General features: G+C 43.2%; 45 protein-coding genes (1 of these 45 cut by a window edge). 23 read left to right on the forward strand and 22 right to left on the reverse strand.

Annotated features, from left to right (window positions below; translation table 11 throughout):
• Positions 1–179: 179 nt before the first annotated feature.
• Positions 180–782 (forward strand): redoxin domain-containing protein, encoded by a 603-nt coding sequence (locus FW774_RS16105; RefSeq protein ID WP_149349237.1) that lies wholly within the window; start codon positions 180–182, stop codon positions 780–782.
• A gap of 519 nt (positions 783–1,301) precedes the next feature.
• Here the strand turns inward: FW774_RS16105 and ettA are convergent.
• The gene (ettA, locus tag FW774_RS16110) at positions 1,302–2,981 is read right to left on the reverse strand and encodes an energy-dependent translational throttle protein EttA (RefSeq protein ID WP_149349238.1); all 1,680 of its coding nucleotides are present in this window, start codon (positions 2,979–2,981) and stop codon (positions 1,302–1,304) included.
• 194 nt (positions 2,982–3,175) lie between these two features.
• Here ettA and FW774_RS16115 point away from each other — a divergent pair, with 194 nt between their 5' ends.
• The 6 genes from FW774_RS16115 (at position 3,176) to feoB (ending at position 10,033) form a co-directional block, all read left to right on the forward strand.
• Complete coding sequence (locus FW774_RS16115) at positions 3,176–5,710, forward strand: ATP-dependent Clp protease ATP-binding subunit (RefSeq protein WP_149349239.1); 2,535 nt, start codon at positions 3,176–3,178, stop codon at positions 5,708–5,710.
• Between the two features lie 8 nt (positions 5,711–5,718).
• Positions 5,719–6,012 carry a hypothetical protein gene (locus FW774_RS16120; RefSeq protein ID WP_149349240.1) on the forward strand — a complete coding sequence of 98 codons (294 nt, stop codon included), beginning with the start codon at positions 5,719–5,721 and terminating at the stop codon, positions 6,010–6,012.
• Positions 6,013–6,481: 469 nt separating this feature from the next.
• Positions 6,482–6,862: a glycine cleavage system protein GcvH gene (gcvH, locus tag FW774_RS16125; RefSeq protein WP_149349241.1), complete on the forward strand. Its 381-nt coding sequence runs from the start codon at positions 6,482–6,484 to the stop codon at positions 6,860–6,862.
• Complete coding sequence (locus FW774_RS16130; protein WP_149349242.1) at positions 6,862–7,260, forward strand: VanZ family protein; 399 nt, start codon at positions 6,862–6,864, stop codon at positions 7,258–7,260. Before gcvH ends, FW774_RS16130 begins: the two co-directional genes overlap by 1 nt.
• A 439-nt stretch (positions 7,261–7,699) precedes the next feature.
• Entirely contained in the window at positions 7,700–7,918 is a 219-nt protein-coding gene (locus tag FW774_RS16135) for a ferrous iron transport protein A (RefSeq protein WP_149349243.1), read from the forward strand.
• Positions 7,919–10,033, forward strand: coding sequence for a ferrous iron transport protein B (feoB, locus tag FW774_RS16140; RefSeq protein ID WP_149349244.1), 2,115 nt, complete (start codon positions 7,919–7,921; stop codon positions 10,031–10,033). It abuts the gene before it with no gap.
• A 51-nt stretch (positions 10,034–10,084) separates the two neighbouring features.
• Here feoB and FW774_RS16145 read toward each other — a convergent pair whose 3' ends face one another.
• Positions 10,085–11,251, reverse strand: a complete 1,167-nt coding sequence (locus FW774_RS16145; RefSeq protein ID WP_149349245.1) for an ATP-binding protein — start codon at positions 11,249–11,251, stop codon at positions 10,085–10,087.
• A gap of 131 nt (positions 11,252–11,382) precedes the next feature.
• Between FW774_RS16145 and FW774_RS16150 the strand changes: the two genes are divergently transcribed.
• The 4 genes from FW774_RS16150 to FW774_RS16165 all read left to right on the forward strand — a co-directional run bounded on the left by FW774_RS16150 (position 11,383) and on the right by FW774_RS16165 (position 15,220).
• Entirely contained in the window at positions 11,383–12,078 is a 696-nt protein-coding gene (locus tag FW774_RS16150; protein ID WP_149349246.1) for a YjjG family noncanonical pyrimidine nucleotidase, read from the forward strand.
• A gap of 86 nt (positions 12,079–12,164) precedes the next feature.
• A complete protein-coding gene (locus FW774_RS16155; protein ID WP_149349352.1) occupies positions 12,165–13,007 on the forward strand; it encodes a UDP-2,3-diacylglucosamine diphosphatase in 843 nt (280 codons plus the stop codon).
• Between the two features lie 35 nt (positions 13,008–13,042).
• Positions 13,043–14,029 carry a glycosyltransferase family protein gene (locus tag FW774_RS16160; protein WP_149349247.1) on the forward strand — a complete coding sequence of 329 codons (987 nt, stop codon included), beginning with the start codon at positions 13,043–13,045 and terminating at the stop codon, positions 14,027–14,029.
• Positions 14,030–14,239: 210 nt separating this feature from the next.
• Positions 14,240–15,220 (forward strand): DUF6427 family protein, encoded by a 981-nt coding sequence (locus FW774_RS16165; protein WP_149349248.1) that lies wholly within the window; start codon positions 14,240–14,242, stop codon positions 15,218–15,220.
• A 73-nt stretch (positions 15,221–15,293) separates the two neighbouring features.
• Here FW774_RS16165 and FW774_RS16170 read toward each other — a convergent pair whose 3' ends face one another.
• Positions 15,294–17,510, reverse strand: a complete 2,217-nt coding sequence (locus FW774_RS16170) for an alpha-N-acetylglucosaminidase (protein WP_149349249.1) — start codon at positions 17,508–17,510, stop codon at positions 15,294–15,296.
• Positions 17,511–17,968: 458 nt separating this feature from the next.
• Positions 17,969–18,733 (reverse strand): DeoR/GlpR family DNA-binding transcription regulator, encoded by a 765-nt coding sequence (locus FW774_RS16175; protein ID WP_149349250.1) that lies wholly within the window; start codon positions 18,731–18,733, stop codon positions 17,969–17,971.
• Positions 18,734–19,002: 269 nt separating this feature from the next.
• On the opposite strand from FW774_RS16175, the gene FW774_RS16180 reads away from it, so the two are divergent.
• The 6 genes from FW774_RS16180 (at position 19,003) to FW774_RS16205 (ending at position 29,937) form a co-directional block, all read left to right on the forward strand.
• On the forward strand, positions 19,003–20,628 hold the full coding sequence (locus FW774_RS16180; RefSeq protein WP_197739877.1) for a glycerol-3-phosphate dehydrogenase/oxidase: 1,626 nt from the start codon (positions 19,003–19,005) through the stop codon (positions 20,626–20,628).
• Positions 20,629–20,636: 8 nt separating this feature from the next.
• Complete coding sequence (locus FW774_RS16185) at positions 20,637–21,581, forward strand: DUF6528 family protein (protein WP_149349252.1); 945 nt, start codon at positions 20,637–20,639, stop codon at positions 21,579–21,581.
• A gap of 160 nt (positions 21,582–21,741) precedes the next feature.
• On the forward strand, positions 21,742–23,070 hold the full coding sequence (glpT, locus tag FW774_RS16190; RefSeq protein WP_149349253.1) for a glycerol-3-phosphate transporter: 1,329 nt from the start codon (positions 21,742–21,744) through the stop codon (positions 23,068–23,070).
• A gap of 471 nt (positions 23,071–23,541) precedes the next feature.
• On the forward strand, positions 23,542–26,742 hold the full coding sequence (locus FW774_RS16195) for a SusC/RagA family TonB-linked outer membrane protein (protein ID WP_187774924.1): 3,201 nt from the start codon (positions 23,542–23,544) through the stop codon (positions 26,740–26,742).
• Between the two features lie 12 nt (positions 26,743–26,754).
• Positions 26,755–28,326 carry a SusD/RagB family nutrient-binding outer membrane lipoprotein gene (locus FW774_RS16200; RefSeq protein ID WP_149349255.1) on the forward strand — a complete coding sequence of 524 codons (1,572 nt, stop codon included), beginning with the start codon at positions 26,755–26,757 and terminating at the stop codon, positions 28,324–28,326.
• A gap of 27 nt (positions 28,327–28,353) precedes the next feature.
• Positions 28,354–29,937, forward strand: coding sequence for a DUF5689 domain-containing protein (locus FW774_RS16205; protein WP_187774925.1), 1,584 nt, complete (start codon positions 28,354–28,356; stop codon positions 29,935–29,937).
• Positions 29,938–30,237: 300 nt separating this feature from the next.
• Here FW774_RS16205 and FW774_RS16210 read toward each other — a convergent pair whose 3' ends face one another.
• From FW774_RS16210 to FW774_RS16230, 5 genes are all read right to left on the reverse strand, one after another.
• Positions 30,238–30,801, reverse strand: coding sequence for an RNA polymerase sigma-70 factor (locus FW774_RS16210; RefSeq protein WP_149349256.1), 564 nt, complete (start codon positions 30,799–30,801; stop codon positions 30,238–30,240).
• Between the two features lie 255 nt (positions 30,802–31,056).
• The gene (locus tag FW774_RS16215) at positions 31,057–32,790 is read right to left on the reverse strand and encodes a thiamine pyrophosphate-dependent enzyme (protein WP_149349257.1); all 1,734 of its coding nucleotides are present in this window, start codon (positions 32,788–32,790) and stop codon (positions 31,057–31,059) included.
• Positions 32,791–32,950: 160 nt separating this feature from the next.
• The gene (gene ispG / locus FW774_RS16220) at positions 32,951–34,924 is read right to left on the reverse strand and encodes a (E)-4-hydroxy-3-methylbut-2-enyl-diphosphate synthase (RefSeq protein ID WP_149349258.1); all 1,974 of its coding nucleotides are present in this window, start codon (positions 34,922–34,924) and stop codon (positions 32,951–32,953) included.
• A gap of 171 nt (positions 34,925–35,095) precedes the next feature.
• The gene (locus tag FW774_RS16225) at positions 35,096–35,452 is read right to left on the reverse strand and encodes a type II toxin-antitoxin system HigA family antitoxin (protein ID WP_149349259.1); all 357 of its coding nucleotides are present in this window, start codon (positions 35,450–35,452) and stop codon (positions 35,096–35,098) included.
• A 5-nt stretch (positions 35,453–35,457) separates the two neighbouring features.
• A complete protein-coding gene (locus FW774_RS16230) occupies positions 35,458–35,751 on the reverse strand; it encodes a type II toxin-antitoxin system HigB family toxin (protein ID WP_149349260.1) in 294 nt (97 codons plus the stop codon).
• Positions 35,752–36,063: 312 nt separating this feature from the next.
• Here FW774_RS16230 and FW774_RS16235 point away from each other — a divergent pair, with 312 nt between their 5' ends.
• Genes FW774_RS16235 through FW774_RS16245 form a run of 3 tightly spaced genes read left to right on the forward strand, consistent with a single transcriptional unit; the run spans position 36,064 to position 37,120 of the window.
• Positions 36,064–36,366, forward strand: coding sequence for a hypothetical protein (locus FW774_RS16235; protein ID WP_149349261.1), 303 nt, complete (start codon positions 36,064–36,066; stop codon positions 36,364–36,366).
• Between the two features lie 41 nt (positions 36,367–36,407).
• The gene (locus tag FW774_RS16240; RefSeq protein ID WP_187774926.1) at positions 36,408–36,752 is read left to right on the forward strand and encodes a hypothetical protein; all 345 of its coding nucleotides are present in this window, start codon (positions 36,408–36,410) and stop codon (positions 36,750–36,752) included.
• Positions 36,749–37,120, forward strand: coding sequence for a type II toxin-antitoxin system death-on-curing family toxin (locus FW774_RS16245; protein ID WP_149349263.1), 372 nt, complete (start codon positions 36,749–36,751; stop codon positions 37,118–37,120). Before FW774_RS16240 ends, FW774_RS16245 begins: the two co-directional genes overlap by 4 nt.
• Positions 37,121–37,256: 136 nt before the next feature.
• Here FW774_RS16245 and FW774_RS16250 read toward each other — a convergent pair whose 3' ends face one another.
• The 10 genes from FW774_RS16250 to FW774_RS16300 form a co-directional block, all read right to left on the reverse strand.
• Positions 37,257–39,122, reverse strand: a complete 1,866-nt coding sequence (locus FW774_RS16250) for a beta-N-acetylhexosaminidase (protein WP_149349264.1) — start codon at positions 39,120–39,122, stop codon at positions 37,257–37,259.
• A 321-nt stretch (positions 39,123–39,443) separates the two neighbouring features.
• Entirely contained in the window at positions 39,444–41,099 is a 1,656-nt protein-coding gene (locus FW774_RS16255) for a hypothetical protein (protein WP_149349265.1), read from the reverse strand.
• 328 nt (positions 41,100–41,427) lie between these two features.
• Complete coding sequence (locus FW774_RS16260) at positions 41,428–42,618, reverse strand: endonuclease/exonuclease/phosphatase family protein (RefSeq protein ID WP_149349266.1); 1,191 nt, start codon at positions 42,616–42,618, stop codon at positions 41,428–41,430.
• A gap of 9 nt (positions 42,619–42,627) precedes the next feature.
• Positions 42,628–44,700 carry a BACON domain-containing protein gene (locus tag FW774_RS16265; RefSeq protein WP_149349267.1) on the reverse strand — a complete coding sequence of 691 codons (2,073 nt, stop codon included), beginning with the start codon at positions 44,698–44,700 and terminating at the stop codon, positions 42,628–42,630.
• A gap of 5 nt (positions 44,701–44,705) precedes the next feature.
• Positions 44,706–45,566: an endonuclease/exonuclease/phosphatase family protein gene (locus FW774_RS16270; RefSeq protein ID WP_197739875.1), complete on the reverse strand. Its 861-nt coding sequence runs from the start codon at positions 45,564–45,566 to the stop codon at positions 44,706–44,708.
• Positions 45,567–45,576: 10 nt separating this feature from the next.
• Positions 45,577–47,112: a RagB/SusD family nutrient uptake outer membrane protein gene (locus tag FW774_RS16275; RefSeq protein ID WP_149349268.1), complete on the reverse strand. Its 1,536-nt coding sequence runs from the start codon at positions 47,110–47,112 to the stop codon at positions 45,577–45,579.
• A gap of 26 nt (positions 47,113–47,138) precedes the next feature.
• Positions 47,139–50,489 (reverse strand): TonB-dependent receptor, encoded by a 3,351-nt coding sequence (locus FW774_RS16280; RefSeq protein ID WP_149349269.1) that lies wholly within the window; start codon positions 50,487–50,489, stop codon positions 47,139–47,141.
• Between the two features lie 301 nt (positions 50,490–50,790).
• Positions 50,791–52,008: a FecR family protein gene (locus tag FW774_RS16285; RefSeq protein WP_149349270.1), complete on the reverse strand. Its 1,218-nt coding sequence runs from the start codon at positions 52,006–52,008 to the stop codon at positions 50,791–50,793.
• A gap of 103 nt (positions 52,009–52,111) precedes the next feature.
• Positions 52,112–52,705, reverse strand: a complete 594-nt coding sequence (locus tag FW774_RS16290; protein WP_187774927.1) for an RNA polymerase sigma factor — start codon at positions 52,703–52,705, stop codon at positions 52,112–52,114.
• Between the two features lie 595 nt (positions 52,706–53,300).
• Complete coding sequence (locus FW774_RS16300) at positions 53,301–53,552, reverse strand: DUF4834 domain-containing protein (protein WP_149349273.1); 252 nt, start codon at positions 53,550–53,552, stop codon at positions 53,301–53,303.
• Positions 53,553–53,796: 244 nt separating this feature from the next.
• Here FW774_RS16300 and FW774_RS16305 point away from each other — a divergent pair, with 244 nt between their 5' ends.
• Positions 53,797–54,486, forward strand: coding sequence for a hypothetical protein (locus FW774_RS16305; protein WP_149349274.1), 690 nt, complete (start codon positions 53,797–53,799; stop codon positions 54,484–54,486).
• Here FW774_RS16305 and rnc read toward each other — a convergent pair.
• The 3 genes from rnc to FW774_RS16320 form a co-directional block, all read right to left on the reverse strand.
• Positions 54,479–55,207: a ribonuclease III gene (rnc, locus tag FW774_RS16310; RefSeq protein ID WP_149349275.1), complete on the reverse strand. Its 729-nt coding sequence runs from the start codon at positions 55,205–55,207 to the stop codon at positions 54,479–54,481. The genes FW774_RS16305 and rnc overlap by 8 nt on opposite strands.
• Positions 55,208–55,280: 73 nt before the next feature.
• Entirely contained in the window at positions 55,281–56,534 is a 1,254-nt protein-coding gene (fabF, locus tag FW774_RS16315; protein ID WP_149349276.1) for a beta-ketoacyl-ACP synthase II, read from the reverse strand.
• Positions 56,535–56,554: 20 nt separating this feature from the next.
• The gene (locus FW774_RS16320) at positions 56,555–56,791 is read right to left on the reverse strand and encodes an acyl carrier protein (protein ID WP_008508386.1); all 237 of its coding nucleotides are present in this window, start codon (positions 56,789–56,791) and stop codon (positions 56,555–56,557) included.
• Between the two features lie 134 nt (positions 56,792–56,925).
• Between FW774_RS16320 and FW774_RS16325 the strand changes: the two genes are divergently transcribed.
• Together FW774_RS16325 and pyk are read left to right on the forward strand one after the other, a co-directional pair.
• Positions 56,926–57,345 carry an IPExxxVDY family protein gene (locus FW774_RS16325; RefSeq protein WP_149349277.1) on the forward strand — a complete coding sequence of 140 codons (420 nt, stop codon included), beginning with the start codon at positions 56,926–56,928 and terminating at the stop codon, positions 57,343–57,345.
• Between the two features lie 81 nt (positions 57,346–57,426).
• On the forward strand, positions 57,427–57,671 hold the 5' end (the start) of the coding sequence (gene pyk, locus FW774_RS16330) for a pyruvate kinase (protein ID WP_149349278.1). The gene runs 1,186 nt beyond the window's last position; only the first 245 of its 1,431 coding nucleotides appear in the window; it begins with the start codon at positions 57,427–57,429; its stop codon lies beyond the right edge, outside the window.

Below are 57,671 nucleotides of genomic sequence, written 5' to 3' on the forward strand. Positions count from 1 at the left end.
AATATTTACTCTATAGTTTTTATAGATTATTTATATATTTGTGGCATGATTAACAAGAAGCATATAAGCGAACGCGGCTTTTACAAAGTAATGTATGGATTATACCGGTGTTGATTGTTTAGGATTTAGAAGTAAAAGGACGATCAAAATTTAGTTATAATAATTAAAGAAAATACAACATGTTATCATTCATTCATAAATTCACAGATTATATTTTTTCTGATATTACAGACACCCGCATTTACGAAGAAGTAAAAAGAATAGAGCCGGTACGTGCGGGCGAGTTTATTCCCGACTTTAATTTACAACGCGAAAAAGGAAAATGGGAGGCAACGCAGTTTCGCAGCCATAATGGTTTTATTACCCTGAAGAATTTGCTGAACAAACCGCTGGTAGTGGTATTCTATTCGGCTTATTGGAATAAATATGGTAATGAGCTTTTGAAAACTATCAGCTCTTTACAGGATAATATTAAACTTTTTGGCGGTAACCTCTTAATTGTAAGCGCTGAAAATATAAAATATACCGACCGGTTTAACGGTCTGAATGTATATTATGACGAGAATAATGCCTTGGCCGGAAAATTCGGTCTTTATACAGAGGATGATCCTATCTGGAATCGTTTTTCAGGTATTGATGTAAATATTCCGTTGTTATCGGTGTATGTTATCGCACCATCGCGGCAGGTAGTATATGATTATGTAGAAGGTGCGTCCGATGATTTTTCATCAACTGATCTGCTGACAGCGGTGCACGGAGCCAGCTTGTACAATAGATCATAAACGATATGAGAGTGTTTTAAAGCCAATTATGGTCATCCTGAGCTTGTCGAAGGATTGGTTCCATTATGACTACAGACGTTTCTCGGGGATTTGGAGTTGCGTGACTGTTGATTAATGGTTTTGTTGATACACCTCAATGACATTACTTAAAAATTCCTTCTCATCAAAGCAGTCATGTGCTTTTTCAGGTTTATAATTGGTTAGTTTGAAAAGAGCCCGCCCACCGGGCTCTTTCTAATTTATTAACCTGCGTCTGGCTTAAGCTCCAGCCGGGCAATTGAGTGATTAGATCAACTTAAGCCATATAATGATGGAAACAGTTTTAAAACTTTTTATTGCGTTTACGGCGTTACAAACGCCGGGTATTTATGCACTCGTTTTGCAAACGAGCGCAAGCTGGAAGCCCACCCCGGCCCTCCCAAAGGGAGGGAGTTGAATTATGCCAACTTTTACTTTTCACTTTCGGTCTTTCCTGACTATCCGCTATGAACCATGAACTATAAGCCGCATGCCAGCCTTTTACACTAACTTCTTATACCGTATCCTGTGCGGCGTAATATCGCCTACACGTTTCTTATGATTTTCTTCGTATTCAGAATAATTGCCTTCGAAGAAGTAAACCTGTGAATCGCCTTCAAAGGCAAGAATATGTGTACAGATGCGGTCGAGAAACCAACGGTCGTGGGAAATGATAACGGCGCAACCGCCAAAATTCTCCAAACCTTCTTCCAGGGCCCGCAGTGTATTCACGTCAATATCATTGGTCGGCTCATCCAGCAGCAACACGTTAGAGCTTTTCTTTAAGGTGATGGCAAGGTGCACACGGTTACGTTCTCCGCCCGATAAAACACCAACCTTTTTCTGCTGATCAGCGCCATTAAAATTAAACTTAGAAACATAAGCCCGCGAATTTACCGGCCGGTTTCCCAGCAGGATATTTTCCTGGCCGCCGGTAATATTTTCCCAAACAGACTTTTCAGGATCCAGATCATCATGCAGCTGATCCACGTAACCCAATGCAACGGTTTCGCCTACGCGGAAACTACCGGCATCCGGTTTTTCCTGTCCGGTAATTAAACGGAACAAGGTAGTTTTACCCGCACCATTAGGGCCAATAATACCTACAATTCCGGCGGGAGGTAAGGAGAAGCTCAAGTTTTCAAACAGCACCTTATCGCCATAAGCCTTGGTGACGTTTTGGGCTTCGATCACAATATTGCCCAGCCTTGGCCCCGGTGGAATGAATAATTCCAGTTTTTCTTCGCGTTCACGGGTTTCTTCCGAAGCCAGTTTCTCGTAGTTGGACAAACGTGCCTTTGATTTGGCATGGCGGGCTTTAGGAGCCATGCGTACCCATTCCAGTTCCCGTTCCAATGTTTTCTGGCGTTTGCTTTCGGTTTTCTCCTCCTGGGCCAAACGTTTTGCTTTTTGGTCTAACCATGATGAGTAGTTGCCTTTCCACGGAATACCTTCGCCACGGTCGAGCTCCAGGATCCATCCGGCAACGTTATCCAGGAAATAGCGGTCGTGGGTTACGGCAATAACGGTTCCTTTATATTGCTTTAAATGCTGTTCCAGCCAGTCAATGCTCTCGGCATCCAGGTGGTTGGTAGGCTCATCCAGTAAAAGCACATCGGGCTCGCTCAAAAGCAAACGACACAATGCCACCCGCCGGCGTTCGCCTCCTGACAAAGTGGCAATCTTTGTATCGGCATCCGGGCAACGTAAGGCATCCATTGCCCGTTCTAAGCGGCTATCCAGTTCCCAGGCATTGGTCGCATCAATTTTATCCTGCAATTCGCCTTGCCTTGCCAGTAATTTGTCCATCTCATCCGGATTCTCATAAACTTCGGGCAGGCCAAATTTTTCGTTTATTTCCTCATATTCTTTCAGAACGGCGGTGATCTCAGAAACGCCCTCCTCAACAACTTCCTTAACGGTTTTTGCCGGGTCAAGTTCAGGCTCCTGGGCCAGATAACCCACCGTATAACCCGGCGAGAATACCACTTCGCCCTGGTATGATTTATCTAAACCGGCTATAATTTTAAGTAAAGAAGATTTACCGGAGCCGTTGAGACCGATAACGCCGATCTTTGCTCCGTAGAAAAAGGAAAGATAGATGTTTTTAAGAACGTGTTTCTGCGGCGGGTAAATTTTGTTTACACCAGCCATAGAGAATATGATTTTTTCGTCTGACATGTTTTCAAAAAAAATAAGGTAACAAATATCGCTATTTTGGTCAATTTGCCGTAAATTTTCTTATCTTCATGGTGGCAAAAGTATTTTCAACCGAAATGGCGTAATTGTTGATAACTTGTTACAAACAACGCTCTTTTTTTGAGGAAACAAATTGATACTTTAGGGCGTTCAAGACGTAGAAGAAAGGTTTATAAATGGAAGCAAAATTTTCACCCCGCGTTAAAGACGTGATCTCATACAGCCGAGAGGAAGCGCTGCGCCTTGGTCATGACTATATTGGCACAGAGCATTTGCTGCTGGGATTGATACGTGAGGGCGATGGCATGGCTATCAAAATTTTAAAAGCATTGGACGTTGACACAGCCAAACTGCGCCGTGCTGTAGAAGATGCCGTAAGAGGAACTTCGGGCACCACAGCCAATCTGGGCAATATTCCATTAACTAAACAGGCAGAAAAAGTTCTTAAAATAACTTATCTGGAAGCTAAAATATTTAAAAGCGATGTAATAGGTACAGAGCACCTGCTGTTATCTATCTTACGGGATGACGATAACATTGCATCGCAGATACTGCTCCAGTTTAATGTGAATTACGATATTTTTAAAGCCGAAGTAGAGCAGAATCGTGACGGTTTCAGGGATGAAGCTACCGGTTCTACAGCCGGCGATGACGATTTCCGTGAAGAAGAATCGTTCAGTCAGCCTAAAAAGGTTTCTGATATCAAATCAAAAACACCGGTGCTGGATAACTTCGGACGCGACTTAACCAAAGCCGCTGAAGAAGGACGCTTAGACCCGATCGTTGGTCGTGAAAAGGAAATAGAACGTGTTTCGCAGATCCTGTCACGCCGTAAAAAGAATAACCCGATATTGATTGGCGAGCCCGGTGTAGGTAAATCGGCTATAGCCGAAGGATTGGCCTTGCGCATTGTACAGCGCAAAGTTTCGCGGGTGCTGTTCAACAAGCGGGTGGTTACGCTGGATCTGGCTTCGCTGGTTGCCGGGACAAAATACCGGGGACAGTTCGAGGAGCGTATGAAAGCCGTAATGAACGAGCTTGAAAAGTCGCCCGATGTGATATTGTTTATCGACGAAATTCACACCATAGTTGGTGCAGGCGGCGCTTCCGGTTCACTGGATGCATCGAATATGTTCAAACCTGCGCTGGCAAGAGGCGAAATTCAATGCATTGGCGCTACAACCTTAGATGAATATCGTCAGTATATTGAAAAAGACGGTGCATTAGATCGCCGTTTCCAGAAGGTGATGGTAGAGCCGGCTACACCGGATGAGACCATTGAAATTCTTAATCGTATCAAAGAAAAATACGAAGAGCACCATGGTGTAACCTATACTGAAGAGGCTATTAACGCCTGTGTCAGCCTTACTGCACGGTATATTACAGACCGGTTTTTACCGGATAAGGCCATCGACGCTTTGGACGAGGCCGGTTCCCGTGTGCACCTGACCAATATTCATGTTCCGCAGAACATTATTGATATTGAGCAGAAGATCGAGGAGATCAAGGTAGAGAAAAACAAGGTTGTTCGTAGCCAGAAGTACGAGGAAGCGGCCAAGCTTCGTGATACCGAAAAGCACCTGCTGGAAGAGCTTGACCGTGCAAAAGCAGAATGGGAGGCCGAAACCAGAACCAGGCGTTATACCGTAACCGAAGATAACGTAGCCGAAGTGGTTTCTATGATGACCGGTATTCCGGTGCAGCGTGTGGGTCAGACCGACAGTCAGAAGCTGCTGGCTATGAACGAAACCATACAAAGCAAGATCATAGGTCAGGACGAAGCGGTGAAAAAGCTTACCAAAGCCATTCAGCGTACACGTGCCGGATTAAAAGATCCCAAAAAGCCAATCGGTTCATTTATTTTCCTCGGCCCGACCGGTGTTGGTAAGACCGAGCTTGCCAAAGAGCTTGCCCGCTTTATGTTCGATAGCGAAGACGCCCTGATACAAATTGATATGAGCGAATACATGGAGAAATTTGCCGTATCAAGACTGGTTGGTGCGCCTCCCGGATACGTAGGTTACGAAGAAGGCGGACAGTTAACTGAAAAAGTGCGTCGTAAACCGTATTCGGTAGTGCTACTGGACGAAATTGAGAAAGCTCACCCGGATGTGTTCAACATCCTGTTGCAGGTGCTTGACGAAGGCCAGTTAACTGATAGTTTAGGACGCAAGGTTGATTTCAGGAATACCATTGTGATCATGACATCCAATATCGGGGCACGGCAGCTAAAAGATTTTGGCCAGGGCGTAGGTTTTACTACATCAGCAAAAGCGTTGCAAGCTGAAACCCATTCACGCAGTGTGATTGAGAACGCCTTAAAACGGGCTTTTGCTCCCGAATTCCTGAACCGTATTGATGACGTGATCGTGTTCAACTCGCTGAGCAAAGAAGATATCTTTAAAATTATCGATATTGAGCTGCAGGCGCTGTTTGGCCGGGTACATGGCTTAGGATACGATGTAGTGCTTACCGATGCTGCCAAAGAATTCATAGCCGACAAAGGTTACGATTCAAACTTTGGCGCACGACCGCTGAAACGAGCCATCCAGAAATACCTGGAAGACCCGATTGCCGAAGAAATATTAAAAGGCGATCTGGCCGAAGGCGACATAATGGAAGTGGATTACAACAAGGAAAAGGATGAGATCCAGATTTCAGGAAAAGCCAAAGGCAAAAAGAAACGTGAAGAGAAAAAAGAGGACAGCTAATTCAGCCTTTGGCTGAATTAGCTGTTATTTTGGATACAGAACTAAACGAGGATATTATGGCGCAGGTAACAGGCATAAGAACGGAATTGCATGCAAACGGAAGTGTTAAGGCGTACATCATTGACGCTAAAAAATATGGTGAGCAGCTAAAACCGTTTTTTGATGAGATTGGCTATACCGGCCAGAATGAAGCGGTGATTGATGAAATTTTAGCTAAACAGACTTTTGTTTCCGTTGAAGAATCAAAGCAACTCACTAAAAGACTACTTCGCGAAAAGTGCAGGAAAGAAGGGTTAATTTAAGTACCGAAGTTGCATATTATCTGTCTGAGTTGGCGTTTGTACTCTTGAAAAGAGGGTATTTCAGTTTTATAGAAAATGCTGAGAAATTTACCGACAAAATTCACGACACCATAGTTCACAAAATTCATACGCTCAAACATTACCCCACAACCGTCGAAAACCAACATTATGGAACGTACTATATTGTGATAAGAATGCACAGGCGGTTTACCTGTCACGCTTATTTTTTCATCAAAGACGATATGTATTTCATTACAAAAATTTCCAGCAATAAACTTCCTGATGCTGAATTTTTAAACCGATTTTAATTTCAGGCTCAAAATATAAAAGCTGTGAATAAAATAAAAAGTGATCTGATTTTATCTGCAACTTTCACCTTTTATTTTACATGGTGAAAGCCTATTTTTGGCTATCAGTTTATAATGAGTTCTTGCAGTTTTTTGACTTTTTAATTTTGACTTTTTAAATTATGAATTTTCCAGCCGAATTAAAGTACACCAAAGATCACGAATGGATCAGGGTAGAAGGCAGCGAAGCCCACGTAGGCATAACCGATTTTGCGCAGCGTGAGCTGGGCGATATTGTTTACGTAGATGTAACAACCGTTAACAGCTCAGTTGCCGAAGGCGAGGTATTCGGTACGGTAGAAGCGGTAAAAACGGTTTCTGATCTGTTTATGCCTGTAGCAGGCAAAATCCTGGAGGTAAATCCAAAATTAGATCAAAGCCCTGAACTTGTTAATACCGATCCGTATGGTGACGGATGGCTGGTAAAAGTTAGCCTTGAGGGCGATGCCAATTCTGCCTCGCTGTTATCGGCCGATGAATATAAAGTCCAGATCGGTTTATAATGATTAGAGCATTAAGATATCAATACTTAGCCCTTATATGGGCTATTTTTGTATTGATACTCTGCGATATGCCTTTATCGCCGGATGAAGGCGGTATAAAGTGGTTTGAAGGATTTGATAAGCTTACGCATACCGGTTTTTTCTTTGTATTTACGGTTTTATTGCTGTACGGAAAAATACGGCAGCAAAACAGCTATCAGTATCGTCCGTTAACCATTATAAAAATAACATTGCTTGGGGCGATATTAGGTGGTGGAATAGAGCTGTTACAATGGAAAGTATTTACTTATCGCTCTGCCGAATGGTGGGATTTTTTCTGTGATATGGTAGGCATAGCGATGGGTGTATTCAGCTATGTGCTATTGCATCGGAAAACGATTTATGAGAAGACACATTAAAGTACTGGCATTTTTAATATTGGTGAGCCTGGCGAGTAGCTGTGGCATATTTCGCAAAAAATGCAATTGTCCGCACTTTTATCAGTCAGTTCCAAATCAAAGGCGGTAAAACCGTAGCTGATTTGCCTTGGCTGATGCCTCTACCGCCCATAGTGGGTATGCTGCCGGCTGGTGCCTCATCGCCGGCGATAAAAGATAATAAAGCTATTATCAAGGCAACACACTAAATTTTTCGTTATTGCGAGGCCGTGTGGGGTCGTGAGAGCCGAAGCAATCTAATAAGATCGCTTCTCCACAGGAGCCCTTCAGACCATCAACCCTTCTATCTGCAATAACGCCACATTTTTTTGATGCGATTGTCCCCTGAAACCATCGTACTTTTATTTGGATTTGTTTTAAATAAGGGTTACTTTTGATGCAGTTTAGAAATGATAACAGCATGAAGCTTTCGCAACTTGTGCCGGGACAAAAAGGCATTATCAAAGAGTTTACTGATTTAGAAATGTCTGTAAAACTGATGGAGATGGGATGTTTGCCTGGTGAGCCTGTCGTGGTTGAACGTTTTGCTCCGCTTGGCGATCCGATGGCTATTACTGTTTCGGGCTATCAGCTAAGCCTGCGTAAAAGCGAAGCTTCTACCATTATTCTTCATGTATAAGTGAGTAGCGGGTTAAAAGTTGCGCTGGTTGGTAATCCCAACACCGGGAAATCTACACTGTTTAATGCACTAACCGGTCTCAATCAAAAAGTAGGAAATTTTCCCGGGATAACTGTTGATAAAAAGACAGGATTCTGTCGCCTTTCTGACGGGCGTACGGCAGAAATTATCGACCTGCCCGGTACCTATAGCCTCTATCCCAAAAGTAAGGACGAAAGCATTGTACTTGAGGTTTTGACCGATAAAACAAGCCGCTTGTACCCTGATCTGGTTGTGGTGCTGGCCGATGCGTCAAACCTTAAGCGTAACCTGCTATTATATACCCAGGTTGCCGATCTGAAAATTCCCGTTATTATCGCGTTAAACATGATGGACCTTGCCCGCAAGGCCGGAACCGAAATTAATGTTGACGAGCTTTCGGCAAGGCTGGGAGTGCGTATTGTACCAATATGTGCCCGTACAAAAGAAAATATCAGCGGATTAAAGGAAGCCATCCAGCAAATGTCTGCAATCCCCTTGCAGCGGGAAACCATAGAAGTTGAGGCCATAGCGCCGGGACTCATCGCCAAAATACAAAACGAATTACAGGTTGAAAGTCCGTACGCTGCCCTGCAACTGGCGCATCAGCATGAGAACATGCATTATTTAAGTGCCCGGCAAAGCGATAGGATTGAAGAATTGGAGCAGGAATTCTCATTCCATTCGCAGAAAGCGCAAGCTGCAGAAACCATCGCCCGTTATAACTTTATTAACGATGTTTTATTTGATACGGTAAAGCAACGCACTTCCGTTATTGAAGAAACCATCAGCAACCGGATAGATAAGGTACTTACTCATAAAGTATGGGGTTTCATTATCTTTTTCGGCATCCTGTTTCTCATTTTCCAGGCTATCTTTTCGTGGTCTGAATATCCCATGAGTCTTATTGAAGACCTTTTCGTGTGGCTTGGCAGTACGGCACACGCGGTTCTGCCGCCGGGTGTATTTACCGACATGCTGGTAGATGGTGTGCTGGCCGGATTAAGCGGTGTGCTGGTATTTATTCCACAAATTGCCATCCTGTTTGCGTTCATCTCCATTTTAGAAGATACCGGCTACATGGCCCGCGTTACGTTCATGATGGATAAGATCATGCGGAAGGTTGGCCTTAGCGGAAAATCGGTCGTTCCGCTTATCGGTGGACTGGCTTGTGCCGTACCCTCAATTATGGGTACGCGGAATATTGAGAACTGGAAAGACCGTATCATAACCATCATGGTAACACCGCTGGTAAGCTGCTCGGCACGTTTACCCATTTATACGTTGTTAATATCGCTGGTTGTTCCCGATACCCGCTTATGGGGATTTGTGAATATGCAGGGTCTGGCGCTTATGGCCATGTATGTGCTGGGCATTGTGAGCGCTATCCTGGTTGCCTGGGTAATGAAAAAGCTGATCAAAGCCCGCGAACGTGGTTATTTCATCATGGAATTGCCCGTTTACCGGATGCCGCGATGGAGCAACGTGGGATTAACCATGTATGAAAAGGTGAAAACCTTTGTGGTGCAGGCTGGTAAAGTGATCATTGCTATTTCAGTGGTATTGTGGGTATTAGCCACATACGGCCCGGCGAAAAAGCAGCAGGAAATTGAACAGAAATACACCGCATTACAGCAGACCAATCAATATCCTCAGGAAGAGCTGCAGCGCATGAAAGCTTCAGATAAGCTTGAAAATTCTTACGCCGGCTTGCTGGGCAGGGCGATAGAACCGGCCATTAAGCCCCTGGGTTACGACTGGAAAATCGGTATTGCGCTGATCACCTCCTTTGCCGCCCGCGAAGTTTTTGTAGGTACAATGGCAACCATTTACAGTGTAGATTCATCGGGTGACGACGTGGTATCTGTACGTGAAAAGATGCGTGCGGCCACAGAACCGGATACAGGCCGGCCGGTATTTACGTTGGCTACGGCTTTTTCATTGATGGTGTTTTACGCTTTCGCGATGCAGTGCATGAGCACTCTGGCTATTGTTTACCGGGAAACCAAAAGTCTGAAATGGCCGGTCATCCAGTTTATTTATATGGGAGTTATGGCATATATTGCCAGCCTGATTGTATATCAGGTGCTTAAATAGTTTTTTTACAGATGTGGAATTCAATTCCATATTTACAAGATAAGTATATACTTAATCTGCACCGATCTCATTCGTATTTTTCCAGCTTAGTACCTTTGCTTCTTTGCGTGTTCCATTTTTATTTCCGCCATACAACAAGAAGGTATTTTCGCTATCGTTGCCGCTTAGCTTGTTATAATAATTCAGGTTTTTGAAAAATTCGTTATTTAGCGTGGTTGCCGATTTTATTTCGATGCTTTTAACGGTTAATCCTTCATCTATCAGGCAATCCAGCTCATTTCCCGTGTTGTCACGCCAGAAAAATAATGGCGGATTTTGTGCATTATTCAGATAGTTTTTTGCAATATCAACAATAACCAGGTTCTCAAACAAGGCGCCCTTTGCCCAGTGACTATTTAAATCATCTTCTTTTTTTATGCCTAACAAACTGCAGGCAAGGCCGGTATCGTAAAAATATAGTTTAGGTGTTTTGACCAGCCTTTTTGAAAAGTTTCTGAAATGCGGTTGAAGAAAAAAAGCTATAAAACTGGTTTCGAGGATAGAAAACCATGATTTTACAGTCTTTAGATCAACACCTAATTCGTTGGCCATACTATTGTAATTAAGCAGTTGGCCAATACGTCCGGCAGCAAGACGCATAAATTTTTGGAACAGGTGCAGGTTAGAAACATTTACCAGTTGCCTTACATCACGCTCGGCATAAGTTTGTATATAAGAAGGATAATATAGGTCAACAGGAATATCTTTATCATAAATTCGTGGATAGAAGCCTTTCAGAATAAAGTAATCAGGATTTTCTATCCAATATTCCGTGTTTTTTAATTCAGACAAACTAAATGGCAGCAGGTGGGTGATAAATACCCTTCCGGCAAGGCTTTGCGATATTTTTGCGGATAACAGGAAATTCTGTGATCCGGTTAAAATATATTCGCCGGGCTTATTTCTTTCGTCGCTTAAAGTCTGTATGTATGAAAACAGTTCCGGGATAAGTTGAACCTCGTCAATAATTAATCCTTCCTTGTGTTGCGTCAGAAACAGGCGGGGATCGGATTTAGCTTCATCAAACGTATCCGGATTTTCCAGGTTTACATAAGTGTATTGTGGAAAACATTGCTTTGCCAGCGTGGTCTTGCCCGATTGCCTGGGGCCCGTGATAGATATAACAGGCATCTTGGTAGCCATTAATGTAATCTGCTTCGTTAATTTGCGTGCTATCATTATCCAAATTTATAAAATATTTCTTTACAAATATGGAATTAAATTCCATATTTGTAAAGAAATATATATATCAGATCTATTAAGCTACCCTATAATGCTTAACTTTGTGCTGTTTGCCGGGAAGTTTACACATGAAAAAATACAAGCACATCTTTTTTGACCTCGACCATACCATTTGGGATTTCGATAAAAATGCCGAGGAGACGCTATTCGAATTATATAACGCTTATTCCCTTAAAGAAAAAGGCTTACATTCGGCAGAGCTGTTTATCGAAACCTATACCCGCAACAACCACCAGTTATGGCAGCAATATCATTCGGGAGCCATTACCAAGCAGCATTTGCGTGAAACCAGGTTCAGTAAAACATTTGCCGATTTAGGTGTGGCTCCTGAAATGATCCCGGAAAATTTTGAAGATGATTATGTACGCATTTGCCCGACCAAATGCAACCTGTTTCCCCAGGCTCACGAAACATTAGCCTATTTGCAGGAGAAATACTGTCTGCATCTCATCTCAAACGGATTTAAAGAATCTACAGAATGTAAAATAGAAGGCTCGCTGCTGGCAAAATATTTTGATACCATTGTTATATCCGAAGTAGTAGGCGTAAACAAACCCGATAAAGCTATTTTTGAATTTGCAACTTCGGGCGCAAAGGCGCACAAAACCGAGAGCTTAATGGTGGGCGATAGCCTGGAGGCGGACATTCAGGGCGCTTTGAACTTCGGTATGGACGCTATTTATTTTAATCCGCTGCAAAAGGAAAAGCCAGACTACGTAAACCAACAAATTCACAGCTTATGCGAATTGATGAATCTGCTTTAGGTTAAGCAATGCTTTTGTTAACCGTAATTTAACGGTTAATTTATATAGTTAGAATAGCTTTGGTAAACAAAGTTGTAACCAACGCTATGCCTAAACGTGAAGTGGATATGGTCATTATTTCTGATGTTCATTTGGGTACTTACGGATGCCGGGCCAAAGAATTGTTGAATTACCTGAAAAGTATTAAGCCCAAAACGCTGGTGTTAAACGGTGATATTATTGATATCTGGCAGTTTAGTAAATCGTACTGGCCTGAAACGCATACGAAGGTGCTGAGGCGTATCATGAAATTTATTACCGATGGTGTACCGGTGTATTATCTTACCGGTAACCACGATGAAATGCTTCGTAAATTTGCCGATTTGCGTATGGGTAGCTTTCAGCTTGCCAATAAGCTGGTGCTGAATTTGCAGGGACGTAAAGCCTGGATTTTTCATGGCGATGTATTTGATGTAACCATGCAGTATTCCAAATGGCTGGCCCGGCTGGGTGCTATCGGCTATGACAGCCTTATCCTGCTAAACAGCATGGTGAATTGGGGGCTGACTGTTTTAGGGCGACAAAAAATGAGCTTCTCGCAACGCATCAAAGCCCGGTTTAAAGATGCGGTTAGGTTTATCAACGATTTTGAACTCACCGCCGCCGGACTGGCAAAAGAAAAGGGCTACGATTATGTGATATGCGGCCATATCCATCAGCCTGAGATACGCGACATTGAGGGGGTAATGTACCTTAACTCGGGCGACTGGGTTGAAAGCCTTACTTCGCTGGAATATCATAATGGCTCCTGGCGAATTTTTGAATATGACCCCTTGCTGTTTGCTGCGGATACATTGACCGATGATAATGACCTGATCGATCAGGAAGACCTTAAGGCGAAGTTGGATGTTAAAGCGCTTTTTGAACATTTTAAGACCAACCCTGTTTAGTATTCATCGTAAAAATGCAGATATTGCAGTGCGCAATGAATATCCTTTTTGCTATACAGGGAACTGGTAATGGACACATCAGCAGGGCACGCGAAATTGTGCCGCTTTTACAGCAGTATGGCGATGTTGATTTGCTGATAAGCGGTACACAAGCCGATGTACAGTTAGATCAGCCGGTAAATTACCGGTTTCATGGATTCAGTTTCATTTTTGGCAAGAAAGGTGGTGTAGACCACTGGCAAACGTATAAAAATATGCGGCTATCCCGTTTGTTACGGGATGTGCGGTCATTACCACTCAAAAAATATCAGTTAATCATCAATGATTACGAGCCGGTAACTGCATGGGCGTGCCGTTTACAGGGGCGGCATAGTGTAGCTTTAAGTCACCAGTCCTCTTTTTTGTCACCTAAAACACCAAGACCCCAAAAATCATCGCCTGTAACTGAGCTGCTGTTCAAATATTATGCACCAACTACACAGCGTATCGGGTTCCATTTTGAGCGTTACGATGATTTTATACATACGCCGGTAATACGCAGCGAGATACGCAATACCGAACCGGAAGATAAGGGGCATATTACCGTTTACCTGCCCGCTTTTGACGATAAATTGCTGGTAAAATATTTCAGGCAGATCCCCGGTGTGCAGTGGCACGTTTTTTCAAAACATTCGCGTACGGCATATACCGATGCCAATGTGTGGGTAAGGCCGGTTAATAACATGGAATTTAATGCCAGCCTGGCCAGTTGTTACGGACTATTTACCGGCGGCGGTTTTGAAGGCCCGGCAGAGGCATTGTACCTGAAAAAGAAAGTGCTGGTTTTCCCGATGCGGTTTCAGTACGAGCAGTTATGTAATGCCGAAGCGATAAGCCGGCTTGGTGTTCCGGTTATTTACCAGATAGACGATGAGTTTGTCCCGAAGCTCAAGCAGTGGATTGATTCGCCGCACCGGGTTGCAGTGCATTTCCCGGATGAAACAGCGCAGATCATCCGGAACCTGGTTGAGGATAATACATAAAGCTAAAAGTGGAGAGTTGAAAGTGAAAAGCTGACTGAAATTCCGGCTTTCCAGAATGTATATTCTAACCCTTGGCCTGTCCCCCCGACAGGCTAACCAATAATACATGGAATGTCCCGGTCTGCCGGGCCCGGGGAGGTAGAGAGATTTAGCTGGGCCTTAGCAAACGCGTCGAAGATAATTTCTACTTTTGTCTTTTTATACAACATTATGATTAACATTTTTCGCAGACTTAATCCGGTAAATATTGTATTCCTTGTTTTTATCGGTTTAGTGCTTCGTGCGGGAATGTTTTTCAGGTTACCTGAGACATTAAATAACAGCATTTCTGATCTGATAGCCAGGCTTATTCCCTGGCTTAATATAACCGATAGCCTGAGTTCGGAGGCTAATGTTATGCTTGCGCTGATATTTGTATTGGTGCAGGCAGTAATTTTTAACCGGATCATTAATAATTATAACCTGATAAACCGGCCTACGTTTTTGCCGGCTTTAATGTACGTTACATTATCCAGTTTGTTGCCGCCTTTCCTGGCTATCAGCAGTCCCTTGATGTGTAATTTCGTTTTGCTGTGGATGATGAGCAAAATGCTGGGTATCTACAGGCGGGAGGAAGCCATTTCATCTATGTTTGACCTGGGTATGTTAGCCGGTGTCGGAACGCTCATATATTTCCCTTTTATTGCCATGATGCTGCTTATCTGGATATGCCTGTTGATATTCAGGCCGTTTAACTGGCGTGAATGGATAGCGGCTTTGATCGGGTTTGCTACGGTATATTTCTTTTTAGCGGTTTATTATTATTGGAATGATTCTATCGGATTGTTTTACAAGATATGGCTCCCGTTAACCAAGCCGTTTCCAACACGGTTTGTAATTGATTATTACGATTACATCGTGCTTATCCCGGTAATCATTATTTGCGCTATCGGAAGCATCTTTCTACGGCAAAACTTTTTTAGAAGCTATGTCCATATCCGGAAATCATTTCAGCTGCTCTTTGTTATATTTCTGCTGGTTGTATTATCCTTTTACCTGAGTCCGCAATACCGTATAACCCACTTCTTGCTGGCCGTTCCCCCGGTTTCGGTGCTCACAGCCTATTATTTTCTGAACGCACAAAAAAGCTGGTTTTATGAATTGCTGTATGCGGTGCTGGCCGGCGCAATTATTTATTTCCAGGTGTTTTAGCGGAAGGTTATGTGTTGTGGGTTACGAGTTATCTGTTTCTCGTAACTCACAACCCGTAACTTATAACACAAGCTTATTCTTTCAAATTCAGTTTAGTAATTAGCGGATGATATTTCGCATACATTTCTTTTGCTATAGTAATGGCATCGCCGGAAGGCTTATCCGGATACTGTTCCGAGCCTTCAACCCATTGCCATTCCCAGTCTCTGATTTGTTTATCAAATACCTTTTCGTCGGCGGGTTTGCCCTGTTGAACGCTATTATTTACGTAGGTAAAAAAGTGCTCCCACCGGGGTTTATAGAAGTTGTTCAATAATCCGGACCATTGTTTGCAGGCATAATCGTGCAGCACACTGTTTTTATCGCCCCATAGTGTGATCTGGTTTCGGGCGTTTTTTTCGTAAAGCGCCTTTTCAGCCGCTGTGGTTCCGTTTTGTCTGGCAGTATTTAGCCATACACCTAATAAAAAGTCTTTACGTGTGGCCAGCAACTTATCCATATCGCTGATCACAGCAAGAAACTGTTTGGCATGCTGGTTAAAAGCATCCATATCTTTAACCTTATAATCATAAGCGAAAGCGTGTTGCAATGTATCAGCATAGTTGGCCATAACCTGACGGGTAAGGTCAACCAGATCGTATTGATATCCCTGGCTGTTTTTAAGCTCATCGGCTACACTGATCAATTTCTCCCATGCGGGAATGATATCTTTGGGATGGTATGCCTTTTTAGTTGACGCCCAGCGGTTGCTTCTTTTAAAGGTAGGCCGCCCGGTAATGATCGATTCAGGTCCGCCCGATGTGACTGCCCCGTTGTAAACCGTTTGCCGTAAAATATTCCAGGCTTCATTGATCGTGCTGTTCTGTTTTCCATAACGCCTGTAAGCATAATCTTTTAGCCAGCTGTCCAGGTCGATGGGTTTATCACGCCAGACATTTTCAAGCATAAGCGCATACATTACCGGGTTTTGCTCAATAGCCTCGGGCGTTAAACCGATGCCTTGCATGTGTCCTGATTGGGGACTGTTTAATGCGTTAGCCGGATCGTTGGCAACATTATTCATCCGGCCATACATGCTGATATTACCGCCAAAATTATGCAGCATACACCATATCCAGGGCTTGCCATAGTATGCATCGGTTCTGTTCCATACCGGTTTGCTTTCGCTGTATAGATCAAGAATGATCATTTTATCGTTAGGGACGGCATTCAGAAGCGCTTTGATCTGTGTTGGTTGCCAGAACTTAGCCGAGAATGAGAACATCCATCCCTGCATGATCCAGATAGCTTTTGGATCGGCGCCTGCCATAGATTGGTATACTTTTTTGCTCACATCATTTAAAAATGTGGAATCACTTGTAGGCGGAGTATTTTCGTTGAAAGTGTCGGCTGAATAAAGGTGGTTTGTTCCAAAGGTTTTTACTTCTTCCTCGATGAATTTTTTACCTATAGTGGTAAACATCGGATCGTTGGGATCAAGAATGGATACGCTATCCGGAAAACCAGACCAGAGTGTTTTTTTGATACTGGCTTTTGGAAATTTTTTCTCGAATGAAGGCGGTACGTGACCGGTAAATGCAGGCAGGATAGGAGTCATTCCCAAGGCACGCTCGCGGGCAAGAATTTTCTTCTGAAGCGCCTCGTGGTTGATCATCCAGCTTTGTGGCAGCGGCCCGCCCCAGCCATCCAGGTTACCCATCCAGAACCAGTTGAAATAGGCAGGGCCGCTGTAAAACGTTTTCAGATCTGCATCGGTAAAGCCCAGGCTTTTATAAACCCTGTCCCAGATAATGTTTTGGCCGGTTAGCGCTAAAGGCATATTAATGCCGTTTAATGCCATCCAATCTATTTCCCATTGCCAGCGATCCCAATCCCACCAGCTCATGGTATAGTTAAATGTGCAGTAGTTCAGGTAATAACGGTATTTATAAGGTGTGCTGATGCGTACCTTGCCTTTTACAGCAGGTAATTTTGCCGGTAAATTTAAGTTGCTGCCATTCCAGCTAATGTCGCAGTGTGTGTAATTCTTGAGATAGTAGTTCAGGGCACTGGCAATGGTCACGCCATTGTTCCCGCGGAGTATGATCTTATTATTTTTGCTCTCAAGCTCAAAAACATCTTTGTCGCCGTTTTTGGGAATAAATGCTATTTCGAAGGCGTTGGCATGTGCGGGAATTATCCGCTTGATAAGATTGTAAATTTCAGTTCGTTGTGTATCGGTTTGAGCGTGTGCGCAAACACCTGCAATAAATAGGCTGATGGTTAGCGTAATTTTTCTGGATAAGATCATAAACGGGTTACTTGATTCCTGATGATTTATTTTAGAATAGCCAAATGAGGAAGCTAAATTAGAATAATTTATAATAATGCGAAATGGTTTATTGCGAGCCTCACCCCCAACCCTCCGCCAGTTGGCAGAAGAGGGGAGCTGAACCGAACCATGCAGACATTGTCCATTATCCACTGTCAATTGTCAACTATTAGAGATTGCTTCCGGTCTTTCCCGACTTTCGGCCTTCCCGACTTCCGGACTATAAACCATAAACTTACGATAAATGAATCATACAAGCATTGTCAACTGTCCATTGTCAATTAGCCATTATTCAACTGTCAATGATCAAAGGTTGCTTCCGGTCTTTCCCGACTTCCGGTCTTCCCGACTATAAACCATAAACTATAAGCTATGAACCATGAACTATGAACCATGAACTATGAACCATGAACTATCAACCATGAACTATCCGTCACTTATTGCGCAATGGTAACCTTAATTCCGTTGCTTTCCAGCAGTTTAATGGTGTTGGCAGAAATACCTTCGTCGGTAATAATATGCTGCACCTGGTCAAGAGCGCAGATCTTTCCCATGCCACGCCGGCCAAACTTAGAGCTATCGGCCAGAACAACAGTGGTTTGAGCCGCCTGCATCATTTTTTGGTTTAAATGTGCTTCGGCAAGGCTGGTAGTGGTCAACCCGGCGGCATCTATACCATCAACGCCTAAAAACAGGATACTGCATGAAACATCCTGAAGGATCAGCTCAGCATACATGCCGGCTACCGAAGATGAATTTTGACGCAGCTGGCCGCCTAACTGTAATACTTCAACATTCTGATGGTGGGATAACTCAAGCGCTACATTCAATGCTGATGTGATCACGGTAAGATGCTGTTGTGGTTTGATCATCCGTGCCAGGGCCAGAACGGTAGTGCCCGAAGCAATAATGATCGAATCGTTCTGATCAATCAGCTTTGCCGCTTCTTTAGCTATCTTTTCCTTTTCGGTTTTGGCCTGATGTTCCTTTTCATCAACGGGTTTATCACTGGTGTAAGGACTTTTCATATATCCTCCGCCATGCGTTCTGTAAAGCAGGTTTTTGTCTTCAAGTAACTTAAGATCCTTCCGTATGGTAACGTCAGAAACTTCAAGCTCTGCGCTTAGGTTTTGCACATTAACATGCCCGGTTTCCCGAAGCTGTTTCAGAATGTATTTGTGCCTGTCAATGAGATTTAGCATGGTTAAATGTATAAAATATAGCGTTAACAGTTTATAATGTTCTGCAAATTTATTGATTTGCCAAAATTGGCTTTTATTTTTTTAATAAAAAATAACGCTTATTGTTGTTTTATTATCAGTTATTATTAGTTCCTGTTTTGAAATATGTAATAAAAAGCCCACTTTTTTATCTTCGTTATCTTTTGAATAGTGATTTTTATATTTCATATTTGTTTTTTATAGTTACGATTGGTTATTTTTGATTCAGGCTTTTTGCCATAAATAATATGATGCAGTTTAGAAGAGATACTTTATTACAGAAAATTTCTGATGCTGGTGGGCCCTGGGATATACTTATTGTAGGAGGTGGCGCAACAGGTTTAGGTGCGGCTGTAGATGCAGCGTCCAGAGGTTACAAAACGTTATTGTTAGAGCAGCTTGATTTTGCTAAAGGTACATCCAGCCGTAGTACGAAGTTAGTGCATGGAGGCGTTCGTTACTTAGCGCAGGGTGATATTGGTTTGGTTCGTGAGGCATTATATGAGCGGGGCTTACTGTTAAAGAACGCCCCGCATCTTGCCCACGATGAATCGTTTGTGATTCCTAACTACGAGTGGTGGGGTGGCCCGTTCTATACTATCGGGTTAACCATATATGATCTGTTGGCAGGCAGACTTAGCCTGGGCCGTTCAAAGCTGATATCTAAAAAAGAAACGCTGCGCCGTATACCGGGCATTAAATCTAAAGGGCTTTATAATGGCGTAGTTTATCATGACGGACAGTTTGACGACTCCCGGCTGGCCGTAAACCTGGCGCAGACCTGCGTGGAGCAGGGCGGCGTGCTGCTGAATTATTTTCGTGTAAACGGACTGATCAAAGAGAATGGCAAAATTAAAGGTGTAACAGCAACCGATCAGGAAACCAATAAAGAGTACCGGATAGCTGCCAAAGTGGTAGTAAATGCAACGGGTGTTTTTGTTGATGACCTGCTGGCAATGGATGCACCGGAACATAAGCCGATGGTGCGACCCAGCCAGGGAGTGCATATTGTGCTCGACCGGTCTTTTATGCCGGGAGAGGACGCATTGATGATACCTAAAACAGAAGACGGCCGTGTGCTTTTTGCCGTGCCGTGGCACGATAAGCTGGTAGTTGGTACAACCGATACGCCGTTAAATGAACATAGCATAGAGCCGGTTGCTTTGGAGGAAGAAATAGAGTTTATTATCCGTACCGCGTCCAAATATCTTGAACGTCAGCCGCAGCGTAAAGATGTGCTGAGCGTGTTTGCCGGGTTACGGCCACTGGCAGCTCCAAGTGGCGATTCTACCAAAACGAAAGAAATTTCACGCAGTCATAAGCTGATCGTATCTGCATCGGGATTGCTTACGATGACGGGCGGCAAATGGACCACTTACCGTAAAATGTCTGAGGATATTGTAGATAAAGCCATCGAAATAGGCGGTTTAAAACCTGTTGCTTGCGCTACCAGGAACCTGCGCATACACGGTTACCAGGAAATTGCAGATCAGAGTAATCCATTTTTCTTTTACGGAAGCGATCAGGAGGCTCTGTTAAAACTTATCGATGAAAATAAAGAATGGGCGCAAAAAATAAACCCGAAAGCACCTTATATCTGTGCCCAGGTAATATGGGCTGTTCGGAATGAGATGGCCCGTACGGTTGAGGATTTTTTGGCACGGCGTATAAGAGCGTTGTTTCTTGATGCCCGTGTGGCAATCGATATGGCCCCGCGTGTAGCAGAGCTTATGGCGGCTGAGCTTGGTAAAGATGACAGCTGGCAGAAAGCTGAGGTTGAACGTTTTACCAAGCTGGCCAATGGTTATTTATTGAGCCCGTATTATCCCCAGGTCTCTGACCCGGTTTATGCCGAAGCAAAAAATAATCACGACTAATTAAATCTATGAGAATACTACTATTCGCATTATTAACATTATCAGCATTAGCTTGTAAAAAGAGCCGGTCTGCCGATGCTCCGGTTATTATAACAGACCCTGTTGAGCAGCCGGCAAAAGTTGTTGTGTTTGCAGATCAGTCAACCAACCGGGTGTTAATGGTAGATATAGATACCAAGAAGCAGATTTTTGAATGGTTGCCCGGGCCCGCTACCAATGTGGTTGCAGGAGATGCCGGTTGGTTTGGAAATATCAGCGATGCAAAACCTGTGCTCAACAACCAATACATCCTGGCAACGGCTTCGGTTGGCGGAGTAGCGTTGATCCGCATAGCAGATAAAAAAACCGTGTTTTACGGGAAAGGCGGTACCGGCAATGTACACTCGGCAGAACTGTTGCCTGATGGAAACATTGTTTTTTCGGCCAGTACCGGTGGATACGTGGGAATATTTAAAGTAGATACGGCACATTTTAGCGCTCCCGTAACAGCTTATAGCTCAACCAATCTCGCTGATGCACATAGTTTGGTATGGGACAAAAAACGGCAGGTACTTTGGGCTGCCGGAGGTAGTGTGTTAAGAGCTTACGAGTACAATTTTGATAAAAACAATCCGAAACTTACATTAAAGAAAGAAATTACGTTGCCCGCTACCGGGGCTCATGATTTATTCCCGGTATACGATAAAGATGCGTTGTGGCTATCCACCAGCAAGCAGGTGTGGAGTGTTGATCTACAGACCGAACAATTTGCGTCTGCAAGTTCGATAGCCCGTGTAAAAAGTGTGTCTTCGGGGCCGTCGTCTTTCCCGGTAATTTTAATGCAATCGATTGATACAGATCAAAAATGGTGGAATGATCATATTATTGATCTGTCGGGTAAAACGATATATCAGCAGTCTGGTTTAAAAGCGTATAAAGCCAGGTGGATGTTGCCCAATACGTTTAGTTATTAAACAGCGTCAATAATTAAAAAGTAATCAAAACGGAATAAATTTGTATAAAATTAATTCGTTATAACCAATTAAACCTTTAATCATTTTAAGTTAATATATACCTAACATCAGGGCGGTACCTTTGTGCCGTAATGCCTGATAAGGATCAGAATTACAATTTATGAAACTTACACTATTCAAACAACCCGAACCAAAGCCTCTTCTGCCGGAATCAAAGATCGATCCTACGTACAAAAGGCTGCGTTTGCAGGTTTTCCTGGGAATATTTATCGGGTATGCAGGCTACTACCTGGTGCGCAAAAATTTCTCAATGGCTATGCCCGATCTGGTTGCGCAGGGCTTTAGTAAAGGAGATTTAGGATTTGCACTGTCGGGCGTTTCAATAGCTTACGGGATCAGCAAGTTCCTGATGGGCAATGTTTCCGACAGAAGTAATGCCCGGTATTTTTTACCTACCGGTTTAGTGCTATCGGCCTTGTGTATGATCATTATGGGAGTTTTTCCTTTTGCAACCAGTTCAATTACCATCATGTTCATATTGCTGTTCCTTAACGGATGGTTTCAGGGGATGGGCTGGCCTCCATGCGGCCGGGTTGTGGTACACTGGTTCTCAAAAAAAGAACGCGGCGTAAAAATGTCGATATGGAATGTTGCTCATAACGTGGGGGGGGGGTTGGTAGGACCTTTATCCATATTAGGTGTAATGATATTCAGCTCCTGGAAGAGTAATTTCTATTTCCCTGCATTAGTAGCCATTCTGATAGCTTTTATTGCATTTTTATTGGTTCGGGATACCCCGCAATCGTGCGGGTTGCCATCTATCGAAGACTATTCGGGGGAAAAAGCAATACATGAGACCAAAACTGAGGAAAGCAAGCCCGGCGCTAAGGAATTGTTTTTGAAGTATATTCTCTTCAATAAAGTGCTGTGGTATATATCCTTTGCAAATGTTTTCATATACCTGGTGCGTTATGGCGTATTAGATTGGGCGCCCACGTACCTGAAAGAAGCTAAAGGGTTCTCTATGGATGAGTCGGGTTGGGCTTACTTTTCTTATGAATATGCCGGTATTCCCGGAACATTGCTTTGCGGATGGATCAGCGATAAGATATTTAAAGGTCGGCGTGCCCCTGCAACAGTTATTTATATGTTATTGGTATTGATTGCTGTGCTGGTATACTGGAAAAATCCTGCCGGTCATCCAATTGTGGATATGCTTTCGCTGGTGGCCATCGGCTTTTTGATCTACGGCCCGGTAATGCTTATTGGTGTGCAGGCTTTAGACCTGGTGCCTAAGCAGGCAGCAGGAACATCAGCCGGCTTTACCGGTTTGTTTGGCTATTTAGGCGGCGCTGTATTTGCCAATATCGCTGTAGGGCATGTAGTTGACAAATGGGGATGGGATGGAGGCTTTATGATGCTTGTGGCGGCCTGTGTGTTATCTATCGCATTTGTAGCCCTGACATGGAATGCAGAAAAGAAATATTAGAGATATTTGTTAAAGTAAAAGAAAATTTAAATTCAACTTATTGATAATCAATTGGTTGCTTTGGGTACATGAGCCTGATTGTAAGATTCGGTTAGTTTTTAATAATTTTTTTTAGTTTTTTTTTGTTTTAAACGATTTGATTTTATTAATTTAGACTTTGATAAACAAACTAATTAACTAACCAAAATCAACAAAGGATAAGTAAAATCGATAGTTAGTAAAACCTAAACTAATTTTAAACACATAGACAATTTAAAGAACAAGTAAAGAAAGAGATAGTATCTGGTATTATCAGTTTCTTTATTTGATTCAGCCAAATAAATTAATGAGGAGGATCAATATGTTGTATATCGATTGATAAAATAGGAGTGGTATGGCCTGAAGCCTGCATCCATTCTGGATAAAAACACATTAATCAACAAATTATGATAAACTAATACAATTTAATCAACTATGGGTAAACCAATTAACATGAGTAAAGTAATAACATCGGTACTAAAGCTGCTGATGTTATACTGTGTGCTTGCCGTCATCCCAATGGATGGTTTTGCACAACAAAAACAAGTAACCGGAACAGTGCTAAGTGCCGATGACGGAATGCCGGTAATTGGCGCTTCGGTAAGAGTAAAAGGCACAACTAAAGGTACAACCACGAACGCTAGTGGTAATTTTACATTGCAGCTAACTGGTAATGAAACCTTAACTATCACCGCCATTGGCTATAAGGCAGTGGACGTTGCGGTGAAAAATCAATCAAACCTTACCGTACGCTTAGCCGGCGATGCTGTTGAACTGAAAGATGTAGTGGTGACGGCCTTGGGTATTAAGCGGGACGAAAAAGCGTTAGGTTATGCTATTACCAAAATTGATAGCACACAATTAACAGATGCGGTTTCTACCAACTGGACGGATGCGCTATCCGGCAAAGTTGCAGGCTTAAACCTGGTGAGAAATAGCGGCCCCGCTGGTTCCAATAAGATCATTTTGCGTGGAGAAAATAACCTGACCGGCGATAATGAAGCATTGATTGTGATTGACGGGGTCGTAGCCTCAAGTTCGTCAAGACGTACGGCAGCAACAGGTGGCGGTGTATATGGTACTTCGGGGGATGTTATGCCTCCTGATTTTGGAAGTGGGTTGAGCGATCTGAATCCAGAGGATATAGAGAGTGTTACGGTTTTAAAAGGTCCTGCCGCATCAGCGCTTTATGGGCAACGTGGTGCAAATGGAGCAATCATTATTACAACCAAATCTGCTACAAAAGGCAGAAAGACCATGGGCGTTACGTTTACGCATAACAGTACCTGGGAAGAGATTAACCGCAATGTTGACAGGCAAATGGAATATGGACAGGGACAATTTGGCGTTTCCTATTTTTCTTATGGCGCAACTGTCGATGGAGCCAGTACAAATGGAACAAGTGCTTCGTGGGGTGCTCCATTCTCTGCCGGAGGTATGTTCTTTCAGTATGATCCGGCAACACAAAAAGTTGGGAGTACAAGAACACCGTGGGTAGCCTACGAAGATCCAATCGAGTCATTTTTTGTTACCGGACACAATACAACCAGCTCGGTAAGTTTAGACGGTACTTATAAAAAGGTAGGGCTGCGTTTTTCTGCAAGTCATGGGGATAATGAATGGATAGTACCCAATACGGGTTTGGATAGGACTAATCTTACACTAACCGCGAATGCTAATGTTACTAAGAAGTTAAACTTAAATTTAAAAGTACAATATAGCAACAGGCATAGCGACAATTTGCCGGCAACAGGTTATGGCAATCAATCACTTATGTACTGGTTTATGTTTGCACAGCCAAATGTAAATACCGATTGGTACAGGGATTATTGGGTACATGGGTCGGAATATAAAAAATTGGTAAATATTACTACTACAAACCCCGAAAGCCCTTACGCGGTTTCTTATGAATACCTTAACGGACAACGTCGCAACGGATGGTTGGGCAATATCCAGGCCACATATAAATTTACTAAGGAGCTGAGTTTAATGGTACGTGCATCTGCAGACCTTAACAAAGATTTTCGTGATACCCGCCGCCCCTGGGATGCTGCTGGGGGTAAATATGTTCAGGGTTTATATCGTGTAACCAATATAAGGTCATATGAGATCAACGCCGATTTCATGCTGAAATACGACAAGAAATTCAACAAAGACTTGCAGATGACGGCTTCGTTTGGTGGCAGCCAAATGAGAAATGAATATGACAAATCCGAAGTGAGAGCCGATGGGCTTGTAATTCCAAATATTTATAGTTTGGATAATAACGTTAGTCCTTTAATTTATGTGCCCGATACTTCAAGATACAGGATCAATAGTCTATATACGGCTATATCATTCGCATATAAGAACTACCTGTATCTGGATTTAACAGGTCGCCAGGACTGGAACAGTACACTGGCAACTTTAACTCGAACAGATAATGTAGGATTTTTTTATCCGTCAGCCAGTTTGTCTTTCATAGCCTCAGACTATTGGAAGCTTCCGAAAGCTGTCAGCTTTGCTAAGCTTAGGGCATCACTTGCGCAGGTAGGTAGCGGCAGTACAACTCCATATCGAACGGCTTATAACTATTTAATAGCTGCAAACGGTATTTATCCGGATAATGCCATGACCAACCCAACAATATTGCCAAATCCCAACTTAAAGCCCCTTATTACCACTACCACAGAGTTGGGGCTAGATTTGAGATTGTTTAAAAACAGATTGAATTTCGATTTGGCTGTTTATTCCGGCAATACTAAAAATCAGATACTTAACAGGATAGTAGATAGAGCTACGGGTTATAATGTAGGTGTATTTAACGTGGGTAGGGTTGATAATAAAGGGATAGAATTAGCGGTAAACGGTACACCCTATCAAACTAAGAAATTTAAATGGACACTTAATGGAACTTTTACAGCCAACAGAAACAAAATAAAGGAATTGGCTGATACTTCTGTTGTATTGCGTACAGGTGCTTTAGGGGGAGGACAGGTAGTAGCAATGGTTGGTGGCAGCATGGGTGATATGTATGGTCGAGGCTTTTTACGTTCACCCGATGGGCAGATCGTATTCGATGAAACAACAGGAAATGCCAAAACGGCTTCGGAGCTTGTCTATTTAGGAAATACGATGCCAAAATTTAAGTTTAGTTTTGGTACGGGGCTTTCCTATAAAGAGCTTAGTATGAACGTCCTGTTTGATGCGCAACTAGGAGCCGTTGGCCATTCGCTTACTTTTTCCAGGATGGCCGCATTAGGAAAACTTAAAATTACATTGCCTGGTAGGTATAACGGTATAATAGGCGATGGTGTAGTACAAAATCCAGATGGTAGCTATCGTAAAAATGATGTAACAGCTACGGACTTTGAGAGCTATTACACCTCTCTATATGGCTCTGATCAGGCCGAAGGAAGTGTATTCAGAACAGATTTCCTGAAATTCAGAGAAGCCAACCTCACCTATACCTTTAAAAAACAGTTCCTCAAAAGAATGGGGCTTAACAAAATGACTCTGGGCGTATACGGACGCGACTTGTTTATCTGGTCGCCATGGCCGGCATTCGATCCTGAATTTGGAACTTTAGCAGGCTCAGATATTGTCCAAGGGTTTGAAACTGGCCAATTGCCATCTACCAGGACATTTGGCGTACGTTTGGTTGTAGGTATTTAAAAATAAATAGTGATGAAAACAAATAGCAAGATACAATCATACATATTATTGCTCGTATTGGGGCTTTCTACCTTTTCATGTAAAAAGGATTTTATAAAAGTAAATACCGATCCTCTAGGTCAACGCACTGTAGCAGCCCACCAGTTGATGGCTTCATCTTTGGTAAACATACTTACTACTAACATGGTGCGCAACCGTAGCTTTAATAATGAGCTGATGCAGGTTACAGTTGATATCAGCGATGCGGAGGGCAAGGTATTCAGGTACGATGTAAGGCGTACATTGGCTGATTATACCTGGAATAACTGGTATGTTGGTCTTACCGATTTAAATGATATCTATACCATTGCCAGCCAACCCGAAACCTTGAACAAATCCTATCAGGGGATATCCCTTATTGCACAGGCTTGGGTGTACTCGTTGCTTACCGATACCTATGGGGATATTCCATATACAGAGGCTAATAAAGGTAAAGAGGGGGTTTACGAACCCCAATTTGATAAGCAGAAAGATATTTATCTGGATCTGCTTAATAAACTGGAACAAGCCAACGAACTACTTAAAGATGGAACGGCTATTGTAGCTACAAGTGACCCCGTTTATAATGGCGATGTATCTAAATGGCGCAGACTGGGCAATTCACTTTATCTAAGGTTATTGCTTCGTATCTCTGGAAAATCAGAAGTAGCGGCTACCGTAATTGCTAAAATCAAGGAAATAGTAGATACTAACCCTGCTAATTATCCTGTCATTGAAAATAATGATCAAACAGCTAAGATATTATGGAATGGCACTAATAGTACATCTGACGTATATTCTTCTCCATTCATGATCAACGTAAGGCCAGTTGATTTTAGGGGATCTGCTATTTGCGAATTCTTCTTAAACAGGTTGGCGGGTTGGAATGATCCCAGAATTAGGCCATCATTGGGCAAAAATAACGTTCCGCGTTTAGGTATAGCACAGGGGCCGAGTGGTTATATAGGAGTTCCAAGCGGATACGCACCTGGTACAGGTGTGCCAAAACAAGCATACTTTTACTCCGATGGCCAAACTAACAATCCTTTAACACTTCAAACAGATCCTTACACAGGTATTATTATGAATGCTGCTGAAGTGAGTTTTATCAAAGCCGAAGCAGCTGCAAGAGGATGGATAAACGGACCGGTAGAAAACTATTACTATAAAGGGATGGCTGATGCCATTAATTACTGGCTACCTACCTATATTTCCAGTCCAACCGATCCCGCCTTTATACAATATGTAACAGAAGCTGATTTGTTATGGGATAATACTCAGCCTTTAGATAATTTAACACCTGATAGCAATAGTCAGTTAGAGATGATACACGTACAGAAATATTACGCTATGTTCCTGGTTGATTTTCAGCAGTGGTTTGAGTACAGGCGTACCGGGCATCCTATTTTACCAAAAGGCCCTGGTCTGTTAAATGGTAAGGTAATGCCGGCACGCTTATTCTATCCTATTATTACGCAATCAACCAATCCAACCAACTATAAAAATGCTATTGCATCACAAGGGCCTGATGAAATTAGTACACTGGTATGGTGGCAAAGACCTTGATTTGTTAATAATTAATATAATATTATTATGAAAAAGATATTTAAAAAACCTGTGGTCGTTATCGCAGCTTTTATTTCAATAGCAATAGGATGTAAAAGAGATAGTGATTATATTAAGAATACCGTTAGTCCTTATATTTCTAACTTTGATATACGTAAACTCTACAAGGGCAGCGATGTAACCTTAACCAAAGAAACAATGAGGGAGGCTACCTACCTAAAAGGGGTAGTGATATCTGACCACTCTGGCAATAATTTGCCCGCTGGGTTGTTGGTGGTACAAAATATTAGAAGGGTTGGGAATGGAATCGATTCGCTTAGAGGTATGGCTATTAATTTAGGCTCAGATGCAGCAAAATATGTCCCTGGAGATTCGGTGCATATTAAAATAGAAGGAGGAGTACTGAAGAGGGTGGATGGCATATTGCAAATTACCGGTATACCTGGTGCCAATGTTACTAAAGTTGCATCTGGTGTAACCGTAAAAGCCAATAGGGGATTTGCAAACCAAATTTTGGCAATGCCGGACAGGTTTGAATGTACGCTTATCACAATTGTAAAAGCTACTTATAATCCAACGCTAGAACCTACCGATGTTATGGCGGGCGATAAAAAGTTGAACGATGGTACATCTGATCTTAATTTGCATACTGAGGCCAACGCTACTTTTGCAAATTTAGTTCCGCCATATTCGGGTAATTATACAGGGATTGTATTCAATATTGTAAATAATGGAGTGTCTGCTCCTCAACATCGCATACGAACCGCAAATGATATTGTTACCCTAAGCTCTACCGTAGATATACCCGAAATTGTCATAACAGGTTGGGTAAATGACGTAGAAGGTACAGACGCTAATTACGAATATATGCAATTTAGGGCGACGAAGGATATTAATTTTGCAGTTACTCCTTTTTCTGTGGTTACAACTAATAATGCAGGAGCTTCTACTCCTACCGGTTTCCCGACGTTAGGATGGGCAACCGGAGACCTTAGAACATATAAATTAGAGTTAACCTCCGGTACCGTTAGCAAAGGAGAATTCTTTTATGTGGGTGGTACAAACAAATTCATCAATGGCTCTAGCTCTACCTCTATAGCCACCTCTAAATGGATTAAATCATTTAATTATAATAGCAATGATAGTCCCAAATTTTATACTGGAGGTAGCACGTTTGGCACTAAAACAGGCAACTTGTTGGCCAATAGCGGTAATACTTTTGGTATAGCTGTTTTTAGAGGGCTGGATGTTACTCCAGACGCATTTCCAATAGATGTTGTATTTATTACAGGGTCTGTCGGATCTGTGTATCAAGCGGGGCCGGCTCCCACCTATGGGGTAGGTTATCGTATCGGAAATACAGATGTTTATGATAGAATAGATCCCATTACGGGCAATCCTCAATATTATTATCGTTCTGGAACTAATACCTTTGCTTTTACTTATGCTCCAGGGGCAGCAACCAATGCTGGCGATTTTTACATCTTAGGCGGAGTATTTGATACTGTACTCGGCAAATGGACAAAGGCAAGGTCTCAAACACTAGTTGATTTAAGCAAAACATCAACCATTGCAGAGATAGAGAACGAAAAGTCTACAGAGATAAAATAATTTCTGTAAGAACTATCTGTGATTTACGACGCAGACAGAACTCCAAACCCTGTCTGCGTTTTTTATTTGTTGGCAACAGCCTGAACTATTTGGTTATGGGGTGTAAGAACATGTTTAAATTTCATGAAACAATGGTTTTATTGCTGCTGGTGAGGACCCCTGCAGTGGCAGAAAGCCATGGACGGTGTCTTCACCGTCCATTAATTAAACCTGCAAAACCTTTATATAAAATTTAAACAGCTTCTTAACACCTGCTTAATTTTATCAATAAATCCTGGTAAGGCTTCTTATTGCTGCTGTCTATAAGAAAATCAGGTAGAAAAAATTGCTAAACGAGTTACGCAGAACTTTGCGTGCTTTAGAGAGGTGTGCTTCTACGGTTTTTTCAGAGATATCCAGCTCTTCTGCTATACGACGCTGGGAATACCCTTGTTCATGCTGTAACCTAAAAACCAGCTGGCATTTTTCGGGGAGGGTATTAATGGTGCTTTGCAATTGGTTTTGCAGTTCATTCAGATCTAATTGCATCAATGTACTTTCATCAACTTCAGAAAGTTCTTTTGCTGCTTGTTTAAGGTAGGTATTTGCCCTGGCTTGTCTGGCCAGGCGATTGATGACCTCATATTTTACCGCAATGGAAAAATAATTGTTAAGCCCTTTTGTAAGAACCAGACTTTTTCTTCTTCGCCAAAAATTACAAAAAATATCCTGGACAATTTCTTCGGCTTCTTCACGATCGTTTATCCGGTTACGGGCAACTACATATAATTTATCCCAGTAACGATCATATATCTCACGAAAAGCATTTATTTCATCAGTGTTTAACCGATCAATAAGAACATCATCATCAGATGTTGACAACATGACTATATAATTGGTTAAACGAATATAGATAAATTTAATGCAGATTTACAAATGGCTCTCAAAGCATCCGGGCAGAAGCGGATGAAAGACGTAAAACCTTTCGCTTTATGAAGTCTTTCAACCTTGTTGGTTGGGAACTTTTATGGCGCTTACGGCGTTACAAACGCCGGAGATCTATGCACCCGTTTTGCAAACGAGCGCAAGCAGATTAAATCTAATGTCTCATATCTAAAATCTCACATCTCAATACTAATATTAGATCACTTCCTTCAAATGCTTGTAATTTGCTTTTACGGTATCCAGCACTTCATCCATACGGCCATTCAAAATGAGCTTGCCCATAGAAAGCGCCATTCCTTTAACCTGGTTAAATTCTAATTTAGGCGGCATTGCAAGGGCATTCGGGTCGGTAAGTACATTTAAAAGTGCAGGGCCATCGTGGCGAAGTATTTCTGTAAGGGCTTCTTCTACTTTTTCCGGGTCGGCAACGGTGATGCCTTTCATGCCCATTGCCTGAGCGATCAGCGAAAAATCAGGATTCACCATATCGGTTTGCCAGTCGGGCAGGCCCGCTACTTCCATTTCGAGCTTTACCATACCCAGCGAACGATTGTTGAATACGATGAGCTTAATGGGCAGGTTATATTGCCTGATGGTTGCCAGATCGCCAAGCAGCATGGAAATGCCGCCATCGCCACACAAGGCTACTACCTGTTGTCCGGGACGGGCTAACGCAGCGCCTATGGCCTGGGGCATGGCATTGGCCATAGAGCCATGATTAAACGAACCCAGCATGATCCGCTTGCCGGTTGCATGGATATAACGTGCTCCCCACACGCAGCACATGCCGGTATCTACCGTAAAAATAGCATCACCGGCAGCATGTTTGTTCAGCAGCGCAGCTACAAATTCGGGATGAATATTAGCTTCTGTACCGCGGTCATCCACATAAGTTTGTTGTTGTTCCTTTACTTTCTCGTACAATTTAAGCTGTGCCTGTAAAAAGCTGTCGTCTGTTTTTTGCTGGATTAAGGGAATAAGCGCTTGTAAGGTATCTTTGATGTTGCCGCACAGACCCAAATCTACTTTTGTCCGGCGTCCAATGCGTTCGGGGCGGCTGTCGATCTGTGCAATTTTGCAATCTGTAGGCATAAAGGCCACATAAGGAAAATCGGTTCCTAACAGGATGAGCAAATCTGATTCGTGCATGCTATGGTATGCAGAAGGTAATCCGAGCAAACCCGTCATACCTACTTCGTAGGGATTATTGTGCTGGATGCTCATTTTTGCCTTGAACGAATATCCTACCGGCGATTGAATGAGACTTGCCAGCTGCAGCAGTTCGGCATGTGCATTTTCTGCCCCGATGCCGCAAAAAAGCGTGATCCGCTTATGCGTGTTGATCAGTTCCGCCAGCTTTTGTAATTCCCCGTCCGAAGGTTTTATTACCTGTTGTGTAAAAAATACCTGTTCTGCTGTAGCGCTTTCATCGGCATCCATTGCAGCCACATCTCCGGGCAAACCTACAACAGCCACCGCCCGCTTGCTAATGGCATGCTGTATGCCGGCCTGAAACATGCGTGAGAACTGTTTGGGCGTATTTGCTATCTGGTTATAGCTGCTGCAATCGGCAAACAGCTTAATGGTATTGGTTTCCTGGAATGATTCGGTGCCGAATTCTTCGGTCATAATGGTTGAGGCAATGGCGATTACCGGTGCGCCGGATTTATGGGCATCGTACAACCCGTTGATGAGGTGTACATGACCGGGGCCACTGCTACCGGCACAACAGGCAATTCCGCTGAGTTGTGCCTCGGCGCTTGCAGCATAAGCCCCCGCTTCTTCGTGCCTGACGTGTATCCATTGTATATTTCCGTTGCGTCTCACCGCATCGTTCACCTCGTTTAAGCTGTCGCCGGTAACGGCATAAATGTGTTTAACGCCGGCTTTAACCAGCATATTTACCAGTTGGTCTGCAACTTTTGCCATAATTTTTTGATTAACATTAGTGTCAACAATAAGCTGCCGGTTTTGTTCAGGCGGGATGGGAATTGTGGAGAGTGATCAGGATTACAAATCCTGGATTATTGGCATCGGGATTACAAATCCCGACGGGCGTTAGTTATTGGCATCGATCCCGATGAGCTTATTAAGCCGGTTCTATCCAGTTGCCGTCTTCGCGGATGATACCGATGAGTTCATCGAGCGCCTGTGCTGTATTCACGTTTTTCTTCACCACTTCCTTGCCGCGGTATAGGGTAATTTTTCCGGGGCCGGCTCCTACATAACCGTAATCAGCGTCGGCCATTTCGCCGGGGCCATTTACAATGCAGCCCATAATGCCGATCTTTAATCCTTTAAGGTGCGATGTACGGCTGCGTATCATCTGCGTGGTTTCCTGTAAATCGAATAGTGTACGGCCACAGCTTGGGCACGAAATGTATTCTGTTTTTGAGATGCGTGAACGTGTGGCCTGTAGAATACCGAATGCTACCGAAGTGATGGTTTGTGCCGGTAATTGCGGCGCATCGATCCAGATACCGTCGCCAAATCCATCTACCAGCAAGCCACCCAGATCTGTTGCCGCATACAATTGCAGCCGGGTAGTTAATTCGCCGGAAGTAAGTTGCTCCGAAAAATGATAGCTACGTTTTACAATAGCCGGGACACGAGATTCCCGCTTCTCTAATTCAAAAAAGAAAGCCCGCTGGTCAGCCAGTCCGTGTGCTTCGCTGGTTTCTAAAATAAAAACCACGGTATCATCCACAGGTAGCTGCTCAGCTAAACCGTTGTAAAGATCGTTATTTTGTATGCGTACCAGGTTTAGTGCCGGGCAGCGGCTTGGTGCATGCAGATACTCATTGAGTGTATAAACCGGGTGGCAATTTTTTTTGTTGGTCAGCTTTTGCCAGGTAGCGTAGTTGTATAATTGTTTCAGGTTTCCCGGCAAGGTAAACGAGGGCAATTGGTCGGCGAGATAGACAAAATCCACCGATTGATCGGCCATATTATACTTATCCAGCAAGGGCGAATACAGGTAACCGGCGGCAGCTAATACAGCCGGGTCTTTCAGGTTTCCCTGCGAAATATCAAGCACCACCCGCGGAACCATGTGTCCGCCAATAAAAGCGTTCACCTCGCCGGTTTGGCGTTTCTGGTAAGCGTACGGGTTATGGGTTACGGGTTTTGAGCTGTGTTTTACCGGTTGTGTATCGCGATGTTTGTATCGATCAGCCAGCAGGATAGCCACAGGAGCTTCGGCTTCCGGTTCTTCGGTCAGCGAAACACGGATGGTATCGCCCAACCCATCTTCCAGCAAGGTACCAATACCTACCGCAGATTTGATGCGACCATCTTCGCCGTCGCCGGCTTCGGTTACGCCGAGATGCAAGGGGTAGTTCATGCCTTCGGCGACCATCTGCTCTACCAGCAGGCGATAGGCCTGCACCATCACCTGGGCGTTGCTTGATTTCATGGAAATAACCAGGTTGTAATAGCCCAGCGTTTCGCACATGCGGATAAATTCCATAGCCGATTCAACCATGCCCTGCGGCGTATCGCCGTAACGGCTCATAATGCGGTCTGACAGCGAACCGTGGTTGGTGCCGATACGCATGGCCGTGCCATATTCTTTACAGATCTTTACCAAGGGCGAGAATTTCTGGAAAATGCGTTCCAGCTCACCCTGGTATTCGGCATCGGTATATTCCAGGTGATCAAATTTCTTCTTATCGGCATAGTTTCCGGGGTTAACCCGTACTTTTTCTACCAGCCGGGCAGCAATTTCGGCGGCGTTGGGCGTGAAGTGAATATCGGCCACCAGCGGAACGTTGCATCCCCGTTTCTGCAGTTCGCGTTTGATATTGGCCAGGTTTTCCGCTTCCTTAATGCTGGGCGCTGTAATGCGCACATACTCGCATCCGGCGGCTACCATCCGGAGCGTTTGCTCTACGGTTCCTATGGTATCCATCGTATCAGTGGTTGTCATACTCTGGATACGGATAGGGTTTGAGCCACCCATCGGCACATCGCCAATAGCCACTTCACGGGTCAGCCATCGCGAATAGCTAAACAACGAATTGCAATAAATACCGGGTAGCTTTTTAATTAGTTCTGCGTTCATGCCTCAAATTGCCGTACAAAAATACGCAATAAGGAGGTTAAAAGTTAAAAGTAGAAGGTTAAAAGTGGAGCGAATATGATCCGGCAGCCCGGCAAAGACAAATATTCGACATTATATTCTGTTATTTAGCTTTGTTGACCTGGTTTCCAGCTTTGGAATGGTTTGTTAGCATTAGTATGCCTGAATTAATACTTCTGATGGTATGCGCAATTTTGAGCTTATTTTCCTGATCATTTCAAGGGAGAGTTTTCGCTTACGGTTTAGAATTTCACTTGCCCTGCTTTTTAAGCCGATCAGGTGTGCCAGATCATTCTGGCTATAGCCTAATTGCTCCATCCTGAATTTTATCGCTTCAATTGGGTCAGGCAGTTCCATTGGAAAATGTTCGTCTTCATATTTTTCAATCAAAATTCCTAAAATTTCCAATTCATCTCCCTCTTTTGTTCCTGTTTTAGCATCAAAGAGTTTTTCGAGTCTCTCCAGTGATTGAGTATAATCACGTTGAGTTTTTATTGGTTTTAATTTCATAATTACTAAATCTTGCCTGCGCCAATTTTATCGTATTCAGCGTGTGTGCCAATAAACCTGATCCACATCATCTGATAATCAAAATTAACCTGTACTACCAGTCTATAATTGTTTCCCTTGATGTTGAAACAAACCCGGTTGTTGTTTAAAATGCTTGCGCCCGGATAAGTTTCTTTTAATTCGTTCAAGTTTTTCCAGGCTGCTTTGCCGGCTTCCTGGTACCAGGATTTTAATTGTTGCTCACAATCTGAATGAACCTCCCAAAATTCACGCAATATCTTTTTTGCAATAATTCTCAAATCAATTTTCTTGTAGTACAAAGATAAATAAATTCCCAAAATGGGAAATGCTTTGTGTGGTGTACGACAAACCTCCTTTTTGTCATGCCAACAAAAGTGAAAAATTTGCTTTTAATCTGAATAATTGCCTGTTATCGTCAGGCATAGAGAAATTGGGTTTAAAATTCAGGGGATCAAAAAATAGCCTTTTCATGCTTTATATTATGCATAGTTATCAGGAAGCGAACTATTTCCAATTAACCGTTTTTTACCTGTATTTTTGCGTGAATAAATTGTTAAACGGAACCTGAACCGGTTTTAAAGCTTGCACTGATGGCCGTTATTATCTCACTGATTAGATATACGTTTTTAAAGCAGTTATACCGGGCTTTAAAAAGCGCCAACCACACGTTCACCGCAACACGGAATGCCATAACCATTACATCCGGTAAGTATAAAGGCATTTCGCTGATATTTCACCGGGATAACCGGTGCACAGTAAGCTGTGGGCAATTCAGTTTTTGTGCAGACATGACCATGCGGTTTTCCTTTGATGCGCTGGTAAGGCTTTTGCGGCAGCATCACATGATTCCGGCCTATGATGCTGAACTATTGCAGGGTGAATGGATAACCTAAGTAAATACTCCATCGTAACCTGGCATCGATTGTAAAAGTTGATGATTCCTAAAATATCCTCATCAAAATTCCTCTATACGGCGATGGCTTGGCTGGAATGTGGGCGTAACGTTTTGGTAAGGATAGGTAAAGTGAAGGGATTGAAACAATACTTTAAGTATCACAGCAAGTTTTTACAAATTTTCTTAAATTTGATTATGACCGCAACTCAGATAAAAATCGAAATACAAAAAATTCTGGATAACGTTCCTGAGAATGCTTTGCAAGATGTTCTTGATTTTTTAAAAGAACTTCAGCTTTCATCTGTTGAACATACCAAATTAGCGAACAATTTGCGGCAAATTCTGGCAGAAGATAAGGAACTCCTGCAAAAGCTTGCTCAATGATTGACGCTGGAACGGTAATAAATATTCACAATATTCTTATTGAAAAATTTGGCGGCAGCAAGGGTATCAGGGATTTAGCCGGCCTGAAAGCAGCTTTAGCCCGGCCTTATGCAACTTTTGATGCCATTGATTTATATCCGACAATAGAAGATAAAGCAGCCGCAGTTTTCGAAAGTATGATTATTAACCATCCATTTATTGATGGGAATAAAAGAGTGGCATACGTATTAATGCGTCTGATTATAATGCAGGAAGGCAATGATATTGCTGCATCTCATGATGAAAAATATCAGATGGTGCTTTTAGCCAGCAAAGGTGAAATGAGATTCGAAGAAATACGGGGTTGGATTCGTTCCAGATTAAAATAATAACTCTAAAAGACTGCTAAGTAATTTCTCTTTTTTCGACCAGCGTTAGTTTATAATTTAACAAAAGAAAGACTTGTGAGGTTTAACTGTAAGCATGTACAGAAGACCTCGCAAGTCTTAACTTACTATCTGGCTTTTACCTCGCCGATGTTACTGTGCCATTTCTAACAACCGTAGTAGTTACTACGCTACGTTTGCCTGAAGGTGTAATGACTACACTTTTAATAACACGTTCTTCGCCGGCAGGCACGTTGATAGTTACCGGTTTTTCGTACAGGTAATCCATGCTGTAAGGAATGTACCCGTTAATGGTATAATATATTTTAGCGCCCTTTACCGGTGCTTTATAGTCCAGCGTGAAGCTGCTGCCGGTTATCGTGGTATCTTTTGCCCCGATTGGCGTTGGCACGCGATAAAGCAGATCGGTACGGTCAAGTTTAGCCAAAAATTCAGGTAAGCGCTTTTGCGAGAAATCCGTCCAGTTTTTGCTTTGTAACGGCGTCCATGCTACTTCTGATAAGGCATAAAGCCGTGGTAACAACAGGTATAATGCTTTTTCGGGAGTTTCTACGTATTCTGTCCATAAATTAGCCTGTACACCCAGAATGTATTTTTGCTGGTCAGGAGTAAGCTCGGCTGGTACGGGGTTGTAAGAATACAATGTTTCTAAAGATACCAAACGGCCGCCAATGGTTAACGGTTCTTCGGGAGAGCTGCTTTCGGGATGGTCAATGTACAGGTGTGATCCCGGTGTCATAATTACATTATGGTTCTGTTGCGCTGCCGCAATACCGCCTTTAATACCACGCCAGCTCATTACCGTAGCGTTAGGAGCCAGGCCACCTTCCAGGATCTCATCCCAGCCGATAATGTGTTTACCTTTTTTGTTCAGGTATTTTTCAATGCGCTGGATAAAATACGATTGCAGCTCGTGCTCATCTTTGAGGTGTAGTTTTTTGATGCGCTTCTGGCAATAGGGGCAGGTTTTCCAGCGTGTTTTGGGGCATTCATCGCCGCCAATATGGATGTATTCTGATGGGAAAAGCGGAAGCACTTCATCCAATACATCTTCCAGGAATTTGAAGGTGCTTTCTTTGCCGGCACAATACACGTCCGGGAAAACACCCCAGCGTTCGGCTGCTTTAAATGGTCCGGGATTATCGCCGCAGGCCAGTTCCGGGTAGGCCGAAAGCGCTGCCATGGAATGGCCCGGCATTTCAATTTCGGGGATAACAGTAACATATTTTGAGGCCGCATAGGCAACCACTTCCTTTACTTCGTCCTGGGTATAAAATCCACCATAGCGTGTGCCATCGTATTTTGGCTGCTTGTCGCGGTTGCTTCCGATCAGGGTTTGTGCCCTGTATGCGCCCACACTCGTTAATTTAGGATATTTCTTGATCTCAATGCGCCATCCCTGGTCTTCGGTTAAGTGCCAGTGAAAAGTATTGAGCTTGTATTGGGCCAGCAGATCAATATAGGTTTTCAGGAATGAAACGGGGAAATAATGGCGTCCCACATCTAAATGTAATCCGCGGTAAGCGAAACGGGGATAATCTTCAATCTCTACAAAAGGCAATGCCTGGTTGCCGGCATTTTCGGCCAGCAACTGGGCCAGGGTTTGCAAGCCGTAAAAAATGCCCCGCTCGGTTTTGCCGGTAATGTGTATGCCGGAGCCATTCACGCTCAGGCGATATCCTTCTGCAGGAAGGTTGAAATTTTTGTCTAACTGGAGCAGCAGTTGTCCGCTGGTATTAAACGACGCGTTTTGCGCATTGGCAGCGGTGTTATTCTGTAACATCTGTTCGGCAAAAGATACCAGGTTAAGCGGCGTATTAGTGAACCCCGATGATTTGACGCCGGTATTGGCAAACGGATAGGTGCCATTGTTTACCGAAACTTTTACAGGCAGGGGAATAATGTTTACGCTTCCCGTGCCATTTTGTGCCCATGTGCTACACACGGCAACTGACAGGATAAGTAGTAACGAGATTTTCTTCATGATGAATAATTAGCTAATAAAAAACTACCGGGCAGAATAGCTGGGGTATCCTGTCCGGTAGTAATGGCATAAATATACTATGTTAAGTTAAAAGTTGAAAGTTAAAAGTTGAAAGTTAAAAGTTAAAAGTAGAGCTTCCGTACGTATAGGAGCCCCGGGTTCTACCGAGGCTGTCTCAAAAGTCTTCTAAAGTCATCCTGAGCCTGTCGAAGGATTGGTTCACTATGGCTACAGGCGCTTCCCCCGAGACTTCGGGGTCAGCGTGACTGCAAATAGATGGTTTTACTGACTTTTGAGACAGCCTCTTTTTAATGAATTGACTTAATTTATTAATTTTTCGGTATAAGTCCGGCCATCTAAAGCGATGCTGATCACAAACGGCGATTTATATTTGGCCAGATCTAAGCTAAACTCATTTGCTCCGGTGTTTACATACAAGTCTTTGTTAACCAATATTTTTCCTGAGATATCGCTTGCAACTACTTGTGTTTTTTGTGCTTTATCTGCGTTCAGCTTAATTTTTACCTGATTGTTTGCGGTTAACCATGCTTTAAAGGTTTTTGCCTGCAGAGAGAATTTTACAGGTATGGGGCTGTTGGTTTCACTCTTATTATCAAAATCTACCTGCCGTAGCTGGTAGTAATATAAACCGTTACTTACATTAACATCTGTAAAGCTGTAAGATTGTTGCGTTGAAGTTGTACCATTGCCTTTTACGGTGCCTACCACCTCGAAGTTTTGCCCGTCAACGGATCGTAATATATCAAAATGTGAGTTGTTCTGTTCTGATGCGGTTGTCCATGTTAGTTTTATACCTTCTGCTGTTTGCCGGGCATTAAAGGCGCTTAGCTTAACAGGAAGCAGGGAATTTTGCACCGGCGCCCAGGCAAGGCTTCTGATAAAGAACGTTTTGCCATCATCCGGCGCTGTTACACCGGCAAAATCTTTTAACAGGGTAGCTGTGCCGTCCATATCCTCGTTAAAATCTGCCGTATCTTCTATTTTGACCAATTTCCCCGACGCGTTAATGGCATACAGCTGCACTTTATTAAATGTTCCGTCTCCATTGTATACCACCCTGCCTTCTACATTTGTTAAGTTCTGATAGGCAACCACCCCTTTATAAGTGAGAGTATTACCTTCCAGGAGATATTTTTTTATTCCATGGTTTGCCGTTGTTCCGTAATCGCACAGATACAGTACTTTATCGCCTGTCTTATTTTTAAGAATAACAAAACCATAACAAGATAATGGTTTGGTATCGATAGTGAGAGTAGATGCTGTTTGCAATGTCGTAGGTAGATCTGCCGTACCTATGCTATATAGTGTAGTGCCATAGCCCATAATAAGTTTTTTATCATTAAGCATTAGGGATCTGGCATAGGTTCCTCCAATTTTGGTACTTGTTGTTCCTCCTACCGGGATATAATGAACACCGTCTGTATTTGATCCGTTTCCGAACCAGATGCCTGTTCCGTCATAAGACACGGTGGTTTTCATCCAGGATGCGCCTGGAATATTATTTGTTACTTTGGTTGTACTGCTTACATTTCCCTGATAATTTACCAAAGCAAAAGAGGGATTGGTTGTGCTATAAGAAATACCGCTAGTGGTGACATCGGTTCCAACAGCAACATCAAAGCCTTGTACCACAAGGTACCGGCCATCAACAGACCGGGAGATGTAGGGAGTTGCAGACGATGAGCCATTAGCGGTTAAAGCATAGTTTGTACCGTCTGACGTTGTTGGCAGCGGAACTGTTTTTGTTATGCCGGCAGCAATATCATCCGGGTCATAGGCATCTAAATACATGGGCACCGCTTTATTGCCGTTGTTTGCAGCGGTTCCTCCGCTTTCAGTGCCATAGTTGGGGATCCTTAATAACACCAGATTTCCTTCCTGGAAATCCTGGGCAAACAACAATGAGCTTGTAAAACAAGCCGTCATTGTACAGAGAAGTAATTTTTTCATTTTCATAGCGTTACTTTTTTAAGTTTTAATTATTGGAATGGCAAAAGACCGATGTTGCCTGTTTGTTCCCCTGGTATTTTTCTTAGAAACTGCCTGAAAGTAGTTGTCATCATTTGGAGCTGGCCAAGAAGCTCTCATTCTGATCCTGTACATACAGGAGGAAAATCCGCCAGAGATGCTTAGAATACTTTACTTCGCAACTGCTTCGCGGTTTCCTTTTACGATCCCGTATGTACGAGATCATTGAAATAACAATGCTTTTTGACTTTTTGGTCAGTTCCCAATCTCTGCGTTAAATGGCAGAAACTTAGTTTCCCGGATGCATTTTGTATTTTTAATTAGCCAATCTGACGTAAACGGGATAATGATCTGACGCTTCGTCTGTAAAGGCTTTTTGTAAGATGTCTGAGTATTTTATATCGAAACTGGTCCAGCCCCTGGTAAAAATATAATCGTACCGCCAGCCCTGGTTGTAATTTTCATCATCATATTTATTGTTCATAACCGGCAGGGTTGCTTTAAATTCATGATGCTTTATTCCGTAAACATCCAGGAAACTATTGTTCAGCATTGAATTTGTAACCGTATAATCTATGATGGTGTTGGGGTTATATTTTTTATAGTTCAGGGTTATGTCTTTTCCATATAAATTTTTGTCCAGCTCATTATATGAATTAAAATCGCCGGCAACAATGATCTTCTCATTGGCGGGAATAGTTTTAATACGGGTAATAAGCGCCGCTATCTCCGCCTTTCTTTCATCAAGCGTTTTTGGGGAAAGATGTATGGCAAATAAATTGATGCCTTTTACCTTAGCGTAAATGTAGCCGTGAACAAAGGGGGCGCTCGTTACCCTGTCGGCATTCTCTATAGCGTATTTAGAGGTGATACCGGTTGGATAGCCGGTTGTTTTTAAGAGTACACTGTTATTATGCCCGTAAGTTTTGGCAAAAGTATTCAGTGTGTTTTCGGTAAACTTGTTCAGCTCCTGGAAAAAAATAATATCCGGGTTATATTTTTTAATCCATTCTGCAAACGCTTTTTTTCTGTCCGCATTGTTTTGAAAGCCTTCCAGCGTATTATACGAGAAAATGGATAAGGTGCTAACAGGGTTCATATATACCTCTAATTTGGCCGGTATGTTGGTTAACTGGTAAGAGATGGGCTCATGGTCTTTCTCTATAAAATCGAATTTAGCGCCATTGGCGGTTAGATCTTTAGCTATTTTTAGTGATATTTCTCCCGATCCGTCAATGGTAGCTTCCCTTATTCTGAATATTCTGTTCAGGTTGTTTACGCCGGAAACCGTCAGATCCACATTTCCGATCTTCTGCCCCTGGTTATCTTTAACCAGAATAGTAACGGCAATGCTATCGCTGTTACCGGTATCTTCTTTTTTAGAAACGGGCTCCTGGTCTTTTACTTCTGTCTTTTTGCCGCAGGAAGTAACTAACAGGGATATGCACACTATGATACAATACCCTATCACCATAGGGTATTGTATAAATTTTCTGATCGCATTCATTTCAGGTTGTTATTTATTATACTTAACAGATACATGTCCTAACCTGGATGCTTTGTTGCTTGTAAAGTTTGCTTCAGAATCGCCGCCGGTACTGCTTCCGGCCATTTTATTTTTCACCCGTAGCCGGATATAAACCACATCCTGGTTAAGCAGGGCGATAGGAAGGTTGAAATTGACCACCTTAAACCCGGGAACCTGGGTAATTAAGGTGTTGTTCCAGTTTACAACATCTTCCATGGTATATTCGGTAATATAATTCCAGTTCCCGCTGTCCATATCCCTGCTTGTAGACCATTCTGCGATAAAATTTCTGGGGCCGCCAGTATCAGAGTTACCCTCTATCTGCATGGATAGCTGTTTACTGATGTTTTTAGTTGAAAATTTAATGATCCATGCCTCACCCCTATTGTGAGCAGTGTTCCACCAGGAAGTAGCAAATTGCCAGGCATCACCTACCATTCCTTTTTGTGCATTGGTGCCGTTCCCCAGCCCGGTCAAACCTAAATAGTTTGTAGTTTTTGTAATTCCGGTAGATGTGTTTTCAGGTATAGCGCTGTGCTCCAGCCGTCCCGTTCCAATGGTAGATGCCGATGGATCGGTTGTAGAAAAAGTGCTCCATTCTACCAATACTTTAGAAAAGCCGTCGTCCCTGTTTTTATTTAAAACGATCTCTGATCTGTCCAGCGGTCTGATGGAATATTTACCGATATTCCCGCCGTATCTTGGATAATTTTCAGATACAATAACCCCCGAAATCTTTCCGGAACCCTGGGGAACGGGTACACCATTTCTTATCAGGCTGGTAAGACCGTCTGCGGCTTTTTCATCATTGGTTAACAGGTACATGCTATCGCCGTTAATATCCCTGATATTTGTAGGATAACAGTCAACCCGGGCGTAGTACCCATAATTGGTATTGTAATAAGTGCCGAAGGGTACGGATATTTCTACATCTTTTAGTGTTATGTAGGTGTACATGTCATTGTCTGTCAGGTCTCTCATGTATTTCTCCCTTGGAATGAGCGGTGTAGAGCTGGCAACTTTGTCAATAATGTTGTTAGACGGAAAGTCTGAAATTGTTGCTGTATTAGGATTTGTTGTTTTAGATAAGGTTGCTCCCTTTAGCCAGAGCTTAACTTTTTCATTTTTACTGAACAGGTTATCACCCGGGGTTTTCGTCCTGATCTTTAATCCAGATGTTCCGTCTAAGCTTTGTACATACACCGTAATGGCGTTTTCTGTGTGATCAACCGTGTGCGCCGGAGTGCCTTTATTGGGGTTTAATGCCAGGTTAGGGTTTCCTTTATCGGCCAGCACAATACCTTCAATGTAGATGTCTTCGGTAATTGTTCCGGAGCCCAGAGCATTTTTAACATAGTTAAAGTCTTTTAATACGGCATTATCATACGCCGCTTTAGGGTTTTGGGTTACCAGGATGGAATCTGTTATGGTTGCGCCCAGCATATCGATGTACAATAGTTTTATGGTTGCTGTCCTGGCGTCATCATTACTGCTATTCTGGGTAACCTTAAAGGTAAGATTAGTGCCATCATAGGTCAGGTTTGATATCCAGTTCTCCTGCCCGGGAGAGGTGTATTTTATTTTTTGCTCTATTTTATCAAAATCAATATTTGTTGACAGCCCGGTTTTAATATCGCCGGCAGGCGCTGTAGCGTTAAGGGTTCTGTCTGCAAACTTTAAATGCTGGGCAATGCCTTTTTGCTGCAGAAATACAGTATCTGTAAGGCCTTTTGCCGTAATATAAATTTCTGTGGCCCGTGCCGGATTATCCTTATTCGACGTAACGGTTGCGGTGATATACGATTTACCACTGCCTTCTGTTCTATCAAGTGTAACCCAGTCGTCTCCCGGTTTTACAGCTACTTTCCAGTTGTTATCTGAATATACCTGTATTTTAGTGGATGTAGCCGAGTCGGGTAGCCTGATGATCCGGGCATTTAATGCCAAATCTGTTCTGAATTGTACCAGGTTGTCTTTTTGACATCCCAGTATGGTAATGAAAGAAAAAATAACCAGGGTTATATTTCTCCATTTATTTGTCAATATATTTAACCTTTTCATATTGATTAGTTTTTGAGTTCGATAATAATGGGTATATGATCTGAATGGGTTTTGGTGAAATCATCCCGCAGAAAACGGGCATCGGTCACCTTATTGCCAAGATCTTTGCTGACGTAGATATAATCTATCCGGTTTTTGCCCGGGATGATATTTTTTGCATCGGCCGGATGTTTTTCAGCCTGCCTTTTCAGCACATCGATCAGCCCGAAATCAAGTATTTTCTGCTGCACCTCGAAATCGAGATACTGCCCATCGATCAGGTTATCGTGGAAGGGATATTTCTTGGCAAGATCCTGCAGCCATTTTACCGTTTTGCCATCGGCATAGTTTGCCTTGTCCAGCGGCGAATACGAGTTAAAATCGCCCATGATCATCCACCGCTTTTGCGAAGGCTGTGCGGCAATGGTTTGCAGTATGACATCTATTTCCTCACGGCGTTTGCGATACTTATGCGGCGAAAGATGCAGTACGATCACATGGTAATCCTTAATGCGTGCCAAAATAAATCCGTGATGCATGTTATCCAGCACACGGTGCACGTTTACAATAGGATATTTCGAGGTAAGCGCCACCGGGTAGCCGGTTTCCTTTAGCAAAACAGCATACGGATGCCCATACTGATGCGCCATTTCCTCCAGCGATTTCTGGGTGAATTTATTGCATTCTTCCAGCGCCAGGATATCCGGGTTTTGTTGCTTTAACCAAGCTACAAAATCTTTCTTCCCGGCCGTGGTATCGCGTACCATACCTTCCAGGATGTTATAGCTGATCACTTTAAGCGATTGCTGGGCGAATATTCTGGAACTGCCACCGGTAATAATGCTAATTACCAGGATGATATAGCTTAATGATCTCATTATACTCATGATTGAATGATTACTGGCCGGTATACGCCGGGTTATCCAAAACGCCGCCAGACCGCAGTACTTCGCTGTCCGGGATGGGGTAGTACTGGTGAAATGGGCGCAGGTTCAACAGAATATCGTTAAACTCTAAAGCGATAGTAGACCTGAGGTCATCATAATAAGTACCCCATCTTACCAGATCCCATTTGCGGCCATATTCGCCCATCAGTTCACGGGCCCGCTCTTCTTTTACCTCTTTAAAGAAAGCCTCTTTGCCCGGATAGGCGGATAATATTAATGTAATGCTGTTACCTTCTTTGGCAGCTTCATCCTGGGCTCTCTTTTTTATTTCGTTAATAGCCGACATTGCCAGATCTTCATCGCCTAACTCATTGGCGCATTCGGCCATCATCAGCAGCGCATCAGCAAAGCGGAATACTTTCTGGTTGTTGCCGTCAGAAATGTTATCCATACCGGGGCACCAGAATTTAGGCCCGAACCAGGGTTTGCCGGTTCCGTTGTTTGACATCGGGCGGCTAAACCAGGTTCCGTTGTACGAATATCCCAGGATCATATTGCGCCGCGGATCGTACACGTTGTAAAGCGACATGAAATATTCGGATGGTGTTACTGATGTGTACGGATTGGCTTTAGAACCTAATTCCGGAATATTAACGCCGTTATAAGTACTGGTTCCCGATGTTTTGCTGGGCGTAAAGAAGCAGGCCACCTGAGTTGTTTTTTTCAATCCTGTGGCAGACCATGTAAACTGCACTTCAAAGATAGATTCGGGTGTATTTTTATTCCTGAACCAGGTATCCTGTAAAGGGTATTGGTCAAGCTGTCCGTAAACCTTTTGTATTTCTTTCAGGGCGGTCAACGCGGTTTGATAATCCTTGTTCCACATGGCCATTTTAGCAATGAGCATATAAGCCATTGAGCCTGATATGCGGTTTTGCGGTACATCCGAAGTGCGTTGTTTAGGCAGGCTGGGGGCATATTGTTGCAGTTCGGCAATCATAGAATCGCGGGTAGCTGTTGCACTCATCCGGCCCAGCTTTGAAACATCCTCAAGGGTTTTCAGATTAGCTACATCCTGCGTATAGAAAGGTACATCGCCAAAGGTGCATGTAAGTACATAATAGTATAATGCCCGCAGGGTTACCGCTTCGCCGATAAGGCCGGGCTTTTTGGCCTCATCAATAGTGGCGCCCCGTATGCCGGCAATGGCAGCATTACAGTACATAACGCCTTTGTAGCATTGTGCCCACACATCGTCGCCCATACCGGGATTTGCCGGTGAGATCTCAAGCTTGGCATCAACAGACGATGAGTTGAGAAAAGCCAGGTCGGTTACAGCCTCGTTGGCGATCATTAAACCCTGGTTAAAAATGCTGGTTAGCGGGTTGTAACATCCGTTAAGGGCGGCTATACACTGACCTTCATTTTTATAAAACTGGTCGGGCGAGACGAAGCTCTTCGCTTCTTCGTTGAGGGTATCTTTGCAGGAGCTCAAAGCAAACACTGCAAAAAACAGGTATAATAAATATAAGCTATTCCGTTTCATTGGATTTTTCCTTTCTTTTTTGATGGTCAGAATTTAAGTTCAGCGCTAAAGGTTACCGTACGGCTGTTAGGATAGGCGCCGTTATCCATACGGCGAATGGTTGAGCCGCTGGCTTCGGTAGATACTTCCGGGTCATAGCCGTTGTAGTACTTCCATAAGTACAGGTTATTGCCGCTGGCGGTAAGCGTAAGCGAGTTCAGCTTGTTTTTGGTGGCCTTTGCCAGATCGAACGAATAGCTTACCGACGCATTTTTCAGGCGCAGGAAGGTGGCGCTGTGCACAAACCTGTCGTTGGGGATATCGTCTTTTGAATCGGCCCGCGGATAATCTGAGTTGGGGTTACGCACCGGATGCCAGGCATTGACCATGTACCGGTACTGGTTGCTCAGGTAAGTTCCTGTACCCATAAACAGTTCGGTAGGATTATAAATTTTTCCACCCAGCGAATAGTTAAAGTAAAAGCTAACGTAAAAACGTTTGATCTTAAAGGTATTCTGCAAACCACCATACAGGTACGGATCGGCATTGCCCAGGTAAACCAGGTCGTCGTTGTTAAGCACACCGTCGTGGTTTTGGTCAATATAACGTTGCCGGCCGGGTGTATAATATGCTGTAGAGGCCGAGGCGTATTTTTTATCGATAGCGTTCTGGTCTATCTCTGCCTGCGTTTTCCAAACGCCTGCATATTGCATTCCCCACAAGGCGTTTAACGGGCGCCCCTGCACGTAACCGTACATCATGTACTGGGCGCCGTAAGGGTTAATGTAGGTTGGTATACGGTCTAAGCCGCCAATGTCGTTAACCATTTGGTCATTATGGGCTAAAGTGAGCGATGTTGACCAGGAGAATTTCGGTTTGCGGATATTGTTGGAGTTAATGGTCAGCTCCACACCTTTGTTTGATGTTTTACCAATGTTGGCAATACGGCTGTTGTACCCGGTTTGGGTAGGCAACTGTACGGTAAGCAGCAGATCGCTGGTTTTTGACTGGTAAACATCCAGCGTAAAATCAAACCGGTTGTTCAGGATAGAAAGGTCTAATCCGGCGTTATACGATGCTGTTTTTTCCCAGGTTAATCCTTCGTTTGCTATACGCGATGGATAGTAGGATACGGGAATTGCACCATCAAATAGGTATCCGGATGACGATGAAGCAAGCTGGGATAAGGATTGATAGTTAGAAATGGCATCGTTACCAGAAACGCCGCCACTCAGGCGGATGGCCAGCTCATCTATTGCTTTTACATTTTTCAGGAAATTCTCTTTTTTAAGATTCCATTTTACCGCGGCCGAAGGGAAGAACGCCCATTTATGGTCGGCTGCAAAGTTAGAAGCCGCATCCACACGCCCGGTTAAGGTGAGGTAGTATTTGCTGGCATAGTTATAATTAATGCGGGCCAGGTTAGATATTTTCCGCTGGTCGCTGTAACCCGAACCGGCGTTTAATGTTTCCTTTGATGGTATGGCTGCCAGGTCGTTTGTATTGATATCATCTACAAAATAACCGTCGCCGCTGGCGTACAGATTGGCATTCCATGACGATTGATATGTAAACCCGTAAAGGGCATCAAAGTGGTGAACCTTATCCCAGGTCTTTTTGTAGCTGACGGTGTTTTCGTTCAGGATATTATTAGCCCGGTAGCCGCTTTTGTAGGCATAGGCGCCGGTATTTTTACTGGCCCGGGTAGGCAGGGTTCCGGGATAAAAGTTATCGTCAAAACGGTTATAATCAAATAATGAGACCGAGCTCCGGATGGTAAGCTCTTTGATAGGATTTACTTCTACAAAAAGCATGGGCGAGAGGCTTTTCCTGATCTGGTCTTTGCGCTGTAGCTTGGAATTGGCTAAGGGCGAATCGAACAGGGTGCCACTGTACCATTGCGTATTCCAATCGTTAAAGCTGCCGTCGGGTTTGTAGGCTGCAATGGTAGGCGCCAGGAAAATGGTTGACCGGTACCATAAGGTTTGCGTGCCGATGTCAGCTTTATTAAGCGCCTGGTTAATGTACGAGTAGTTGAGCCGCAACCCTGCCTTTACGTATTTGCTGAAGGTTTGGTCGAGGTTGAGGCGCACCTGGTAACGCTGCATGCCGCTGTTGATCACAATACCCTGGTTATTATTAAAGTTACCAGAGAAGTAGTATTTGGTGGATTTATTACCGCCCGAAGCCGAAAGGGTATAGTTCTGGTAAGGTGCGGTATGGGTAATTTCTTTGGTCCAATTGGTGCCTTCGCCTAATGAAGCAGGATCTGGGTAAGGATACTGTTCCAATGGTTTTATCTGGTTGGCTGTGCTGGCAAAGTAATACCGGTCGTTTTGCAGCTCGGCAAATTCTGTGGCATTCATCAGGTCAAGATAGCGGGGCAACTGCGATGCGCCCACATCCGTACGAAACGAAAAATTGGTTTTCCCGTCGCTTCTGCCACTTTTTGTGGTGATAACAATTACTCCATTGCTTCCGCGTGAGCCGTAAATAGCCGTTGATGATGCATCTTTCAATACCTGGATAGATTCAATATCGCTTGGGTTCAGGTCATTCAAATCATTTATGGCATCCATTACCCCGTCTACTACAAACAAGGGCTCGTTAGTGGCGGTAATAGAGCGGGTTCCGCGTATGCGGATGGAAGTTCCTGCGCCAGGTTCGCCGGTTGTAGATACAATTTCGGCTCCTGCGATGCGGCCTTGCAACATCTGGTCAACACGAGGAACGGGAATATTTTCAATATCCTCGGTTTTTACCACCGATACAGCGCCTGTCAGATCGCTTTTCTTTACGGTTCCATAGCCGATAACCACTACTTCCTGCAGGTTTTTCAGGTCTTCGGTCAATGTAATGTTCAGCATGGTCTGGCCTGGTGTTACTGCCACTTCGCGTGAGATGAATCCGGTATAGGTAATAACCAGTATGGGCTTATCAACAGCAGTTTTAAGTATAAATTCACCATTGCTGTTAGTTTGAGTAGCTACCGACGTGCCTTTCAGGCGTACCGAGGCGCCGGGTAACGGCTCGCCTTTGCTATCGGTAACTTTACCCCGGATGTCACGCACCGGCGCCGGAACATCTTCTGTGGATGCAGCAGATAGTGGCTTTCGCTTAACCAGTATCGTTTTATCCATAATGCTGTAGGTTAAGGGCTGGTCGCGGAATAATTCCCCGAGAATGTCTGGCAGGGAAGCGCTGCGGGTAATGGTTACGGGTTTTGCCTTGTTAAGAAATTCATTTTTGTACAGGAAATTGTAGCCTGTTTGTTGCCGTATGGCATCAAAAACGTTCTCAAGTTTTGCATTGTGAACGTCTAAACTTACCTGTTGCGAATAAGCTGTAGCGCTAACTTGCAAACATGCAACTAAAAGAAGGATACCTGTGATTTTCATGATACAAATAAATCGTCGGATACGCGGCCAATCATAGCCAAAAATTGATTCCTGCCCTTTCGGACAAAAAAGCAATAGATGTTTCATACATTTGTGTGTTTGGGTTAATAAACAAGGATTAATGGTCTCAATCAGTTAATCGGGATTAACCTGAATGCCAGCTGCTTTACTGATCATAGAACAGCCGGTCTTGTTCGCTCCGGCCGTCATCCGGAGCGAATCTTTTTCAAGGTTACCGATGCAGGGTCATTAGGTAATTCTTTCTTTCATAATCAAAAATTTAATCTTACAATCTGGTTAATTAGTTATGTGTTACGGTAACCTGTCTGCCGGTTACAGAAAAATTCAGATCGCTGGTTTCCTGGAGCATCTTCAATACCCGTGAGAGTGGAACATCACGCGATATATAGCCTGTCAGGTGTCCGTCAGCGTTTATGTCGCTATAAGCTACTTCTATATCGTACCAACGCGAAAGCTGCCGCATAATGGTTTTCAGCTCGGCATCCTTAAACCTGAACAGGTTGTTTTTCCAGGCAATGGCTGCTTCGGTATCGGCATTTTCTACTTTGATGGTATTACCTGTAATAATGGATTGCTGGCCGGGTTGAAGCCTCACCCCGGCCCTCTCCAAAGGAGAGGAAGCATTAGGCTGTGAAACTTTTACGCTTCCTTCCAGCAGTGTTGTTTTTATGGCTTTTTCATCGGTATATGCGTTGATGTTAAAGTGTGTACCTAATACTTCTACCTGCTGGTTGTTAGTTGTTACTATAAACGGTATCCTTTTACCTTCAGCCTTACTACCTTCTATCTTTTTCGCTACCTCAAAATACGCTTCGCCGGTTATTTCTACCCGTCGCTCGCTGGCGGCAAAAACCGATGGAAAGCGAATAGACGATGCTGCATTTAGCCATACCCTTGTTCCATCGGGAAGGGTAACCTGGTAAGTGCCGCCAACCGGGGTTTGTACCATCAGTATATGGCTGTTTTGAACAGTAGCCCGTTGTTTTGTATAGCTTGCTACCTGTAATTTTCCGTCCTGTACCTTGGTAATGGTAGTGCTGCCCTGGCTGGCCAGCGTACCGTTTTGCCGGTCGTTCAGGATAATTTTTTCGCCGTTGGCCAGTGTAAGGGTTGCTTTATTGCCGCCGGGTAAAATATCGTGCATTATGGTGTTTTTATTGGCTATTACCGGATGTTGCTGGTTAAAATACAGCCATGTACCTACAGAGATAAGTATGAGTATGGCTGCGGCGGCAACCCAGCGAAATATGGAGTATCTTATAACAGGCCGTATTTGTTTAGGCTTGTCGATAGCCGTAATGGTTGTCAGCATATTCTGCCAATGTGCCGATTGGGCAACAGGGGCTTTATCCCGGGTATTTAATATCGTGTCGATCTTTTCGCTGAAAAGTGAGTTGTTATCCTCATGAAACAACAATAAAAGTTCCTGCGCTTCTGCATCAGTAAGCTGATTATCTGCAAATTGTTGTAACAGATAATTGGTTCGTTCTTTATTCATTAATAGTTTTTAAGCTGGAGTGCTGAAAGCGCACTTTTTTATCCCATTTCTGATAGTAAGAAACGTAAGTACGGATCAAGGACTATCGGGATGGTGAATTTTTTTATTTTATAAGGAACAGGACGAAAAATAACGAGAAGGTATAGCCCCGGTCTGCCAGGTACCGGCGTATAATGCCGAGCGATGTAACCAGGGCATTTTTTACCGTATTGGGCGAAAGCTGCAGTTCTGCTGCAATCTGCGGAATGGTGAGGCCTTCGTTACGGCTTAGCAGGTATATGCGGCGGCGTTGTGCGGAGAGGTTGTCTACAGCTTTAGATATGAGCGTGTTAATTTCATTCAGTCGCACGCTGTCTAAGGTAGCGTTGCTGTATGTTACCGTATTGGCAGCAATCGTGTCCATCACTTTTTCCTTTTGCTGCTTTGCCCGCAGGTAGTTCAGACACTCGTTAGAAGCATATTTATATAGCCATGCACGCACATTGTTTACTTCTTCCAGCTTATCGCGGTTAAGCCATACCCGGATAAATATATTTTGTATTACTTCCTCGGTAGCGTAATCTGATTTTGTAAATCGGGTAATAAAGGGCTGTAATACAGGTAGAAATTTGTAAAACAGGCAACTAAATGCCTGCTCATCGCCTTCGGCAATGCGTGAAAGCAGCTCTTTTTCAATATCAACTATCTCTGCCGGCAAGAATGACCTTTTTATTCAGATTAAAATCTAAAGATAGAAATTAGCCGTTAGAATTACAGAAGTTCAATGTTAAGTTTTTTTAAAGTTTTAAAAGGGTTTTAAAGTAAAAGATATTTTCCCGGAAGAGATAATAATAAAAGAGGTTGTCTGCATCTGGTTGAGACAGCCTGAGGGATTAATAGTTTAAGTAGAAATTTGAAGTGTAAGGATACTATATTTATTCTTATCTTTAGCTATCGCAATAAGAATGTTATGACTGCTAAAAGCCTTTTAGTGGTAATTTCTGAAATGCTGTAAAAGCAGGACAGGCAAACTGCAATACTTGAAGTACACAGTAAATCGCTTATGAATATCAATAACAGACTGGAAAACCTTGAGAAAGGAATGGAAAAAATTAATGATACCCTGAAAGATTTTGTAGATATTTCGGTAAAACAGTTCGAAGAGCAGCAAAAACTTAATAAGGCTTTCTTTTTGGAACTAAAACATGTAAATGGTCGCCTGATAATATTGAAGGGAAACTGCAATAGGTTGTTTAGTTGGTTTAATGGCAGACCATACGCTATGAACTATAAGCTATCGTCTCTCAGACCCGCTACTTAATTTCCTCGTAATCTATAAATTCTCCGGCCTTATCGGCGGCACGGGCTTCCTTATCTTTAGGTGGAATATAATCAATGCGGACCTTTCCGTCCGGTTGGCGATATGACTTTTTGTTGTATGATTGATTAGGCTGCTGTGCTTTGTTTACCAGATTCTGGAAAATAAGCGGTAAAACAAAACGGGCTACCATGCGGATGATCCAAAGCAGGCAGATACATATAAATAAAAATCGTAATAAACCCATAATTAAAGTATGATTGTAAATATAGACGTTAAACCCCGGATTTTATTACAACACTTACTAAAGCTTACACAAATATAACATTCATAAGCTACTGAGAGTATAAACCCAAGGTGATATTACCTTTTTAGCGTTGTATTTAACCAAATTTAACATATATTATTAATTGATATTGTTACATTTACATATTTTGGTTATTAAATAACCCCAACAATAATAGTGTGTTTTGATTTTTAGCTTTAGCACTGTGCGCATAGTTTCAGTATTTTTTCTGTTGAGTATTTTCACTAAAATGGGGCTTGCGCAGGATAGCCTGGTGCATGGTGCTGTAATGGGTAAAGGCTCCGGATTGCGCATATCAATGGCCGAAATAAAAAATCTTCGCACCGGGCAGAAAGTGCTGAGCAACGATTTAGGTGTTTTTAAAATACCTGCCATTGTTGGCGATACATTGCGGGTCTACAAAGACAATTTCCTGGAAGCTAAAGCAGTGGTTCAGTACAGAATTGATGTTATTGTACAGCTTCAGCAAAGTATTGTGCTGAACCAGGTCACTGTTAAAGGGCAGACCAAAAAGCAGGAAATGGAAGATGTGCTGAATGATTACCGTAAAAAAGGTACATTCTACAATGGTAAGCCCCCGTTATTATCGTACCTGTTTTCGCCGGTCACGGCTTTATATGAACTGGTTGGAAAAACTCCGGGACAGGCCCGTAAATTCAATAACTATTATCATAATGAGATGGAACAGTCGGAGGTGGACAGGCGGTTCAATAAAACGCTCATCAGGCAGTTTACAACTATGCCTGAACCGGAATTGGTTGAATTTATGAATGCTTACCGGCCAACATACGAGCAGGCTTCGCGTTGGAATGATTATGATATGATGAGCTATATTAAACGCTCGCTAACCAGTTTTGAGAACAGGACTAAATAGCCAGTATTTCGCAGGCCTTTTCGGCAGCCAGCTTTTCGGCGTTCTTCTTGCTGTAATCGCGTCCGGTAGAAACCGGTTCGCCATCAATACTTGCCTGAACGGTAAATAGTTTAGCGCTTTCGCCTTCTTCGTTCGGGGTGAGATCAAATGAAATATCCTTGCCGTGACGCTGGCACCACTCAATCAGCTTACTCTTAAAATTGGTTTCGGTAAGCTCAAGCTTGTGAATGTCAACGTGAGGCTTAATAATGCGGGTGATAATAAAATCGCGGGTAAAATTATATCCCTTATCCAGGTAAACGGCGCCGATAAGCGCTTCGAAGGCATCGCCTAACAATGAACCTTGCTTGTTGGGATAATTGATGGTACGGTTGTCAAACTCTATCAGCTCGCCAAAACCCATCTTTTTTGCAAGCTGGTTCAGGTTAAGCCGGCTTACAATTTTTGAGCGCATCTCGGTTAAAAAGCCCTCGTCTTTGTAAGGATAGCGTTTAAATAATACTTCGGCAACAACAGAGCCCAGCACGGCATCGCCTAAAAATTCCAGGCGCTCATTGCTGGATTTACTACCGTTCTTTAAGGTGATGGCTACAGACTTATGCCTGAATGCCATCTTATACAAATTAAGATTGCCCGGAACAAATCCTAAAAGGTTGTTCAGGGCTTTAAGGTATTTGCGCTGCGATGAAAAATTTAGCTTATAGAACTTAATTAAAGGCATTATAAATACTTAAAACTACATGACGCGTATAAGGTAGGCAGCTTTAGTTATTTAACAAAACCTTTGTTGGGGACTACTCCTCATATTTTTTAAATATCACCGAAGCATTGTGACCGCCAAATCCGAATGTATTGCTTTGGGCTGCACGCACAACGCGTTTTTGCGCTTTATTAAATGTAAGATTCAGCTTCGGGTCAATCTCAGGATCGTCTGTAAAATGGTTGATGGTAGGCGGAATGATATCATTCTTAACTGCCAGTATGGATGCTATGGATTCTATAGCTCCGGCAGCCCCTAACAAGTGTCCTGTCATTGATTTGGTTGAACTGATGTTCAGCTTGTATGCGTTATCGCCAAATAGATCGATAATGGCTTTGGCTTCCTGCACATCGCCCAATGGGGTAGAAGTACCGTGCACATTGATATAATCAATGTCCTGTGTAGACATACGGGCATCGCGTAAAGCGTTAGACATTACCAAACGTGCTCCCAACCCTTCGGGATGAGGTGCTGTAATGTGATTAGCGTCTGCGCTCATGCCGCCACCTACAATCTCGGCATAAATTTTTGCGCCCCGGGCTTTGGCATGTTCCAGCTCCTCCAGGATAATGGTTCCCGAACCTTCGCCGGCAACAAAACCGTCACGGTCTTTGTCAAAAGGTCGCGATGCGGTAGTAGGGTTATCGTTCCGGGTAGATAAAGCATGCATGGCGTTAAAGCCACCAATACCGGCCTCGTTAATTATTGCTTCAGAGCCGCCGGATATAATAATGTCGGCAATGCCCAAACGCAGGTAATTAAATGAGTCTATCAGGGCGTTGGTTGACGATGCGCATGCCGATACAGTTGTAAAATTCGGCCCACGCAAGCCATATTTAATAGAAATATGACCGGGAGCAATATCCGCGATCATCTTAGGAATGAAGAACGGATTAAATCGCGGTGTGCCATCGCCTTTGGCGAAATTAATTACTTCTTCCAGGAAGGTTTTTAGTCCGCCAATGCCCGAGCCCCATATTACACCGATACGAGTAGTATCAAACTTGGTGAAATCAAGACCGGCGTCCTTTACGGCTTCGTCTGTTGAAACTAACGCGTATTGAACAAACGGGTCAAGCTTCCTGGCTTCCTTCCTGTCCAAAAAATCTTCGGGATTGAAGTTTTTTACCTCGCAGGCAAACCTGGTTTTAAAGTTTGATGCGTCAAACCGTGTAATAGGAGCGGCGCCGCTTACCCCATTAATCAGCCCATTCCAATACTCTGGAAGGGTATTTCCTATTGGAGTAAGCGCACCAAGCCCGGTAACAACAACTCTTCTTTGCTCCATTTATAACTGAGGCAGCGTGATTATTTTACGTTCTTTTCTAAATAGGCGATTGCCTGGCCAACTGTACCGATGGTCTCAGCCTGGTCATCAGGGATAGCAACGTTGAACTCTTTTTCAAACTCCATGATTAACTCAACAGTGTCTAAAGAGTCGGCGCCAAGATCATTAGTGAATGATGCCTCGGGGGTTACTTCACTTTCATCAACACCTAATTTCTCAACGATAATTGCTTTTACTCTTGAAGCGATATCAGACATACTTTTATAGTTTAGTGGTTAAATAATTCTGTGCAAAGAAAAATAAATTCTGGCAAATATCAAACCTTTTTGTTTTTGCCCCAAATTGGAACTTCATTGCCGTGTTTTGTACCTTCGCATTATTTCGAACTGCTTTGAATAAATTAATACTAAAATACGAACCTGATTTTGATTTCATCCTGATTGCGGTAACCTCTTCGTTAAAAGATTACAGGTTATGTTTCAAAATTAACAAGCAGCTTAACATTAAGTTTCACCGCATTGATGAATTATCGCTGCAATTTGCAAAAGGTGCAGAGCCGGTATACTTTACGCGATATTATTACCAGCCGGAGCAATCTGAAACCGAATTTTATCTGCTCAATAATAAAGGCACAGAAGGCTATCTGATACCTGAAATGAAGACTGCCGACTTTTTTATTCTGATATTGAATTATATTGATGATGAGGATTTTGATACGTTCATGAACGGGCTTGCAGCTATACCCGAAGTTGTGGCTGCTGTAGAAGTTGATCCAAAGAAATTGAAATCTAAAGAAAATCTCATATTTTAGCGTCGAAATTAAGTGTGTAATTTTTACACTTAGTACGGAGTATCAACCTTTACCGTTCAAATTAAAAAATAGCAGACATAAATGAGACAAGAGCATAAGCGTACCAAAATTGTTGCCACACTTGGTCCCGCATCATCAAAAAAAGAGATTTTATTAAGCATGATCAAAGCCGGCGTAGATGTATGCCGGTTAAATTTTTCGCATGGCAAGCAGGAAGATCACCTGAAAACCATTGAAACCATTCGCGAGATCAATAGCAAATATAAAACCCATGTGGGTATTCTTGCCGATTTGCAGGGGCCTAAAATTCGCATTGGTATGGTTCA

Source organism: Pedobacter sp. BS3, from assembly GCF_008274585.1.
Lineage (GTDB): Bacteria > Bacteroidota > Bacteroidia > Sphingobacteriales > Sphingobacteriaceae > Hufsiella_A.

Coding starts and splice junctions, on each gene's coding strand:
- FW774_RS16255 (WP_149349265.1), bottom strand. CDS start 41,099: ATGAAAATGAAAAAATTACTTCTCTGTACAATGACGGCTTGTTTTACA.
- FW774_RS16150 (WP_149349246.1), top strand. CDS start 11,383: ATGAAAAAATACAAGCACATCTTTTTTGACCTCGACCATACCATTTGG.
- FW774_RS16205 (WP_187774925.1), top strand. CDS start 28,354: ATGAAAAAGATATTTAAAAAACCTGTGGTCGTTATCGCAGCTTTTATT.
- ettA (WP_149349238.1), bottom strand. CDS start 2,981: ATGTCAGACGAAAAAATCATATTCTCTATGGCTGGTGTAAACAAAATT.
- gcvH (WP_149349241.1), top strand. CDS start 6,482: ATGAATTTTCCAGCCGAATTAAAGTACACCAAAGATCACGAATGGATC.
- FW774_RS16235 (WP_149349261.1), top strand. CDS start 36,064: ATGGCCGTTATTATCTCACTGATTAGATATACGTTTTTAAAGCAGTTA.
- rnc (WP_149349275.1), bottom strand. CDS start 55,207: ATGCCTTTAATTAAGTTCTATAAGCTAAATTTTTCATCGCAGCGCAAA.
- FW774_RS16160 (WP_149349247.1), top strand. CDS start 13,043: ATGAATATCCTTTTTGCTATACAGGGAACTGGTAATGGACACATCAGC.
- FW774_RS16215 (WP_149349257.1), bottom strand. CDS start 32,790: ATGGCAAAAGTTGCAGACCAACTGGTAAATATGCTGGTTAAAGCCGGC.
- FW774_RS16225 (WP_149349259.1), bottom strand. CDS start 35,452: ATGAAATTAAAACCAATAAAAACTCAACGTGATTATACTCAATCACTG.
- FW774_RS16115 (WP_149349239.1), top strand. CDS start 3,176: ATGGAAGCAAAATTTTCACCCCGCGTTAAAGACGTGATCTCATACAGC.
- FW774_RS16130 (WP_149349242.1), top strand. CDS start 6,862: ATGATTAGAGCATTAAGATATCAATACTTAGCCCTTATATGGGCTATT.
- FW774_RS16105 (WP_149349237.1), top strand. CDS start 180: ATGTTATCATTCATTCATAAATTCACAGATTATATTTTTTCTGATATT.
- FW774_RS16165 (WP_149349248.1), top strand. CDS start 14,240: ATGATTAACATTTTTCGCAGACTTAATCCGGTAAATATTGTATTCCTT.
- FW774_RS16155 (WP_149349352.1), top strand. CDS start 12,165: ATGCCTAAACGTGAAGTGGATATGGTCATTATTTCTGATGTTCATTTG.
- fabF (WP_149349276.1), bottom strand. CDS start 56,534: ATGGAGCAAAGAAGAGTTGTTGTTACCGGGCTTGGTGCGCTTACTCCA.
- FW774_RS16195 (WP_187774924.1), top strand. CDS start 23,542: ATGAGTAAAGTAATAACATCGGTACTAAAGCTGCTGATGTTATACTGT.
- FW774_RS16300 (WP_149349273.1), bottom strand. CDS start 53,552: ATGGGTTTATTACGATTTTTATTTATATGTATCTGCCTGCTTTGGATC.
- FW774_RS16240 (WP_187774926.1), top strand. CDS start 36,408: ATGATTCCTAAAATATCCTCATCAAAATTCCTCTATACGGCGATGGCT.
- FW774_RS16185 (WP_149349252.1), top strand. CDS start 20,637: ATGAGAATACTACTATTCGCATTATTAACATTATCAGCATTAGCTTGT.
- FW774_RS16270 (WP_197739875.1), bottom strand. CDS start 45,566: ATGAGTATAATGAGATCATTAAGCTATATCATCCTGGTAATTAGCATT.
- FW774_RS16250 (WP_149349264.1), bottom strand. CDS start 39,122: ATGAAGAAAATCTCGTTACTACTTATCCTGTCAGTTGCCGTGTGTAGC.
- ispG (WP_149349258.1), bottom strand. CDS start 34,924: ATGAACGCAGAACTAATTAAAAAGCTACCCGGTATTTATTGCAATTCG.
- FW774_RS16260 (WP_149349266.1), bottom strand. CDS start 42,618: ATGAATGCGATCAGAAAATTTATACAATACCCTATGGTGATAGGGTAT.
- FW774_RS16245 (WP_149349263.1), top strand. CDS start 36,749: ATGATTGACGCTGGAACGGTAATAAATATTCACAATATTCTTATTGAA.
- FW774_RS16265 (WP_149349267.1), bottom strand. CDS start 44,700: ATGAAAAGGTTAAATATATTGACAAATAAATGGAGAAATATAACCCTG.
- FW774_RS16320 (WP_008508386.1), bottom strand. CDS start 56,791: ATGTCTGATATCGCTTCAAGAGTAAAAGCAATTATCGTTGAGAAATTA.
- FW774_RS16170 (WP_149349249.1), bottom strand. CDS start 17,510: ATGATCTTATCCAGAAAAATTACGCTAACCATCAGCCTATTTATTGCA.
- FW774_RS16210 (WP_149349256.1), bottom strand. CDS start 30,801: ATGTTGTCAACATCTGATGATGATGTTCTTATTGATCGGTTAAACACT.
- FW774_RS16285 (WP_149349270.1), bottom strand. CDS start 52,008: ATGAATAAAGAACGAACCAATTATCTGTTACAACAATTTGCAGATAAT.
- FW774_RS16275 (WP_149349268.1), bottom strand. CDS start 47,112: ATGAAACGGAATAGCTTATATTTATTATACCTGTTTTTTGCAGTGTTT.
- FW774_RS16280 (WP_149349269.1), bottom strand. CDS start 50,489: ATGAAAATCACAGGTATCCTTCTTTTAGTTGCATGTTTGCAAGTTAGC.
- FW774_RS16200 (WP_149349255.1), top strand. CDS start 26,755: ATGAAAACAAATAGCAAGATACAATCATACATATTATTGCTCGTATTG.
- FW774_RS16175 (WP_149349250.1), bottom strand. CDS start 18,733: ATGCTAAATCTCATTGACAGGCACAAATACATTCTGAAACAGCTTCGG.
- FW774_RS16180 (WP_197739877.1), top strand. CDS start 19,003: ATGCAGTTTAGAAGAGATACTTTATTACAGAAAATTTCTGATGCTGGT.
- FW774_RS16135 (WP_149349243.1), top strand. CDS start 7,700: ATGAAGCTTTCGCAACTTGTGCCGGGACAAAAAGGCATTATCAAAGAG.
- glpT (WP_149349253.1), top strand. CDS start 21,742: ATGAAACTTACACTATTCAAACAACCCGAACCAAAGCCTCTTCTGCCG.
- FW774_RS16145 (WP_149349245.1), bottom strand. CDS start 11,251: ATGATAGCACGCAAATTAACGAAGCAGATTACATTAATGGCTACCAAG.